Below are 57,004 nucleotides of genomic sequence, written 5' to 3' on the forward strand. Positions count from 1 at the left end.
GGGCCGGCCGCACCGCCACCGCCGCCCGCCGGCGGCGGGCCGGGCGCGGCGGACCCGACGGTGGGCGTCCCCGGCTCCACCCACCCCGCCGGTACGCCCGCGACGACCGGCCCGGTTCCGACGCCGGGCGCGGTCACCGTGGTGCCGACGCCCACCGCCGTCACCGCCGCCCCGCCGCCGGAGGGCCCCGCCGACGAACCGGTGGTGACCGAGGTCGCCGCGTCCCGCGACGGCGGCGGCGGTCTCCCGCTGGGCACGCTCGCCGGGGTGCTGCTGCTGGCCGCGCTCGCCGCCGGTGGCCTCGTCGCCGCCCGGCGACGGCGGGGCGTCGACGCGGATGGCTGACCGGGCGGCCGCGGTGGCGGTCGCGCGGCGGACCGGGGCGGCCGGGGCGCCCGACCCGCGGCGGTCGCGGCGAACGGCGGCGCGACTGCCCCGGGGGCTGCACCCGGGAGCCTGGTGGATCTGGGCCCTCGGCCTGGCCACGGCGGCCAGCCACACCTCGAATCCGCTGCCGCTGGCGTTGCTGGTCGCCGTCGCCGCGCTGGTGGTGGTCCGCCGGCGCGGCGACGCCCCCTGGGCGCTGGCCTTCCGCATGTACCTGCTGCTCGGTGTGGTGATCGTGGCGATGCGGGTGGTGTTCCGGATCGTCTTCGGCGGCGGGCAGGGCGAACACGTGCTGCTCCGGCTGCCGGAGATCCCGCTGCCGGCGTGGGCGGCGGGCATCCGGTTGTTCGGGCCGGTCGCCGCCGAGCAGCTCCTCGGCGGCTTCTACGACGGGCTGCGGCTGGCGACGATGCTGGTCTGCCTCGGCGCCGCGAACGCCCTGGCCAACCCGAAACGGCTGCTCAAGGCCGTACCGGGGGCGTTGTACGCGGTCGGCACGGCGGTGGTGGTGGCGCTGTCGGTGGCCCCGCAGCTGGTGGAGAGCGTCCTGCGGGTCCGGCGGGCCCGGCGGCTGCGCGGCGCGCCCCGGCGAGGGCTGCGCGGGCTGCGGGCCGTCGCGCTGCCGGTGCTGGCAGACGCGCTGGACCGTTCCCTGGCGCTCGCGGCGGCCATGGACTCGCGTGGCTACGGACGTACGGCGGCGTTGCCGGCCGGCCGGCGTGCCGTCACCGGCGTCCTGGTCCTCGGTGGCCTGGTCGGCGTCTGCGTCGGCACGTACGGGCTGCTCGACGCCGCGTCCCCCGGCTACCTGGGCCTGCCCATGCTCGTCGGCGGGCTGGGCACCGCGGTGGCCGGGATGCTGCTGGCCGGCCGTCAGGTGCGGCGCAGCCGCTACCGGCCCGACCGCTGGCGCCCGGCCGAGCTGCTCGTGGCCGGTTGCGGGGCCGGCGCCGCCGCGCTGACGGCGTTGGCCGGCGCGGCCGACCCGGAGCTGCTCTATCCCCCGGTCAGCCCGCTCACCTGGCCGCAGCTGACCCCGCTGGTGCTGCTCGCCGTGGCGGTGGCGGCCGCGCCGGCCTGGCTGGCGCCGCCGCCGGTGACCCGTACGCCGGTCACCGGTCCGCCGCCCGCGCCGGCGGGCGGCCCCGGCACGGTGTCGACCGGCGTGACGGGAGGTCGCAGGTGATCGAGTTCGACCGGGTGACGGTCCGCTACCCCGAGGGGGGCGTGCCGCCGCTGCGGGACGTGTCGTTCCGCGTGGAGGAGGGGGAACTCTGCCTGGTGGCCGGCCGCACCGGAGCCGGCAAGTCCACCCTGCTGCGGGCGGTCAACGGGCTGGTGCCGCACTTCACCGGCGGCACCCTGCACGGCACGGTCACGGTGGACGGCCGCGACACCCGCCGGCATCCGCCGCGCGACCTCGCCGACGTCGTCGGGGTGGTCGGGCAGGACCCGCTGGCCGGCTTCGTCACCGACACCGTGGAGGAGGAGCTGGCCTACGGGATGGAGCAGCTGGCCCTGCCCGCGGCGGTCATGCGCAAGCGCGTCGAGGAGACCCTGGACCTGCTCGGCATCGCGGAGCTGCGCGACCGGCCGCTGCGGACGCTCTCCGGGGGGCAGCAGCAGCGGGTCGCGATCGGGGCGGTGCTCACCAGCCATCCCCGGGTGCTGGTGCTCGACGAGCCCACCTCCGCGCTGGACCCCACCGCCGCCGAGGACGTGCTCGCCGCCGTCACCCGGCTGGTGCACGACCTCGGGGTGACCGTGCTGCTCGCCGAGCACCGCCTGGAACGCGTCGTGCAGTACGCCGACCGCATGCTGTACCTGCCCGGCGACGGCCGGTTGGTCGACGGGGCGCCGGCGGCGGTGCTGGCCGCTGCCGACATCGCCCCGCCCCTCGTCGAGCTGGGCCGCCTCGCCGGCTGGACGCCGCTCCCGCTGTCGGTACGCGACGCCCGCCGCCGGGCGGCCGAGCTGCGGGCCCGGCTCGCCGGCGCGACCCCGCCGGCGGCCGCCTCGGTCGCGGACGACGCGCCGGTGCTCACCGCCCGCGGAATCGTGGTGCGCTACCCCGGGACGGTCGCGGTGGCCGGGATGGACGTCGACCTGCACCGCGGCCGGGTCGTGGCGCTGATGGGACGCAACGGCTCCGGCAAGTCCAGCCTGCTCTGGGCGGTGCAGGGCAGCGGCGCAAGGCACGGCGGCACCGTCGCCGTGGCCGGTGCGGCGGGCGCCGTGGACCCGAAGGCCCTGCCGGCGGGCACGGCCCGCCGGCACGTCGGCCTGGTGCCGCAGACCCCCGGGGACCTGCTCTACCTGGAGACGGTGGACGCCGAGTGCGCCCAGGCCGACGCAGAGACCGGCGCGCCGGGTGGCACCTGCCGGACCCTGCTGGACCGGCTCACGCCCGGCCTGCCCGGCGAGCGGCACCCGCGCGACCTCTCCGAGGGGCAGCGACTGGCGCTCGCGCTCGCCGTCCAGCTCACCGCCGCCCCGCCCGTGGTCCTGCTCGACGAGCCCACCCGCGGCCTGGACTACCAGGCCAAGCGGCAGTTCGCCGCCGTCGTGCGCGCCCTGGCCGCCGCCGGCCGGGCCGTGGTGCTCGCCACGCACGACGTGGAGCTGGTCGCGACGCTGGCCGACCGGGTGGTCGTCATGGCCGAGGGGGAGATCGTGGCCGACGGCACCACGGCGGAGGTCATGCTCGCCTCGCCGGCCTTCGCCCCGCAGGTCGCCAAGGTGCTTGCCCCGGCGCCGTGGCTGACCGTGGAGCAGGTCGCGGCGGCGCTGGAGCGGGTCGGGGGGCCGGCGTGAGCGTGCTGCGCGTCGCTCCCCGCACCGCCGCCGTGCTGGTCCTCGCCTCGGCCGCCGCGCTGGCCACCTTCACCTGGCCCTTCTTCGTGCCCGCCCACCCGGATACGACGGCCCGCACCGGCGAGGCGCCGCTGGTCCTCGTCGTCATGCTGCCGGTGCTGGTGGCGCTCGTCCTGGCCGAACTCAGCTCGGGCGGCATCGACAGCAAGGCGCTGGCGATGCTCGGCGTGCTCGCCGCGGTCAACGCCGCGCTGCGCCCCCTCGGGGCCGGTACCGCCGGCATCGAGACCGTGTTCTTCCTGCTCGTGCTGGCCGGCCGGGTCTTCGGACCCGGCTTCGGCTTCCTGCTCGGCTCGACGTCGCTGTTCGCCTCCGCCCTGCTCACCGCCGGCGTCGGGCCGTGGCTGCCGTTCCAGATGCTGGCCGCCTCCTGGATCGGCCTCGGCGCCGGTCTGCTGCCGGCGAGGCTGCGCGGCCGGGCCGAGATCGCCGTCCTGGCCGGGTACGGCGTTCTCGCCGCCTACGGCTACGGCCTGCTGATGAACCTGTGGTTCTGGCCCTTCAGCACCGGCGCGGAGACCCAGCTCTCCTACGTCGCCGGCGCGCCGGTGCTGGAGAACCTGCACCGCTTCGCCGTCTTCACCGCCGTCACCTCGACGTTCGGCTGGGACACCGGACGCGCGGTCACCACCGCCGTGGCGATCGTCCTCGCCGGCCCGGCGGTGCTTGTCGCGCTGCGGCGGGCCGCCCGCCGGGCCGCGTTCGGCGCACCGGTCGCCTTCGCCGCCCCCGACGCCGGGGCCCCGGCGGGGCCGGCGGACGGTCGGGCGTCAGCGGAGGTGGGCGGCGCGGCGGCGCCGGCCGAGCGCGGCCAGGGCCGCCCCGGCGGCGACCAGTAGCGTCGCCACGGCCAGCAGCACGCCCACGGTGGGGCCGGGCCCGGTGACCGGCAACGGTTGCTTCGACGGCGTGGGGTCCGGGGAGGGCTGCCCGGTCGGCTCGGCCGACGGCTGGGGCGTCGGGCTGCCGGACGGGGACGCCGGCAGCACCTCGAAGGTGACCCTGGTCGAGCCGTCTGGCGCGGCCGGCGAGACCGCCGCGAACGGCACGGGAGAGCCGGCCGCGGGTGCCGGACCCGCCGTCAGCGGGACGACCGCGACCAGGGCGGCGGACCACCAGCCGAGCATCGCCCGGGCGTTGCGCCTTCCGAGCACCATCACGACCTCCATCCGGGCGTACGCGGCCGGCCACGTGGATCGGCCCGTCGGCGCGGCCACGGGTGTCGCGCGCCGCGGCGACCCACAGCGGGTCGCTCGACATTGTGAGGTTAATCCGTTATGACGGAATGCGTAGGGTTCTCGGCACTGTCGGCCGGAACGCGTACCGCCGCGCCGACGCGATACCGTCGCTGCGATGCAGACGCCGCCCGGACGAGCCAGCCTGACGAGCACCGAACGCGCGATCGACACGCGCTTCCGCGCCGCCCTGGCACGGCTGCCCCGGCACGGACCGGGGCGCTGGCTGACCGAGTTCACGGTCTTCGGGCTGAAGCAGGCCTGGGCGTGCGTCTTCGGCGGGGCGATGCTGGCGGTCATCCTCGCGGCGCGTCTCTGGTACCCGGAGGGCGCGGCCCTGGCCCGCAACGACCTCCTGACCGTCGCCGCCGTCGCCATCCAGGTCGCCATGGTGGCCGGGCGCCTGGAGACCCTGCGCGAACTGCGGGTCGTGGTGCTGTTCCACCTCGTCGGCACGGCCATGGAGCTGTTCAAGACCCACGTCGGGTCGTGGTCCTACCCGGCCGACGGCGTCCTGCGGCTCGGGGCGGTGCCCCTCTTCAGCGGCTTCATGTACGCGGCGGTCGGCTCCTACATGGTCCGGGTCAACCGGTTGTTCGACCTGCGCTTCGCGCGCTACCCGAGACGCTGGGTGACGGCCCTCGTGGCGGCGGCCATCTACGCCAACTTCTTCGCCAACCACTACCTCCCCGACGCCCGGTGGCTGCTCGTCACCGTCGTCGCACTCGTGTTCGGCCGCTGCGTGATGCACTTCCGGGTGTTCCGGTCGCGGCTGCGCATGCCGCTGCTGCTGGCCTTCCTCCTCGTCGCCTTCTTCATCTGGCTCGCGGAGAACATCGCCACCTGGTCGCAGGCCTGGCTCTACCCGAGTCAGCTGGGCGGCTGGCACCCGGTCTCACCGGCGAAGCTCGGGTCCTGGTTCCTTCTCATGATCATTTCGGTGGTGCTGGTCACCTGGGTCTCGCCGCCGCTGCCGCCGGACGGCCCGCGGCCGGCCGCGGCCACGCGACGGGCCCGCAGCACCTCGGGCGGGAGGGGCGGCGGCTGACGCCGGCGGCGGCCAGGCCGTCGACCGGCACCGAGGAACACCCCCGTCACGTCCACGTCGACTCCGCCGGACGACTGCTTTTCGCGTCTGTCGAACGCCCCGCCGTGCGCCTGCGGCGGCTGACCGCAATCAGCGAGATGCACCGGGCGAACCGGTGGCGAAACGATAAGGTCACAGCCGCACCACACGGAAGGACACGACGATGCTGGATATCGACGCGGTACTCGCCGACGAGACCGCCGCCGCAATCCGGGCGGTGCCCGGGCGCATCGTGCAGGCCTGGGCCGACAACGACGCGGCCGCGTTCGCCGCCATGTTCACCTCGGACGGCACGCTCATCCTGCCCGGAATCTTCCTCCAGGGGCGGGAGGAGATCCAGGGTTTCATGACCCAGGCGTACGCCGGGCCGTACAAGGGCACCAACGTGACGGGCAACCCGATCGCGGTGAAGCACCTCAGCGAGGGGGTGGCACTGATCATCACCCAGGGTGGCGTGCTCGCGCCGGGCGAGACCGAGCCGGCTCCCGAGCGGGCCATCCGGGCCACCTGGACGCTGGCCAAGCAGGGCCGGGACTGGCTCATCACCGCCTACCAGAACACGCCGCTCCAGGCGTCCTGACGTCCGTGCCGGTGCGCGCGGCGACCTCCGCCGTACCGGCCTCACGGAGGGCGGCGTCCGCGCCCCGCCGGCGTACGGCCGACCCCGGCGGCGACCGCGACCGCTCGTGGCCCGCGGCCCGTGCCTCGCCATCGCGACGCCGGGCCGCGCGTCGCTGTCCGCCCTCAGCGGTCCGAGCACCCGGAGCCGGCGCGGTGCTCCGTTCCCGCCACCCCGGCCCGGGGACCGCGGCGTCCGCATCGCCACGTCGTGGCACTCGGCGAAGGAGACCGACATCATGAAGGCCCTGGTGCTCTCGGGCGGTACGGGCACCCGCCTGCGACCGCTCAGCTACTCGATGCCCAAGCAGCTCATCCCCGTCGCCGGCAAGCCCGTCCTGGAGCACGTGCTCGGCAACATCCGGCAGCTGGGCGTCGAAGAGGTCGGGATCGTGGTCGGCGAGAGCGGGCCGGCGATCGCCGACGTGATCGGCGACGGCGGCCGGCTCGGCCTGCGGGTGATCTACCTGGAGCAGGACCAGCCGTTGGGGCTGGCCCACTGCGTACGGCTGGCCCGCGACTTCCTCGGCGACGAGGACTTCGTCATGTACCTCGGCGACAACGTGCTCCCCGACGGCATCCGGGACGTCGCGGCCGACTTCCGCCGGCGCGGCCCGGCCGCGCACGTCGTCCTGCAGAAGGTGGCCGACCCCCGGGCGTTCGGGGTCGCCGAGCTGGACACCACCGGCCGGGTACGACGCGTCGTGGAGAAGCCGCAGCAGCCGCCGAGCGACCTGGCGCTGATCGGGGTCTACTTCTTCACCGCCGCGATCCACCGTGCTGCCGCGGCCGTACGCCCCTCCGCCCGCGGCGAGCTGGAGATCACCGACGCGATCCAGTGGCTCATCAGCCACGACTTCGAGGTCCGGGCGAGCGAGTACGCCGGCTACTGGAAGGACACCGGTCGGATCGAGGACGTCCTGGACTGCAACCGCCGGCTCCTCGGCGACCTGCGGCGCGAGGTCGCCGGCGAGGTCGACGCCGCCAGCCGGCTGACCGGCCAGGTGGTGATCTGCCCGGGCGCGCGGGTGGTCCGGTCGAGGATCGACGGACCGGCGATCATCGGCGCCGGCACCCTGGTGGAGGAGAGCCACGTCGGTCCGGGCACGGCCGTCGGCCGCGACTGTGTGCTGCGCGACACCCGGCTGGAGGACTCCGTCGTGCTGGACGGCGCCACCATCGCGGGGCTCCCGGGCCTGCACGGCTCGTTCGTGGGGCGCTCGGCGGTCGTGACCCCGCGTCGCGGGGAGAACTCGTGCCACCGACTGATCGTCGGGGACCACACCCGCCTGGAGATCGCCGGCTGAGGACGCCGAGGCGGGCGCCGTGGCGGATCGACGTCGCACGGCCCGGGACAGGAGACGGCGCAGCGCCGGGTGAGCCCGGCGCGCGCGCCACCGCCCCCCGGACGACGGCCCGGCCGAACGGGGAAACGGGCGCGCCACCGGCCGGGAAGGCGGTGCTCCCGCGTACCTCACGGAGCCGCCTGGAAAGTGGGACGCGCCGCTATCCGCATTGGCGGTGGGAATGATCCGCTCAATCAAAACCACTGCTCAAGGCCACCCCCACTTCACGATTGCGCTCCGTGATCCAACGGTGATCGTCAGTATTGTCAGCTGCTCAGGGGTCCGCTAGCCTCGACCGGAAGCATGGCGACCGACATGTACCGGCAGAACTCGTAAAGCACGCGGTGCGCTCGCCACGAAATCGCGCCCGCCGCCAGCGAGACCGCCGGACGAACCGACAGCAATTCCTCGCGCAATTATCCGAACATGTCGGACCAAAGGTTCGCCATAACCGTTTCAAGGGGGGAGGCATCATGGAGGAATCGACCAGGCGGGCCGTGCACCGCGCGATCACCGCCATGCGCGAGAATCTCGGCGAGCAACTCACGGTCGACGACATGGCCAGGGTTGCCATGTTCAGCAAGTTCCACTTCACGAGGATCTTCCAGCGGGCCACCGGGATCCCCCCGGGCCGCTTCCTCTCCGCGCTGCGCCTGCAACGCGCCAAGCACCTGCTGGTCTCGACGACGCTCAACGTCGCCGACATCAGCTTCCGGGTGGGCTACAACAGCGTCGGGACGTTCAGCTCGCGGTTCACCCGCAGCATCGGCATGTCACCGACGACCTACCGCCGACGGGCCGGGTTCGCCCCGCACATACCCACCGCCGCCGGCCCGGGCCACGCGGCGCCGTCGACCGCCCGGGTGCACGGCCGGTTCTCCACGCGCGCCGGCGCACCCGTCGGCCCGGTCTTCGTCGGGCTCTTTCCCGACCGCATCCCCGAGGGACGACCGGTGCGCTGCGCCGTCCTGTCGCACGGCGGCGGGTACGAGTTCGAAGCCGTGCCACCCGGCACCTGGCACCTGCTGGCCCAGGCGGTCAGCGGCGGCGCCGACGGAGCGGGCTCGCCCACCGACGCGACGAACCGGGGCGTCGTGGTGGCGTCACACGGCCCGCTGACCGTGCGCCGGGACTCCGACATCCGGCTGGACCTGTACTTCCAGCCCATCCGCGACATCGACCCTCCGGTCCTGCTCGCGCTCCTCGACAGCCGCAAGCTGGCGATGTCGCGGGTGGCCGCCGAGGCGCAGCCAACCGGCGCGCTCGCCACGGTCCCGGCCCGGAACGCGCTCAACCAGCTGTGCGAGTCGGGACGTTCGGCGGCCTGACCCGCCGGGGCTGTCGTCCACCTCGGCCGACCGCCGTCCGCAGCCGACCCGGGACCCTCGCGCCACGAGCGGGCGGTCGCCACCGGGCCGGGAGGGCCCCGTCACGGGCCTTCGGGACGGTGCCGTGTACCAGTTGGGGACCGTACTGGATGCGCATCTCAGACCTCAGTAGACGCACGGGGGTGCCCGTCGCGACGATCAAGTTCTACCTCCGGGAGGGACTACTCCCGCCGGGCAGGCCGACCGGCCGCAACCAGGCGCAGTACGACGAGACGCACGTCCGCCGGCTGCTGCTCATCCGGGCCCTGACCGGGATCGGGCAGCTCGACCTGTCGACCGTCCTGGAACTGCTCTCGGTCATCGAGGACGACCGGGTCCCGCTGCCCGCGCTGTACGAGGCGACCAACCGGGCGATCCACCCCGATCCCGGCGGCGCGAAGGTGGTCGACGACGTGTCGACGGCGCGTTCGGAGGTCGACCGGTTCGTCGACGGCCTGGGCTGGCACGTGGAGTCCGACGCACCGGGTCGGAACCGGCTGGCCCAGGTGCTGGTGGCGCTGGGGGAGCTGGGCTGCGGCTGCGGCGTCGACTTCTTCCAGCCGTACGCGTTGCTGGCGGAGCAGTTCGCGGACCGGGAGTTGAGCATGCTGCCGCGGCACGGCGGCGGCGTGGAGCGGGCCGCGGCGGTCGCCCGGACCGTGCTGCTGGACGTGGCGCTCTCCGCGCTGCGCGGCATGGCGCAGGAGCACCTGGTGACCCGGCGGTTCGGCGACCTCGCGCGGGAGGGGGGCGCCGGCGGCCCGCGCCGCCCCGGCCAGTGCCCGGCCGACGGCGGCCCGACGGCCGACGGCGACTGACCGGGCGACCGGGCCGCGACGCGCCGCCGCCCGGCACGACGCCGGGGACGGTGATCGCCGGGGACCTCCCCCGAACCGCTCAGCGCAGCACCTCGGCGCGGTCGCGCAGCGGCTCCCACCAGTCCCGGCGCGCACGGTACCACTCGACCGTGGCGGCCAGGCCGTGCTCGAACCCGATGTGGGGCTTGAAGCCGAGCTCGGTCTCGATCTTCCGCGTGTCGACGGAGTACCGGCGGTCGTGGCCCCTGCGGTCCTCGACGTGGCGGATCCGGTCCGGGCCGGCGCCACAGGCGGTCAGCAACCGCTCGGCGAGCTGCCGGTTGGTCAGTTCCGTGCCGCCGCCGACGTTGTAGACCTCGCCCGGCCGCCCGCCGGCGAGGACGGCGGCGACCGCACGGCAGTGGTCGTCGACGTGCAGCCAGTCCCGAACGTGCCGGCCGTCGCCGTAGAGCGGCAGGGTGCCGCCCTCCATCAGCCGGATGATGAACAGCGGGACGACCTTCTCCGGAAACTGGTACGGCCCGTAGTTGTTGGAGCACCGGGTGACCAGCGTCGGCAGCTCGTGCGTGCGGTGGTAGGCGCGCACCAACAGCTCCGCCGCGGCCTTGGTCGCGGCGTACGGCGAGTTGGGCTCCAGCGCGCAGCCCTCGTCCCACGACCCGTGGGCTATCGACCCGTAGACCTCGTCCGTCGAGACGTGCAGGAACCGGCCCAGCCGGTGCCGCACCGCCGCGTCCAGCAGCACCTGGGTGCCGTGCACGTTGGTCCGCACGAACGCGGCGGCCTCGTTGATGGAACGGTCCACGTGCGTCTCGCCGGCGAAGTGCACCACGGCGTCGTGGGCGCCCATCAGCTCGTCGACCAGGCCCTCGTCGCAGATGTCGCCGAGGACGAAGCGCAGCCGCGGGTCGTCCGCGACGGGGTCGAGGTTGGCCGTCACGCCGGAGTAGGTGAGCTTGTCGAGCACCGTGACGCGGCCGGCGGGCAGCGTGGGATAGGCACCGCCGAGGAGCCGGCGCACGAAGTTCGAGCCGATGAAGCCGGCGCCGCCGGTGACCAGGAGTCTCATCGCGCCGACCCTGTCCGCCCGGCACGGCGGGCCCCGCGCCGACGTAGGCCGCACGCCCGGACGCTTCCCGGCAGCGCCGTCCGGCCGCCCGGGTGGGACGCGGCGGTACGGCGGCCTCCCGCGCGGTCGTCCGTGCCGCGGGGGCCGGTTCCCACCGGGCCGCGAAGCTCCACGAGAACCTCCGACAAGAGGGAGCCGATCCGATGATTTCGAGCGTGGTTCGCGCTCTCGGACGCCCGTGCTCCGCAATTGCCGGCGCCGACGACAGCGACGCCGACAATACCCGGCGGCGTTTTCGGTGACCCGTCGACGCGCGGTCGACTCCGCCGTACGGCAGGCCGAATCACCTGACCGGGACCGCCGCCGACGACACCGACCGGACGGCGCGACGGCCGGCCCGCCGCCCGGGCGACACCCCCGGCATCGATTTCCGCCACGCTATATGTATTGATGCATATCGCTCAAATACCGGCCGCGCGGCGTGCGCCGCCAAGACGGCAAGCGTGGAGATGTCCGTCCGCCCGGGTGGCTGCCACGCTCATGTCCATGAGCGAACCCGAGGGCAGGAAGGCAGTTGTCGACGGCGACGGCAGCGGCATCGGGCTGATGGTCGAGACATTCCGCGACCGGGTCCCGCCGGTCCGGTCCGACGGACCGACCGGCGGCTCGGAGCCGGTGCCGTTCCTGCCGTCCCCCAGGCCCGCGCACGTGACCGGGCAGGAGCTCGTGGTCGACGGCGGTCCGCTCGGTTCCGTTCCGCTCGCCCCCATGCCCAACTGAGCACCGCGAGGAAGGTCGACCAACGATGAGTGAGAGAGCACGCCGGGCGCTGGTCCTCGGTGGCAGCTACGGCGGACTTTTCGCCGCGCGGGTGCTGTCCGAGCAGTACGACGAGGTCCTGATCGTGGACCGGGACCGCCTGGTCGGCGAGACCGGGCCGCGGCGCGGCCGACCGCAGGGCCGGCAGATCAACGCCATGCACGTACGCGGACTCCAGGTGACCGAGGAACTCTTCCCCGGGTTCATCAAGGAGCTGGTCGCCGACGGCTGCCCCACCGGCGACTACGCCGGCTCGGTGCGCTGGTTCTTCAACGGCCAGCCGCTGCGGCGCGAGGACATCGGCTACACCGCCGTGCCGGCGACCGCGCCGCTGATGGAGCGGCACCTGCGGGAGCGGGTCGAGCAGCTGCCGGAGGTGCGGTTCGTCGAACGCTGCGACATCGTGGACCTGGTCACCACCGACGACCGCACGCGGGTCACCGGGGCGCGGGTGCGCCACCTGGAGGGCGACGGCGGCGAGGAGGTCATCGAGGCCGACCTGGTGGTCGACGCCACCGGGCGGGGCTCGCGGACCCCCGCGATGCTGGAGAAGTTCGGCTACCCCCGGGTGCCCGAGGACCGCATCAAGATCAACCTTGGCTACGTCACCCAGCACTACGAGATGGACGACGACCCGTGGGAGGGCGACCTCGCCTTCATCCCGGTGGCCTTCCCGGACTCCCCGCGCGGCGCGATCTTCACCCAGACCGACCACGGCAAGGTGGAGCTGACCGTCTACGGCCTGCTCGGCGACCACCCGCCGACCGACCAGGAGGGCTTCTACGGCTTCGTCAAGTCGCTCTCCGTGCCGGACATCCACGAGGCGCTGCGCGGCGCCCGGCCCATCGACGAGCCCGTGGCCTTCCACTACCCGGTCACCCTGCGTCGGCGGTACGAGCGGATGTCCCGCCTGCCGGCCGGCCTGGTCGTCACCGGTGACGCGGTGACCAGCTTCAACCCGGTGTACGCACAGGGCATGACGGTGGCCGCGCTGTCGGCCCTGACGCTGCGCCGGCACCTGCGCCGGGACGCGGAGCCGGATCCCGCGGCGTACTTCCGGGACCTGGCCCGCAACGTCATCGACGCGCCGTGGGACATGACGACCACCGTCGACCTCGGCTTCCCCGGCGTGCCGGGGCACCGCCCCCTGAAGGTCCGGTTCCTACAGCGCTACCTCGCCCTGGTGCAGGCGGCGGCGACCCAGGACGCGAAGGTGACCACCGCGTACATGCGCGCCGCCGGGATGGTCGACCAGCCGCAGGCCCTGATGCGGCCCGCGACCCTGCTGCGGGTGCTCGTGGGCGCGCTGCGGCACCGCACCGGCGGCCAGGCCCGACAGCCGGCACTCGTGCGCCAGCGCTGAACGCCCGACGCCCGCGCGCCGGCGGAGGCCTGATCGCGCGGCGGCCCGGGGCGGCCCTGCCGTCCGCCGCCGCGCGATCCCCGGCCGGGGCCAAGACCCCCGAGACAGGCCAACCGGCAGGCCGTGCCGCCCCCGGCGCCCGACGGCGGCACACGGACGGACCGGGTCACCCGGACGGGCGTACGAATCGAGCCGCCCGCCCGGCCATTCGTAGCCGTCTACCCCGATTGGACGCGGCGGGGCTCCGGCAGAGATGGCCGTTTTCTCTCGGGCGGAGCCCGCTCGGCCGAAATCCGCGCCCGTCCGGCCGACCCGGCACCGCACCGGGACCGCCACCTCGACGGCCCTCAATAGGTGGTCCAGCCGGCCATCGAATGGACGCGCCAACCGCCGCGGAATCGACGACAAATCCGGCCGGCGACGGCGAATAACGCCTGGTACCGCCGATGCCACGCGCGGCGCAACCAAATCTGACGCTTTCCCAGCGCCACCGCGCGGCAGGCAGCGATTGCTCCTCTGGTGTCCGGTTGATGCGGGTTGAGGCCACCACTCTCCGCATTATCGGAGAACGCGCCGGCGGTCCGTCATGGTATCGCCGCCGTCACCACGCGCATTGACCACCGGCCCTCCCCCTGACTACTCTCTCATTGCTGCGGCACCTGGATGCCCACTCCGCCGACCTCGGCGTCCCGGCGCTCGTCCTTTAACGGGGGAGAATCGCATGCACCTGAGCGTGCAGGAATCTGTGGAAAGAGTCATCGACGCGATGGTTGCTAATCCCTCCGAGGAATTGAGCGTCGAGGACATGGCCCGCATCGCGCTGCTCAGCAAGTTTCACTTCACCCGCGTCTTCCAGCGATTCACCGGCATTTCGCCGGCGCGTTTCCTGTCGGCCGTGCGGCTCCAGGCGGCGAAGCGGCTGCTGACCAGCACCGACCTGACGGTCGCCGACATCAGCGTCCGTGTCGGCTACAACAGCGTCGGCACCTTCAGCACCCGGTTCACCAGGAGCGTCGGGCTCTCCCCGACCGCCTTCCGCCGGCTCGGCGGTCTCGCCCCGGTGATGTTCACCCGCCCCCGCCCGACGCTGGCCAACACCATCACCGGCACGGTCCGCGGCACCGCCCCCCGCGGGCCGATCTTCATGGGCGTCTTCCCGCACCGCATCCCCGAGGGCACGCCGGTCAACTGCACCGTCCTCGACGAGCCGGGGCCCTACCGCTTCACCGGCATCCCCAACGGCACCTGGCACGTCCTCTGTCACGCGGTGTCGGGGCACCCGCTGGAGCTGAGGCACGAGGACGTGGCGGTCGCCACCGCCGGGCCGATCACGGTGTACGGCAACCGCACCTACCGGCTCGACCCGCAGCTGTTGCCGGTCTCCAAGCTCGACCCGCCGGTCCTGATCGCGCTGCTCGACAGCCGGGAGGGCTCGCTGCGGCGCGCCCGGGAGCGGGCCCTGGCCCGCTGAACTGCCGGTCCGGCGCCGAGGGGCGCGGTCGGAGGTGTCCGCACGGCGGAGGGGCGGGTGCGGCGGTGAGCCTCCCCCACAGGTGAGAGGCGCCGTCACGGCCCACGTCCGCCGCCCACGCGAACGCCCCCCGAACGGGGAGGACAGGGCCCTTGGCAAGCCCTGTCCTCCCCGTTCGGGGGGCACCGCGCGGGTCGGCGCGCGAGCCGCGCGGTGCCCGCTGCGAGCAGCTTCGGCGGCGCTCGGTGGACGACGGCCGGGGAGCAGGTCAGATGTACTGGGTGTTCGGGGGCAGGCCGCAGGCCAGCCGCCCGTAGAGCTCGAAGTTGGTGTCCGGGTGCATGATGGCGTGCAGGTTCAGTGCCTTGATGTCGCGCTCGATGCGCTGGATCGGCACGTCGTTGTACAGGGAGGTGCCGCCGCTGGCGCCGGCCAGCACGTCGGCCGCCTCCTTGGCCCGCAGGCAGACGGCGCCGAGGTCCAGTCGGGCCCGGGCGCGCTCCTCCAGGGTCCAGGCGTCGCCGCTGGCCGCCTTCGAGTCGATGCTGTCGGCGGTACGCATGACGTGGAACCGCGCCTCGTCCACCCGCACGGTCGCGTCCGCCACCTGAAGGTGGGTCAGCGGCGCGGCGCTCTGCTCCGCGTAGTCGGTGTAGGTGATCTTGCGGCCGGGCAGCCGCTCCAGGAACGCGTCCCTGGCGCCCTCCGCCAGGCCGTACGCGACCGCGCCGACCGTGGTGCAGGCGATCGGCATGAACGGCGAACGCCACATCGGCGAGCCCGGGTCCTGCTGGAGCGGGTGCGCACCGACGATCACCGGGCCCATCGGCAGCACCCGCTGCGCCGGCACGAAGACGTTCTCGGCGACGGTCGTGACGCTGCCGGAGCCGCGCATCCCGACGGTGTGCCAGTCGTCGACGACCTGCAGGTCGCTCATCGGGATCAGCACCATGACCGGCTCGTACTGCCCGTCGGGGGTGGGCCGGACGGCGGCGTTGACGTTCCAGGCGCTCTGCTGGGCGCCGGTGTTGAACGCCCACTTGCCGTTGAGGTGGTAACCGCCGTCGGTGGGCACCGCCACGGCGCTCGGGCTGAGGATGCCGCTGATCCGCACGTCCGGATCCTCGAAGACCTCGTCGCGCACCGAGTCCGGGAAGAGTCCCGTCATCCAGCTGCTGATCAGCCACACCGCCGCGGTCCAGCCGGCCGAGCCGTCGCCGCGCGCGAGCTCGGCCACCACCTCGGTGACCGTACGCATGTCCGACTCGTAGCCGCCGTGGCGCAGCGGCACCCGCATGCGCAGCAGGCCGGAGCCGGAGAGCGCGGCGAGGGTCTCGTCGGTGAGCTGCCGGCGCTCCTCCGACGCCTGCGCGTTGGCGCGCAGCAGGTTGCCGAGCTCGGTGGCGCGGCCCACCAGCTCGGTGCGCGACGGCGTGGTGACTGTCTCCATCGATCCTCCTCAGGGCAGCACGGCAGAGGACCCGCAACCCGCCGGGCCATCGCTTCTCGTGCGTGGGATTGCCGGCGGTTCCACACCGGCCTGCGTGTCGACTCTGGCAGCTGGGCCGGAGACGACGCATCTTCCGCAATGCTCAGCCCCGGGCCGGGCGCGCCGGCGCCTGACCGAGCTCGGCCAGGCGGCGGGTGTCCACCTTGCCGGTCTCGTTACGGGGCAGCGCCCCCGGTATGACCCGGAAGGTCATCGGCAGCAGCACGTGGCCGAACCGCCGCCGCACGTGCGCCCGCCACTGCGAGGCGGACGGCTCCTCGCGGGGCACGACGTACGCGACCAGCCCGGTGACGATGCCGTCGGCGCCGGCGACCGCCTGCACCGCGCACTCGGCGACCGAGTGGTGCCCGAGCAGCGCCGCCTCCACCTCGGCCAGTTCGAGCCGGTGCCCCTGGATCTTCACCTGCTGGTCGCGGCGGCCGCGGAACTCCAGCAGCCCGTCGGGCCGGCGCAGGCCGAGGTCGCCGGTGCGGTACCAGGGTCCCGGGCCATGACCCGGCACGGCCCGGAACGCCGGGTGGTCGCGGCCGGTGCCGAGGTAGCCGGGGGTCACGTACGGGCTGCGGACGACCAGCTCACCCACCTCGCCGGGCGGGCACTCCCGATCGAGTTCGTCGAGCAGCAACACCTCCCTGCCGGGGATGGGCCGCCCGATGGGGACCGGCCCCGAGCCGGTCCGCGCGATCCGGTGCCAGGTCGCGGCCACCGTCTCGGTCGGTCCGTAGAGGTTCACCAGCTCCAGCTCCGGGGCCGCCGCGTGCAGGCCCCGGACCAGGTCCTCGGGGACGGCCTCGCCCATCAGCAGCAGCCGCCGCAGCGTCAGCGGCGGCCGGGACGCGCCGGCGCTCTCCCGCAGCAGCTCACGGGCGAAGCTGGGCACGGTCTGCAGGACGTCGATCCGCTCCGCCGCCAGCCAGTCGAGCAGCCGGCCGGGGTGCACACGGACCGCCTCCGGCACCGGGCAGAGCTGCGCACCGGCCACCAGCGTCGCGAACGTCTCACACAGCGCCGGGTCGTGCTCCGGGGCCACCCACTGCGCCACCCGTACGCCCGGGGCGAGCCCGAACTCGGCGGCGAACCAGGTGCTGAACTGGGTCAGCGCGGCGTGCGTGTGCGGCACCCCCTTCGGCCGGCCGGTGGAGCCGGAGGTGTGCGCGACGTACGCCCACCCGTCCGCCGGGACGGCCGCCTCGGCCGGGTCGGCGTCCGGCAGGGCGGTCACATCCAGCAGCGGCGCGCCGGTGCGCTCGGCGTACCAGGCGACGAGTTCGTCGTCGGTGCCCCCGGTCAGCACCGCCGCCGGGCGTACGTCGTCGAGGATCGCCCGGCCGCGCTCGCCGGCCGCGGCGGTGCCGGACCAGACCAGATGGGCGCCGGCGCGCAGCACGCCGAGCAGGGCCGCGTAGCGGTCGGGGCCCGCGGGCACCCGTACGGCGACGGGCCGGCCGGCGAGCCCGTGCAGGGCGGCGGCGATCCGGGCGGCCCGCCGGTCGAGGTCGCGGGCGGTGACCGGGCCGGTGCTCCAGCACACGGCGGTGGCCTCCGGGGCCAGCTCGGCGCGGTGCCGGACGAGGACGTGCACCGGGGCGCCGGGCGGGGGCGGGCTGGCGGCGGTCATGGCGGAAACCTCCACTGGGGACGGACTCTGAAGAAGTCTGGTCCGCGTGCACCGGGCCGGTCCTCTTCACGCGTGCGGCCCCTGCCGCAACGGGCACGCCGCGAGTTGCCGGGCGCGGGCACCAGGCGGTCGCCGGGGCCGACCGGGCCCAGCGCCCGGCCGCGCCGGTGCTCGTCGGCCACGTCGACCAGCCCCACCGTCGTCGGCCGCTCGGCGCCGGCGGAGCAGGCGGAGCAGGCGGAGCAGGCGGCCGCGTGGGCCGCCGTCGCCGGTGCTCCTGGCCGCCGTGCCGAGGCGGATCTGGAGGCGTCGCGGTCAGCCCTGGTGCAGCGTGGCGGTCCGGGAGCGCTCCGGTGACCACAGGTCCCCCACCGTCCAGCCGTCCAGGTCGTACTCGCTGAGGCACTGCTCGGCGAAGGCCTTGTAGGCGGCGATCTGCCCGGACGCGGTCTGGGCGTGCAGCAGCTCGACCCGGGTGTTCTCGTGATTGCCGGCGTAGTTGCGCTCGTAGAGCTCGTGCCGACCGCCGAACTCGGTGCCGGTGGCGTCCCAGAGCAGCTTCATCACCTTGACCCGCTGCTCGGCCGTGGAACCGTCCGAGCCACGCAGGAACCGGTCGAGGTAGGGCCGGATCTCGGGGTTGCGGAAGTCCTCCACGCCGGAGTTCACGTAGATCAGCCCGCTGGCCACGTCCTGTTGGATTATCTCCTTGACCCGCGGGTAGCCGATCTGCATGAACCACCGGTAGGCCATGCCGTACTGCGGGTTGGGCAGCAGCGCGCCGTTCTTCCAGGCCACCGGATTGCGGGCGGCGGCGTCCGAGAGGCCCCAGAAGAGGTTCCGCCAGGCGAGCACCTCACCGACCCGGCTCTGCACCCCGCGGAAGTCCTTGGTGCCGGTCAGTTCGAGGGCCCTGACCAGCAGCCCGGCGATGAATTCGAGCTTGACGGCCAGCCGGGTGCAGCCGTGGAACGTGAACCGCTCGGCGAAACCGGACTGGCCGGCGAACATCTGCACCTTGCCGAGGTCGCCGTAGACGAAGACGTTCTCCCACGGCACCAGGACCTTGTCCAGGATGAGGATGGTGTCGTTCTCGTCGAGGCGCGACGAGAGCGGGTAGTCGAACGGGCTGCCCATCGCCGCGGCGGTCGCGCCGTAGGACGGCCGGCAGATCAGCTTCACCCCGGCCGCGCCCATCGGCACGGTGGCGATCAGTGCGAACTCCTTCTTGCGGATGGGCAGGCCGAAGTGCGCGATGAAGTTGTAGTGGCTCAGCGCCGATCCGGTGGCCACCACCTTCGCCCCGCTGACGATCAGCCCGGCGTCGGTCTCGCGTTCCACCCGGATGTAGACGTCCGCGACCTGGTCCGGGGCGCGGTTGCGGTCGACCGGCGGGTGCACGATGGCGTGGTTCCAGAAGAGCACCTTCTCCTGCGACTCGCGGTACCAGCGCTCCGCGTTGTCGCTGTAGGGGGCGTAGAAGTCGGCGTTGGCACCGAGGGTGCCCAGGAACGACGCCTTGTAGTCGGGGCTGCGCCCCATCCAGCCGTAGCTCATCCGGGCCCAGGCCGCGATCGCCCGCTGGTCGGCGACCATGTCCTCGACCGTGTGCGGGGTGCGGTAGAACGGATGCGTGAATCCGCCCGAGCCGGTGTCGGTGGGCGCCGTCAGCACCTCGCGGTTCGCCGGGTCGTGCAGCGCGTCGTAGAGCCGGGCGGTCATCCGGACGGGGTTGCGGAAGGCCGGGTGCGTGGTGACGTCCTTGACCCGCTCGCCGTAGAGGAGGACCTCCCGGTCGTCGCGCAGGCTCTCGACGTACTCGTCGCCGGTCAGCGGGCCGGTCACCGCGCTCCCCCTCCGAGACGCGCCTGGGTGAACAGCCGCGGGATCGCCGTGGTCATCGCCACGGCGAAGGCGTTGTGGGTGTGCATGGTGGACAGGTCCCGCCAGACCCGTTCGAGCCGTGTACCGGCGCGGATGGCGGCGCTGCCGGCGGTCGGCTGGAGGATCTCCTCGACCGCGCGCCAGCAGAGCTGGGCCGCCTCCCGGCAGATCAGCGCGAGCCGCAGGTCCTCCTCCAGGGTGAACTCCTCGGCGGGCCGGGCGCACAGCTCGTGCCAGCGGCGGGCCGCGGCGAAGACGGTGGTCTCGGCGGTGTCGATCAGGCCGCTGGCCCGGCCGTACCAGAGCTGGTAGTCGGGGTCCTGCACGCGCGCCGGGAACGGCGGGAACATCGTCTTCTGGGAGAACATCAGCTCGGTGTACGCGTCGAGCGCACCCTGCGCCATGCCGAGCGCGATGACCGCACCCTCCAGGCCCATCGAGCTGCCCGGCGCGCCGCCGTACTGGGCGTTCTCGTGCAGGTCACGCCCGGGCGTGCCACCGGTCACCGAGACCTCGCCGAGGTGCACCCCGAGGCGGCCGAAGTACTCCGGGATGCGCGCCCCGCTCATCCGGATGCTTTGCGAGCCGCTGCCCTTGAGGCCGAGCTGGCCGCCCCAGTCGTCGAGCATCTCCCACCGGTCGCGCGGCGCGACGAAGAGCAGCGGCTGCGGCGGGCCGCCGTCACCGTCGTCGACCAGCGCGTGGCCGATCAGGTGGGTGGCGTACGGCGCCCCGGAGCAGTACCGCCAGGTGCCGTCGAGGATCCAGCCGCCGTCCGGGTCGCGACGTGCCGTGCCGCCCGGGGCGATCGGGGCTGGCGCGATGAAGTCGCCGCCGGCGAACATGTCGGCCTGCGCCTGTTCGTCGAAGAGCGTGCCGGCGACCAGCGAGTGCGCCGCGCCGAGGCAGTACATCCAGCCGGTCGACGGACAGGCACGGGTGAGGATCTGGGCGATCCGCAGGAACACCTCGAAGTCGAACTCGTAGCCGCCGAAGCGCTTCGGCACCGTGACGCGGTAGAAGCCGGCGTCCCGGAACGCCCGGTGGGTGTCCTCGGCGTAGTAGGTTCGGTCCTCGGTCTCCTGCTGCCGGGCGATCAGCTCCGGCGCCATGGCGGTGGCCCGCTCGATCAGCGTGGCCGGGGTGATCCCCAGGTCAACGGCGTTCGCGGTGAGGGTCATGGGAAGAGCGTCCCATCGGCCCGAGCGGCCACACATCTCCTGCGATGCTCAACGGCGGCCCTCGTCCGGCCCCCGTCCCACCCCCGCACCGGGCGCGCCACGGCCACCGTGCCCACGGGGCCGTCGGTGGGTCGGCGCGGCCCGGCACCGGGGTCGGCGGCAGGGCCGTGACCGAATTCGGCGGTGCCGCGGGGCGACGCCCCCGGTACCGACCTCGTACTCCCGGTGGCGCGGGAGACCGGCCGGCTGCGCACCGCTCAGGACGGCGAGGGGTCGGGGCCCGTAGCCCGGCGCCGGTGCGTCGAGCGCCAGGCTGCCCGGGACGGCCCACCGCCGGGCCGCGTGCGCGGCCCGGCGGTGGGAGGCCCGAGGGTCTCGACGAACACGACGGGGGCTCATCCCACCGGTTGCCGGCCTCCGTCCGGAGCCGGCGCCACGGTGACCGGTACCCCGTTGAAGACGGCGTTGCCCGACGGCACGTCCAGCATCCCGCCGGTCAACTCGTTGGCGTTCACGCCGGCGTGCGCGGCGGCCACCCGCTGCGGCGTCCCGCCGTGCCCCCAGCCGTGCGGCAGGCTCACCACACCGGGCATGATCGTGTCGGTCGGCTCCAGCTCGACGACCAGTTCGCCGGAGGCCGAGCTGACCCGGGCCCGGTCGCCCAGGCCGAGCCGGGCCACGTCCTCCGGATGGATCTGCAGGGTGCAGCGGTTGCTGCCGCCGACCAGCCTCGGCACGTTGTGCATCCAGCTGTTGTTGGAACGCAGGTGCCGGCGGCCGATCAGCACCATCGGCGCCGGCGGACGTTCCATCGCCGCGCGCAGCCGGGCGGTGTCGTCGCCCAGCGGCTCGGGTGCCAGTTCGACCCGACCGGACGGGGTGCGCACGATCTCGGTCAGCCGGGGCTCGAGCGGCCCCAGGTCGATGCCGTTGGGCTGCTTCAGCAGCGCGGCCCGGTCGAGCCCGTACGGGCCCATCCGCAGCATCGCGTCGAGCAGCAGGTCCGGGCCGTCCTCGCCGTTGAGGCCGGCGCGCAGGGCGGCCGGATCGGCACCGGTCAGGGGCGTGCCGGGGATGGTGACCGCCGCACCGAGCATCGCCGAGAGCATCTGCTCGGGCAGGGCGGACGGGTCGGCCTCCGCGCCCAGGCCCATGGCGATCAGCGTCAGTCGCTCCAGGATCTCCGCCTCGGAGCGCTGCCCCGGCTCCAGCGGCAGCACCGCCGGGGAGTAGCGGGCGTAGTTGCGCACCTGGATGGTCGAGATGAGGAAGTCGTAGTGCGGCATCTGCAGGATCCGCGGCGGCGGCAGGATCACGTTCGCGTGCCGGGTGGTCTCGTTGACGTACGGGTCCACGGCGACCATGAAGTCGAGGCCGGCCAGCGCCTTGTCGAGGCGCCCGCCGTCGGGGGTGGAGAGCACCGGGTTGCCCGCGACGGTGACCAGGGCCCTGATCCGACCCGCCCCCGGCTGCTCGATCTCGTCGACCATGGTGGCCGCCGGGAACTCGCCGAGCGTCTCCGGCAGCCCGCGTACCCGGCTGTGCCAGCGGCCGGAGACGAACGGCTCGGGGCTCTTGTGCACCTCGGCCGTGGCGGGCCGGGCGAACATCACCCCGCCCGGCCGGTCGAAGTTCCCGGTCAGCACGTTCAGCACGTCGACCAGCCACTGCGCGAGCGTGCCGAACTCGGCGGTGCAGGTGCCGATCCGGGCGTACACGGCCGCCGTCGGGGCGGCGGCCAGCTGCCGCGCCAACCGGCGGACGACCGCCGCCTCGACACCGCAGAACGCCGCCACCGCCTCGGGGGTGAACGGGGCCGCCAGCTCCCGCAGCCGGGCCAGGCCGGCGACCGGCACGCCGATCGAGGTGAGCCCCTCCGCCAGCAGCGTGTGCACCATCGCGAACAGCAGCGCCGGGTCGCTGCCGGGGCGGACGAAGACGTGCTCGTCGGCGAGTTCGGCCGTACGGGTGCGGCGCGGATCGATCACGACGACCCGGCCGCCGCGGCGGCGCAGCTCCGCGAGCCGGCCCGCGAAGTCGGGCGCGACGCAGAGCGACCCGTTGGAGACGGCCGGGTTGGCGCCGATGATCAGCAGGTGCTCGGTCCGGTCGAGGTCGGGCACCGCCACCGCCCACGGATCGCCCATCATGAGGCCGCACGCGACGTGCTTGGGCATCTGGTCCACGGTGCTCGCGGAGAAGATGTTGCGGGTGCCCAGCGCCTGGCCCAGCGGCCCGCGGTAGAGGATCCCGGCCATCGTGTGGAAGGTGGGGTTGCCGAAGTAGAGCGCCAGCGCCTCGCGGCCGTGCTCGGCGACGACCCTTTCGATGCCCCGGGCCACCTCGGCGAAGGCCTCGTCCCAGTCGACGGCACGCCAGGAGTCCCCGTCGCGGACCACCGGGCCGGGGAGCCGGTCCGGATCCTCGTCCAGGCGGCCGATGCTGGCCCCCTTCGGGCAGAGGTAGCCCCGCGAGAACGGGTCGTCGGCGTCGCCGGTGACGGAGGTGACGCGGTCGTCGGCGTCGAGGGTGAGGCGCAGCCCGCAGGAGGTCTCGCAGAGCGGGCAGGTGCGGTACGCCGTCCGGGTGCCCATCACGGCCTGCCGACCGGCGCGTCGGGGGCGGCGCCGGGCGCCTCGTCCGGGTCGGGCGCCCGCAGCGCGGGCCGCCCCGGGGCGAGCACCGGCCGGGTGCCCGCGCCCCGCGCGCGGTACGCCTCGGCGCGCGGGGCCTCGCGCCGCCCGACGACGTCCGCCGGCGCCTGCTGGACTTCCGGGATGACGGTCATGTCGGATCCCTCCTCAGTTGAGTTCGACGCCGGCGTCGAGCAGAGCGTTCAGCAGCGTGCCGCGTTCGAGCTCGGCGGCGACCAGTTCGAGGTCGTCGGCCATGTAGCGGTCGTCGTCGAGGGTGGGCACCAGCGACCGGACGGTGTCGTAGACGACCCGGGCGCCCGGGCTGAGGCCGTCGAGGCGCCCGGAGATGTCCACCGCCTGCGCGGCGGCCAGGAACTCCAGCGCGAGGATGATGTTGTTGTTGCGCAGCACCCGGCGGGCGTTGCGGGCGGCGATCAGGCCCATGCTGACGACGTCCTGGTTGTCGCCGTTGGAGGGCACGCTCTGGGTGCTGGCCGGGGCGATCGTGCGGTGCTCGGCGATCAGCGCGGTGGCCGGGTACTGGGCGCCGGCGAAGCCGCTGTGCAGGCCGGGCTCGCCCTTGACCAGGAACTCCGGCAGGCCGTAGCTGAGGTGCCGGTTCAGCAGCCGGTTGCTGCGCCGCTCGGAGAGCACGCCGAGCTGGGTGAGCGCGATGGTCAGGAAGTCCATCACGAAGGCGACCGGCTGGCCGTGGAAGTTGGCGCCGTGGAAGATCTCGCGGTCGGTGAAGAACAACGGGTTGTCGTTGGCGGAGTTGAGCTCGATCTCGAGCTTGAGCTGGGCGTGGCTGAGGGTGTCGCGGACCGCGCCGATCACCTGCGGGATGGCCCGCAGCGAGTACGCCTTCTGCAGGTAGACGTCGGTGCGGTGCACCCCGGAGCCGTTGCCGTTGGCGTTCTCCTTGCTGGCCGCCACCTGCCTGCGCAGGTCCGCGTGCTCCACGGTGAGCCGGCTGCCGTTCATCAGCGCGCGCATGTTCGCGGCGCTGGCGATCTGCCCGGCGTGCGGACGGGCGATGTCGTGGCCCTCCGGCTGGAACGGGCTCATCGAGCCCTGCAGCGTCTCGACGACCAGCGCCGCGGCGATCTCGGCGTGCCGGGCCTGGCCCAGGGCGTGCGAGGCCACCAGGGCACCGACGCCGGTCATCGCCGAGGTGCCGTTGATCAGGGCGAGTCCCTCCTTGAAGCGCAGCCGCAGCGGCTCGATGCCCATCGAGCGCAGCACGGGGCCGGTCGGCACCTTCTTGCCGTCACGCAGCAGGTAGCCCTCGCCGATCAGCGTGCTGGCGATGTGCGCCAGGGGGGCGAGGTCACCGCTGGCGCCCAGCGACCCGATCTCGGGCACGGCCGGGGTGAGGCCCTCGTTGAGGTAGAGGGCGAGCCGCTCCAGCACCAGCGGGCGAACGGCCGAGTGCCCCTTGGCCAGGGCGTTCAGCCGGGCGACGACCACCGCCCGGGCCTCGGGCTCACTGAACAGGGGGCCGACGCCGGCGCTGTGGCTGCGTACCAGGTTGGTCTGCAGCTCGGTCTCCTTGGCGGTGTCGACCAGCATGTAGATCATCTCGCCGTAGCCGGTGGTCACCCCGTAGACGGGAATGTTCTGCCGGACGGTCTCCTCGAACTGCGCCCGGCTCGCGGCGGCGCGTTCCAGCACCTGCGGGCCGAGCGAGACCCGCGCGCTGTCCTCGGCGACCCGACGCACATCCGGCACGCCGAGCGTCTCGCCATCGACATCGACACGGACATCGCTTCCGACCATGGTCATTTCCGCTCCCGGGGGGTGGTGTTTCCAACAGGGCCGCGGCGTGCGGCGTGGGTACGCGTCGATTCTCATCACCGCCGGGTCACCCCCCGCACCTTCGTGATTGCCCACCGTCCGGCGCGGCCGACGGTCGCGCACGACAGGAGAGGTCCCACCCGGACGGGCGCTCGGCTTCGCGGCCCGGTCCACGTCCCGGCGGTGGAGGGCGGGCACGCGGCCGGGGTCCGTTACGCCCCCCGGACGGGCCACCACGTCGTCGCGCTGCTCGTACCGTCCGATGCGCGCGCAGCTCAGGCCGCGCCGGGGAGCTGGGCACGACCGCCGCGTCGGGAAGCTGGGCACGACCGCCGCGGCGTGCGCCGCGCGGGCCGGTACCGGGGGGGTGCCGTGGGGCGCGGGGCCGGAGCACGCGCGTCACCGCAGGGGGACCGCGCCGCGGGCGCCTGGAGACGTGCTACGGCGGGCCGGCCGGGCGGCCGGAGACGATCGCGGGCCTGTTCGGGTCCAGCACGCCGCCGCTCAGCGACGCCCGTACCCCCGACCGTCTCGTCCGGGCCGCGTCCGGCGGCCACCGGGGCGGCGGGTGGCCCGCGCCACGGCGCGCAGAACTCGGACGGTACGCGGGCCGCCCCGCCGCGGGCGGGGGCCGGCGGCGCGACCCACCGCCGCCGGCCCTCGACGCTCAGGACCGCCGGCGCCTAGGTCAGCCGGACCGGAAGCGCCTCGCGGCCGTTCATGATGAACGTGCCCTGCGACGTGAGCTGCTCTGGCGCCACGCCGAGACGCAGGCCGGGGAAGCGCAGGAAGAGCGACTCCAGGGCGATGCGGGCCTCCAGGCGCGCCAGCGTCGGGCCGACGCAGCGGTGCGCGCCGTGTCCGAACGCCACGTGCCGCTTGTCCGCCCGGCGGGCGTCGTACTCGCCGGCGTCGGCGCCGTGCAGCTCCGGATCGCGGCCCGTCGCCGCGAAGCTGACCACGACCGGGTCGCCCCGCCGCACCCGGACGTCGTCGACGGTCACGTCCTCCACCGCGAAGCGGAACGGCAGGTGCGCCACCGGGGCGTCCGCCCGCAGCGTCTCCTCGACCACGTCGTCCCAGGAGATCGTCCCGTCCCGCAGCAGGTCGCGCTGGTCGGGCCGGGTCAGCAGCGCCGCGGCGGCGTTGGTGATGAGGTTCTTGGCCGGCTCCGTGCCCGTGTTCAGCAGCAGCAGCACCATGCTCACCAGTTCCGCGTCCGCCTCGGCGCCCTCGTCCGCCTGCGCCGAGATCAGGTCACTGATCATGTCGTCGCCGGGCTCGCGGCGCTTCGCCGCCACCACGGCCGCGACGTTGCCGCGTACGCGGGCGAACGCCGCCGCCATCTCCTGCGGGCTCGCCTGCACGTAGCCCGCGCCGGCGAGGATGCCGTCCTGGTCGGCCGGGGGCAGGCCGAGCAGCTCCGCCATCACCTGGGACGCCACCGGATGGCCGTACCAGGCCTTCAGGTCGACGAGCCCGTCCGGCTCCCCCGCCGCCCGCGCCGCGAGGTCGTCGAGGGCCCGCGTGACGAGGCGTACGATGCGCGGCTGCATGGCCGCCACGCGGTGGGCGGTGAAGGCGCCCGCGACGAGACGGCGCTGGCGCGCGTGCGGCTCCCCGTGGGCGGTCGACATGTTCTCCATCCGGGCCCAGACGATCAGCGGGGAGTCGGCGTCGACGGTGCCCTCGACGTACGCGGGCCAGTGTTGGCGGGCGTCCTTGGAGAACCGCTCGTCCGCCAGTACGCGCCGGGCGGTCTGGTAGCCCGTCACCGACCAGGCCGCCACTCCGCCGGGCAGTTCGACCCGGGCGATGGGCCCGCGCTCACGGATGCGGGCCGCCTCGCCGTGAATGTCCCGGCCGGTGCCGTCGATGACAATGGGCGGGTCTCTGTCCATGACGTCTCCAAACGTGTCGCGGTGTGGTGGAGCGGTGCCTCGACGAGGTCCGCCCGGGCCCCGCCGGACACCACCACGGCCTGCTGCTCCGGCGCCGCCCGCTCCCCCACACCTCGTCCACACGAGCTGACTCCATGGTGGAGACCGCCGGCCGTCGCGGGCCACTTCGACGGTGCGCTCTGCGGCGGCGACCCGACGGGCAGGCGTCAGGCGGCGGCGAGCGTGCGGAGCCGCTCGCCGCCGGGGGGCGGCCGGGCGGGCACGGCGCCGGCCGGGTCGGCGGCACCGTCAGTGGATGCGGCGTCCCCGCGCGTCCGGCACCCCCGACTTGCGGAAGAAGTAGCTGTTGAGCTGATCCCGCCACTGCGTGGCGCTGCGCAGCTGCTCGTCGAGGAGTTCACCGACCCGGTCGTGCAGGGCCGGGTCGACCAGGCCGGCGAGCGACCGCCACCGCCGGCGCATCAGGGCCACCTCCCGCACCCCCGCGAAGTGGGTGTCGTAGATGTGCTGGATGACGGTGGACCCGCTGTGCAGCACGTGCCCGTAGGGAACGTGGTGGAAGAAGAGCAGCAGCTCGTCCGGGCACCGCTCGCGCGACTCGTACACCTCCGCCCAGGGCCGCGGGTACTGGCCGGTGAAGCCGGTGCCCGACGCGCGGGTACGGTCCACGCCGACGCCGTCCCGGTCGGCGAAGTGGTAGGTGCCCCAGGGCGTGTACTCGTACCCGTCGACGTCCGGGCCGTAGTGGTGCCCGGGGCGGACCATGAAGCCCACGCCCAGTGGGGCGGTGTACCGCTCGTAGGTGCGCCAGGAGTCGTCGAGGATGGCGTGCAGCGTCTCGCGTACCCGCTCGGGGGCCTCGGTCGTCGGGGGCGGGAAGGTCAGCCCGATCCACTCGTCGAGGACCGCGCGGGGGTCCAGGCGGGGGTCCCAGGCCAGCCGGCCGAAGGCGTAGAGGTTCGCCTGGGCCAGGGGGTGCCCGGTCCAGAAGAAGTCGTCGCCCACGTTGGAGACGCCGACCAGGCCGCCGCCCTCCCCCGCCTCGCCGGCGACCACGTCGGCGACCGTCCTGCCGGCGGGGCCCCACGGCGCGAACCGCAGCACCTCGCTCCACCAGGGGGCCAGGTGGCAGACGTGCCGCTGCTGGCCGGTGTACTCCTGTGTCACCTGCAACTCCACCGCCAGCCGGGTCGCCGGCATCGCGGCGAGCACCGGGGAGACCGGCTCGCGCACCTGGAAGTCCATCGGGCCGAACTTCACCTGGAGGACGACGTTGTCCCGGAACCGCCCGTCGAGCGGGGCGAAGTGGTCGTACGCGGCCCGGGCCCGGTCCGTGGAGCGGTCCCGCCAGTCCTGACGGTGGTCGTAGACGAAGGCCCGCCAGTGCACCTCTCCCCCGTGCGGGGCGAGGACCCCGGCGAGCAGGTTCGCCCCGTCGGCGTGGCCGCGCCCGTACGTGAACGGGCCGGGTTGTCCCTCGGAGTCGGCCTTCACCACGTAGCCGCCGAAGTCCGGGATGCGCTCGTACACCCGCCGGGTGACGGCGGTCCACCAGAGCCGCACCGTCTCGTCCAGCGGGTCGGCCGTCGGCAGGCCGGCGAGCACCACGGGGGCCGCGAACGTGACCGACAGGTGCACCCGGATGCCGTACGGCCGCAGGGCGTCGGCGATCTCGGCCACGTCGCCGAGCCGGTCGGTGAGCAGCCGGGCCTCGACGGCGTGCACGTTGACATTGTTCACCGAGATCGCGTTCACGCCGCAGGCCGCCAGCAGCCGCCCGTACTCGCGCACCCGGGCGAGGTCGCGGCGCGCGACGCCGGCGCGCCAGAAGATCGAGCCGCCCGCGTAGCCCCGCTCGACCTGCCCCATCACCGGGTGGACGGCCACGTTGTCCCAGTGGTCGAGCATGCGCCGGCGCAGTGCCGGCCGGTGCCGGCGCGCGCGGCGGGGGCCGGCGAAGGCCGCCGCGCCGAGACGGACCACGTGGAACAGGCCGTGCAGCAGGCCGGCCGGGGCGTCTGCCAGCACCACGGTCACCCCGCCCGTGCGGGCCAGCAGGAACCCCTCGTCGCCGAGCGCCTCGTCGCCCGCCGGCGCTGTCGCCGTCGCCGTCCGCGTCGCCTCCGCCGCCGGGTTGGGCAGCGGGCCGGCGCCGCGCAGCGCGAGCACCAGGTCGACGTCGACGTCCCAGGACGGGGTGTGCCACATCCGCCCGCCGTAGCGGGTGCAGGCCCGGCGGACCTCGTCGAGGACCGTGTCGACGAGCAGGCCCTCGCCGTGCACCAGGACACGGCGCGCGCCGACGTCCCGGAACGCCTCCGGCGGCAGCCAGGCGGCGTGCGCGGGCGGCTGGCCCGGGCGCGCGGGCGTCGCGGTCGCCGGCACCGCCCCGGCATCGGGAGGCCGGCTCACGCGGTGAACTCCTTGCGGATCCGCTCGGTCATCGGGTCGCTGATCCGCAGGAACGCCAGGACGAAGAGCGCCCCCGACATCGCCAGCACCGCCTCGGAGAAGACCGCGGTGACCCCGGCCGCCGCGGCGAGCAGGGCGAGGTTGCCGAGGGTGACGCCCCGGGCGCGGACCAGGAAGTACAGGGCCAGCCGGGCCACGTCGCGGGTCCGGAAGGTGAACAGGGAGGTGACCACCAGGGCGTTGGCCGCGCAGAGCGCCACCGCCACCGCGACGAGCAGCAGCAGCGCCGCCCACCAGGGCGGGACGGCCGCGGCGGCCAGGTGGGCGAGGTTCACCGCGACGACGGTCAACCAGAGCAGCGCCGGCACCCAGACCCGCAGCGCGCCCGGCAGGTTGTCGCGGTAGCCCCGCCGGAACAGGGCGGCCGGGCGCAGGTCCGTCGGGTCCGGGCGCTGGTGGCGCAGGGCGTAGAGCGCGGCGGAGACCGCCGGCCCGACGGGGACCAGGCAGGCCGCGGCCAGCGGCAGGTTGCTGGCGTCGCGGTCGAGCAGGAGGAGCGGGAGCAGGCCGGGCAGGGTGGTGAGCAGGAGCAGCAGCTCGACGACCAGCAGGGTGTGCACGAGCGCGGTGAACCGGCCGAGGGGCCCGTCGCCGAACTGCCGCCCGCTCCGCGTCGCGTCGCTCACGGCCGCTGCTCCGGGTCGGCACCGGCCGGCCGGCCGAGCAGCCGGCCGCCGTCCCACCAGGGCGGGGTCTCGTCGCGTACGGGCGTGATCTCGACGAGGGTGACCTCGTGCCGGGCGAGGGTGAGATCGACGTCGACCCGTCCGGCGGTGACCGGCAGGGCGCGGTGGGTGCGGGCCGGTTCGGCGGCCTCGCGGAGCGCGTCGAGCTGCCGGGGCAGGGGCGAGCGCGGGCGGCCCATCTCGCCCCAGGCCGCCCAGGCGTTGCCGGCCTCCTCGCCGACCGACGAGCGGAGCAGGAACGCCGACGTGACGCCGGGCGGGCCGAGCGGGACCGACAGGGCGAGCGGGTGCCGGTCGGGTGCGGGGGCCCGACCGGTCACGTCCACCGGGGACCAGGCCAGCACTGCGAGCCGGCCGTCGGGGTGCCGGGTGACCAGGTGGTCGGGCCCGCGCGCCAGCACCTCGTCGCCGAGGCGGGCCATGAACGCGTACAGGTGGTAGGTGGGTTTCTTGATCTGCCGGTGGGTGAGCAGCCCGAACCCGCCGTGGAACAGCGCGGTCGGCACGCCCTCCTCCTCGAAGACGTCGCTGAAGGTCCAGTAGGAGAAGGAGTCGACCAGCTCGCCGCCGCCGGCGAGCACGGGGGCGAGGTACGCCGCGTGGAACGCCGTGTCGTGGACCGGGTTGTCCGGCCGGTAGGAGGAGTTGAACTCGGTGACGTGCACGGGCAGCTCCGCCAGCGCGGTGCCCCGCAGGTGCCGGCGGGCCGCGCCGAACTGCGTCAGGAGTTCCGCGGCCGGGGCCAGGGTCTGGTGGGTGCCGAACGGCACGTGCTGGGCGGGCCCGGAGGTGTAGGCGTGCCGGCTGACGAAGTCGACCGGCACGTCGCGGTCGGCCACGAACTCGGCGAAGGGCACCAGCCACTCGTCGGCGCCGGGCGAGATGGCCGGGCCGCCGACCTGTAGCGCGGCGTCTACCTCCTTGACCGCGCGCGCCGACACCTCGTACAGGCGGTGGTACGCCTGCCGGTCGGCGCCCGGCCAGAAGTTCGGCAGGTTTGGTTCGTTCCACACCTCGATCGGCCAGCCCCGCACCTCGGCGAGGCCGTACCGGTCGACCAGGTGGGCCACCGTGGCGCGGACCAGGTCGGCCCACTCCGACCAGGAGGCCGGCGGGGTGACGTTGCCCCGCCACCAGAACACCGTCTGGTCGCCGGAGGCGAGACCCGAGGGCATGAAGCCCAGCTCCACGAAGGGCCGGATGCCGAGGGCGAGGTACGCGTCGATCACCTGGTCCACGTACGTGAAGGCGTGGTGCACCCGGCGGGCGCCCCGGTGCTGGTAGGGGCGGTGCACGCCGACGCCGTCGCTGAACAGCCCGTGGGCGCGCAGGTGCCGGAAGCCGATGTCGCGCTGCACGAGGGCCAGGGAGTCCTGGTAGTCGCGGCGCAGGGCGAGCTCGAACCGGCCGGCGCCGACGCAGGCGCGCCAGGCGTCGGTCAGCCGGCCGGTGGGCTGGTCGTCGACGGTGATGCGCATCGTTCTCCTCCGCTGTCCGGCGCGCCGGTGGCCGCCGGTCCGGCCGGGCCCCGTGTCCCCGGCCGGCCCGGGTGCTCAGCCGTTCTCCTTCTGGAAGCGCTCGTGCGCCTTGTTGACCAGCTCCAGGTAGGCGTCCATGTTCTTGCCCCTCAGCTCGGTGACGTAGGTGTCCCACTCGGTGAGGGGCCGCTGCCCGAGGATGAACTTCAGCGTGTTCTGGGTGACGAAGTCCTTCAGCGGGGTCTCCCAGAGCGACGCCTGTTCCCGTTCGGAGTCGGTGAGCGGGTACGGCGGCGCCACCCCGACCGGCTTGCGCGCGTTCATCGCCCGCTGGAACTCCAGCTCCTCGGGGGAGAAGAAGGACTGCACCAGTTCGAGCTTGCCGCCGTAGGTGAAGACCCCGTTGTAGAAGCCGAAGTCCTTCTGCAGGTGTCTGCCCGCCCTGGGGTTGAGCCCGAGGACGTTGACGTCGGGGACGAGGGCCCGCCTGCCGGAGCCGTCCCTGGTGTAGGTCGTCCCCTCCACGCCCCACCTGGCGAACTCCTGGCCGGCGTCGGAATACCACAGCCAGTCGATGAACTGCATCATGGCGACGAAGTTCCGGCTGTCGCGGGCCTTCTTGGAGATCATGATGCCGCTCTCCAGGCGGCTCGCGGGGTTGATCTCCCCCGCCGGGCCGACCGGCAGCGGGATCTTGACCAGCTTGGCGTTCGGCAGGGTCTTCGCGAGGTCCGGTCGGTTCTCGTTGACCAGGGTCTGCGCGTTGGCGCCGATGACGAACGACTTGCCGTTGGCGAGCTTCTGGCGCGCGGCGTCGTCGGTCTGGGTGAAGCTCTCCGGGTCGAGCAGCCCCTCGGCGACGAGCTTGTGGAGGTACTGGAGCATCTGCCGGTACTGCTCGGTGGCACCGGTGTAGGTGAACCTGCCGGCGGCCGCGTCCCAGGAGGCGTGCTGGTAGCTCCAGCCGGCCTGGGTGCCGAAGGACGCGCCGACGATGTTCAGCAGGTTGCCGCCCGGGGTGGGCTTGGCCCACCGCTCGGAGAGGGGGTACGTGTCCGGGTACCTCGCCTTCATGGCCTTGAGCACCGTGTGCAGCTCGTCCCAGGTCTTCGGGACCGGGAGGCCGAGCTGGTCGAGGACGTCCTGCCGGATCGCCAGCGAGTACTCGTGGGTGGGCTTCTCGTGCACCCCCGGCAGGAGGTAGAACTTGCCGTCGGACTGGCGCAGCGTGTCGATCTCGGGCTGGAGCCGCCACTTGTCGATCTTGTCCTTGAGGTGCGGCATCAGGTCCAGGTAGTCGCTCACCGGAAGGATCGCGCCCGAGGAGACGAACGCGTTCTCGGCCGGGTGGTAGGTCTTCGGGATGATCGGCGGGGCGTCGCCGGCGCCGATCAGCAGGCTGCGCTTCTGTTCGTAGTCGCTCAGCGGCACGGCCACCGGCTCGAGCCGCACGTTGGTCCGCCTGGTCAGCTCCGACCAGAACGGCCACTCGTCCTTGAGCGGATAGAAGGAGTGGTTGTTGTAGAGGATGGGGAAGGAGATCGTCTCGGTGGCCTTGAACTGGTCCCCGACGCCGTACTCGGCCATCGCGCCGGCCCGGTTGCCGGAGAGGTCCTTGCTCTGCGGGGCGTCCTCCGAGCAGGCCGCGAGGCCGAGCATCAGCAGGCCGACGGCGGTGGCCGCCGCGCGGCGGCGCGTTCTGTGGGGCATGGCCGTCCTTTCGGTGGTGGGGTGTGCGGGTACGGGACGGAACCGGGTGCGCGCGGCCGGGCTACCCCTTGACCGCGCCGAGCATCACGCCGGAGACGAAGTACCGCTGGATGAAGGGGTAGACCGCCAGGATCGGCAGGGTGGTGAGCACGATGGTCACCGCCTGGAGGGTGGCCGCGGCCTGGACCGCGTCGGCGTCGGCCACCCCGCCGGCGGACTGGGCGCCGGTGGCGCCCGCGATCAGGTTGCGCAGGTAGACGGTGACCGGGAACATCTCCTGCTGATCCAGGTAGAGGAAGGCGGTGAACCAGGAGTTCCAGAGGGACACCGCGTAGAACAGCACCATCGTGGCGACGACGGCCTTCGAGAGCGGCAGCACGATCCGCAGCAGGATGCCGTACGTGTTCAGGCCGTCGACCGCGGCGGCCTCCTCCAGCTCGACCGGCAGGCCCTCGAAGAACGCCTTCATCACCAGCAGGTTGAACACGTTGATGGCGTTGGGCACGACGACGGCCCAGAGGGAGTTCTTCATCCCCAGGCTGGTGATCAGCACGTAGTTGGGGATCAGCCCGCCGGAGAAGAACATGGTGAACACCGCGACGCCGACGAGCGCGCCGCGCCCGCGCAGCCGCGGCTTCGACAGGACGTACGCGTAGCAGGTGGTCAGGACGATCGAGATGCACGTGCCGACGACGGTGTAGACGACGGTGTTGCGGTAGTTGGTCCAGAACATCGAGTCCGACACGACCAGCTCGTACGCGGTGAGGTCGAACCCGCGCGGGACGAGGTTGACCCGGCCGGCGATGAGGTAGGCCTCGTCGCTGAGCGAGCGGGCCACGATGTTGACGAAGGGGTACAGCGTCACGATCACCACGCCGGTCAGGACGAGCGCGTTGGCCGCCTGGAAGACCCGGCGTCCCCGGGTCGGCCGGATTCCCACCCGCCTGCCGCCGCTCGGCGCGCCGCCACCGGTCCGGGCCGTCACCACAGGCTCGTCCCCACCGTGCGGCGGGAGATGGTGTTCGCCGTCAGGACCAGGACCAGTCCGATCACCGCCTCGAAGAGGCCGATGGCGGCGGCGTAGCTGAAGTTGCTGGACTCGAAGCCCATCCGGTAGAGGTAGGTGGAGAGCACGTCGGCGGTCGGGTACGTCAACGGGTTGTAGAGCAGCAGGATCTTCTCGAACCCGACCGCCATGAACGCGCCGATGTTGAGGATCAGCAGCGTGACCATGGTCGGCCGGATGCCGGGCAGCGTCACGTGCCAGGTCTGGCGCCACCGGCCGGCACCGTCGATCCGGGCCGCCTCGTAAAGGTCGTCGTCGATGCCGGTGAGGGCGGCGAGGTAGAGGATCGTGCCCCAGCCGACGGTCTGCCAGACCTCGGAGGAGACGTAGACCGCCCGGAACCACTCCGGTCGCTGGAGGAACGGCACCGCCTCGCCGCCGAGGCCGCGCACGATCTGGTTCACGGTGCCGTCCACGCTGAGCAGCTGCATGACCATGGCCGCCACGATCACGATCGACAGGAAGTGCGGCAGGTAGGAAACGGACTGCACGAAGCGCTTGAGCCGGCGGACCCGGACCTCGTTGAGCAGCAACGCCAGCACGATCGGCAGCGGGAAGCAGAACAGCAGGGTCAGCGCCCCCAGCACCAGGGTGTTGGTGAAGACCTCCCAGAACGTCGGGTCGGCGAGGAACATCCGGAAGTACCGCAGACCCACCCAGTACTCGCCGAAGACGCTGCCGCCCGGCTCGAACCGACGGAACGCGATGACGTTGCCGGCCATGGGCAGGTAGCGGAAGACCAGGAAGAAGAGCAGCGGCAGGACGGCCAGCGAGTAGAGCTGCCAGTCCCGGCGGACGGCCTGGCGCCAGCTGCGGCGACGACGCGGCGCCGGCCCGGGGGCGGCCGGGGGCGGCGGCGCGCGGCGGGACGCCGGGCGGCTGTCGACGGGCGACCGACCACTCATGCCACACCCCTCTGATCCGGCGGTGCCTCGCGCCCCACGGCGGATCGGGGGCGCGACGCGAGCGCCTTCCGCACCGAAACTTTCGGAAATCCGTGTGGCCCTTTTTCGGCAACCTAGGTGCACCGAAAGGATGTGTCAAGACTGCCAGAACGGCCGCCCGACGCCGTACCGTACGGGGGATCGGGCGTACGCGCCGACCGGCGCGGTGCTCGACTGCACGGCCGGGGACACTGGATGTCCTCGAAACTTTCGGATACGTTTACGACGGCCTCGGCGACGAGATCCCTCCCGCCCGGTCGCCGCCCGGACGACCCCTGCGAGGATCCGTGCCCCTGTTCGACCTCCCCCTGGACCAACTGGAGCGGTACGCGCCCGCCGTCGCCGAGCCCGCCGACTTCGACGAGTTCTGGCGGGTCACCCTCGCCGAGGCAGCCGCCCGGCCGGTGCTCGTCGACGTCCGGCCGGAGCGGACGGGCCTGCGCCTGGTCGACTCGTGGGACGTCACGTTCGCCGGTTTCGGCGGCGACCCGGTGCGGGCCTGGTACACCCGCCCCGCGGGCGTCGACGCGCCGCTGCCCACGGTGGTCGAGTACGTCGGCTACGGGCGCGGGCGGGGCCTGCCGCACGAGCGGCTGACGTGGCCGGTCGCCGGGTACGCCCACCTGCTGATGGACAACCGGGGGCAGGCCGGGCAGTACGGCGGCGGCGACACCCCGGACCCGCACGGCGCGCCCGGCGGGCCGTGCGTCGTGACCCGGGGAATCCTGGCGCCGGGCGACTACTACTACCGCCGGCTGATCACCGACGCGGTCCGCGCGGTCGACGCGGCCCGCGCCCTGCCGGGGGCCGACGCCTCCCGGGTCGCCGTGGCGGGCAACAGCCAGGGCGGCGGACTCGCCCTGGCGGTGGCCGGCCTCGTCGGCGACCTCGCGGCGGTGCTGGTCACCGCCCCGTTCCTCTGCCACATCGAGCGGGCCGTCGAGCTCACCGACGCCTCGCCGTACGGCGAGATCGTCCGGTACCTCGCGGTGCAGCGGGAGGCGGCGCAGGCGGTGCGGCGCACGCTGTCCTACGTCGACGGGGTCAGCTTCGCCCGCCGGGCGGACGCGCCCGCGCACTTCGGCGTCGGGCTGCGCGACACCGTGTGCCCGCCGAGCACCGCCTTCGCCGCCTACAACCAGTACGGCGCCGGGTCGGGCCGGCGGAGCGCGGCGCGCCGGGAGCTGCACGCGTACCCGTTCAACGGCCACGAGGGCGGGGAGGCCACCCACGCCCGGCGTCAGCTGCGCTGGCTCGGCTCGCTGCTGGGCGTCGCCGGCACGGCGGCGGCCGACTGAGCGGGCCGGCCGGCCACCGCCGGGCGGACGCGGCCCTACGGCAGGACGGCGACGGCCTCGACCTCGATGAGCAGGTCCGGCTCGCCGAGGGCCGCCACCCCCAGCAGGGTGACCGGCTTGACGGGGTCGACACCGAGCCGCGCGGCGGCCCGCCCGACGCCCTCCCCGAGCGCCGCCATCTTCTCCGCGCTCCAGTCGACGACGTAGACGGTCAGCTTCGCCACGTCGTCGAAGCTGCCGCCCACCGCCGCCAGCGCCGTCGCCACGTTGAGGTAGGCCTGCTCGGTCTGCGCCGCCAGGTCGCCGGCGCCGACCGGCTCGCCCGTCTCGGTGCGGGCCACCTGGCCGGCGAGGAACACCATCCGCGAGCCGGAGGCCACGGCCACCTGCCGATACATCTCGGGCTTCGGCAGCCCGTCGGGGTTCAACAGCTCGATGGGCACGGAACCTCCTGTCGGGATCGCCCCGGGTGCGGGGCGGCGATGGTCCTGCCCATGCATACCATCGCGGCCCGACATTCCGGCCCGACCGCCCGGGGCGACGGGCCGCGACCGGCTGGCGGTCGCGGCCCGTCGCACACCGGTTCGGGTCAGCCCACCCTCGCGGCGCTGGCCGCGACGCCGGTGACGCCGCTGCCCGTCCTGGTGACGTGGTACGTGACGGTCGCGCCGCTCCAGAAGTGGAAGGTGAGGGTCACCCGGGCGCCCTCGTCGACCGCCGCGAAGAAGGCCTCCCGCAACGTGATCCGGTTGCCGGCGTAGTCGGGGGCGAAGGCGACGTCGAACTCCTTGAACGACGTCCAGTCGTGCGGGCCGGCGTTGCGGCCGTCGGCGTACCTCGCCTCCATCGTGGCGAGCTGGTCGCCGCGGAACTGGGTCGGGACGGCGAACGAGGTGGTGGTGCCGGTGGCGCTCGACAGCACCGGCGGGTCGTACGTGAGCACGTCGATCCGCCACGGCACCCCGGCGGAGAACCGCGCGTGCAGGGTGGCGTTCACCCCGTACGCCCGGTTGCCGACCAGCCGGGTCAGCGCGCTCGCGGTGAGCGTGAGCTGGTCGCCCGACACGGTGTAGTCGGTGCCCCGCACCAGGGCGGTGCCGCCCTGGTACAGCCCCTGGAAGCTGGTCCCGTTCGGGTTCAGCGTCAGCGACTTCGCGGTGACCGATCCGGTACGCGGCACGTACACCTGGTCGGACGAGGCCGTGCCGGAGCGGGTGGTCCAGCTCGACCTGATCTGCGCGAACAGCTCCGCGTCCTTCCACCGGAAGGTGGTCCGGTCGAGGTGCTGCCCGTTGTCCCAGAGCTGGGTGGTGATCTTCCTGGTCCGCGCGTACCAGCCGAGGAACTCGAAGAACTTGAGCTTCTCGCCCTGCTGGATGGTGCCGGTGTGCCGGTCGAAGCCGAGTAGGCCGTACTCGCCGATGACCACCGGGATGCCCTTGGCGACGAAGGCGTTGTGCACCCGGTCGAAGGCGTCGGTGAGGTCCTTCTGGGTGGTCGCGTCGAACCGGGTGCCCCCGGCGACGTTCACGCTGAACGGCCAGTAGCCGTAGAAGTGCACCGTGGCGATCAGGTTGCGGTCGTTGAGCTGGGTGAAGGTGCTCGCCAGCTCGTCGACGCGGGGCTGCTCCGACGAGGTGTGCAGGGTCGGCAGGACGAGCATCCGGGTGGCGTTGTTGCCGCCGGAGGCCCGCACGATCCGGTGGAAGGACGTGTTGAGCTCGTGCAGCAGCTGCGCGTTCTGGGCGTCGCCGGAGCTGTTGGCGAACTGCGGTTCGTTGACGCTCTCGAAGTGCAGCTTCGGCGAGGCGTCCCGGAACGCGGCCGCGATCTGGGTCCAGAGCGCGTTGTAGCGGTTGAGGACGGTGGCGCGGTTGGTCGGCATCTCGTGGATCCACTGCCACGAGTCGTGGTGCAGGTTGATCATGACGTAGAAGCCGTCGGCCAGGGCCCAGCCGACCACCTCCTTGATCCGGTTCAGCCACGCCGGGTCGATCGTGTACGCCGGCGCGGGCCCGTGGTGGTTGCTCCAGGTGACCGGGATCCGGATGCTGTTGAAGCCCTGCGCGCGGACGGCGTCCAGCTGCGCCTCGGTGACCCGCGGGTTGCCCCAGGCCGTCTCGTCGCTGCCGACCGCGTCGAAGCTGTTGCCGAGGTTCCAGCCGGGCTGCATGGCCGCCACGTAGGCCAGCGGGTCGCCGGTCGGCGGCGGGGTGGTCGGCGGGGCGGTGGTCGGCGGCGCGGTGGTCGGCGGCGCGGTGGTCGGCGGCGCGGTGGTGGGGCCGACACCGCCGGTGCAGGCGACCCCGTTGAGGGCGAACGACGTGGGGGCGGTGTTGGCGCCCGACCACGAGCCGTTGAAGCCGAACGACACCGTGCCGTTGGTGCCGATGGCGGCGTTGTAGCCGACGTCGGTGGCGGTCGCGTCGGCGCCGAGCGACGTGACGTTGGCGTTCCACGCCGAGGTCACCCGCTGGCCGGTGGGGAACGTCCAGGTCAGGCGCCAGCCGTTGACCGGGTCGCCGAGGTTCGTCACGGCCACGTTGGCGGTGAAGCCGCCCGGCCACTGGTTGGCCGAGTACGCCACCCGGCAGCCGGCCGCCGCGTGCGCGCTCACGGCCACCGTCATGCCGAGGCTCACCAGGAGCATCGTGAGGGCGCTGGTGAACAGCCCCAGCCGCCATCGGGTACTTCTCGTCGTGCCTTGTCTTGCGGCCATGACGCTCCTCGCCTGGTAATCCGCTGGGACGGGGTCGCGGCGGGCGCCACCGCGAACGCGCCGGCACCGGTCGCGTCCGCAGATTAAGTTTAGAATCCAAACTTTGTCAATCGGTGTCTCTCGATGCTGAGCCGTCCCGGGCCCGCCTCGCCACGCCGGCCCCGTCGCCGTCCGGGTCCGCCCCCGGGCACGGGGCGGCGGCGTCGCGCCGCCCCGCGTGGCGGGTCACGGGTTGCGGCGGTAGACCTCGACGTACGCCGCGGCGCGGTACTGCTGCTTCACGTCCTCGGCCAGGACGCCCTTCCACAGCGGGCCGGTGCCGGTCTTCGAGCTGACCTTCGTCTGCGCCTGGTTCAGCGCGCCGGTGGGCAGGGTCACCGGCTCCTCCACCACCGCCGAGTGGTACGCGTCCGTGGCCCCCAGCCACCAGACCAGGACGTCCCGGGACCGGACGCCCCGGGCGACGTCGACGCGCCCGAGGGCCTGGTACTCGTCGGCCAGCACCCGGGGCAGGAAGCCGCCCCACACGGTGTACATGTGCGCGCCGAAGGTGCCCAGGGCGTAGCCGTGGCAGAAGAAGCGCTGGTCGCCGGTGACGCCGGGGCCGGGGCGCCACGCCTCCACGCGGTTGCCGAGGTCGGTGCGCACGGAGAGGTTCATCCCGCTGACGTTGTTCGCCAACGCGTTCTGGTTGAGGATCTGGTCGCCACTGGTCAGGTCGAACGGCTGCATGGGGCTCCCTCGGGCGTGCGCGGATGTGAGTGCGCCTCGACCCTCGGCCATCCGACTACGTTCGGCAAGCGTGCGGTCACGAAGCCGACGTACCCGCCGGGTCGCCGCCGACGCGGCGCGCCGAGCGCGCCGCCGGTCCCCCGGGCCGGCCGACGCGGGCCACGTGCAGCAGCCGCCCCGGCGCCACGCCCAGCAGCGAGCCGAGGGCGTCGCGGGTGGCGGGCGCGTCGATGAGCTGGCTCAGCGGGTGCGCCGCCAGCCCGGCCGTGTGCAGGGTCAGCCAGACGCGGGCCAGCACCCGGCCGAACTCGACCTGCGTGGCGTCGTCCGCCCCGGGCGGAGCGACCAGGACGATCACCGCGCCCCCGCGCGCGAGCGGATCGCCGCCGGCCGCCGCGAGCAGCCGGGGCAGGCCCAGCCGGCGCAGCGCCGGGTACGCCGCCAGCGCCGCCCGCAACGCGAGCGCCTCGCCCCCGGAGAGGCCCAGACAGCGGTCGGTGAGCCCGTCGGCGCGGTAGGCCGGGTGCGCCGGCGTGAGCCGCAGCCACGACCGCAGCTCGCCGACCACCGCGGGATCCGCGTACGTCCAGCGGTCGGCGACCCGCAGCAGGCGGGCCAGCAGGCGGGCGTCCGGTACGGTCCGGACCGCCCCGCCGGCGGCCCGCGCGACGGCGTCGACGGCCGCCAGCACCTCGGCGTCCGGGCCGGCCGAGTAGCGGCCCCGGTGGGTGCGGCGAGTCAGCACCTGCGCCGCGTCGAAGGGGGTGTCGTAGCGGTGCGGGGACGCCCGCAGCCAGCCCACCCGACGCTCCTCGGCGCAGTGGTCCGCGACGAACCGCATCGACAGCCCCGCGTCGGCCGCGACGACCAGGCAGGTCTCGACGAAGGCGCCCAGCGACAGCCGCAGGTCCCGCCCGGAGGGATCGGCCGCCGGCAGCGCGTAGGCCTGCTCCCACCCCACCCGGACCGCCCCGGCCCCGTGGTCCAGCCGCCACGGCTGGGTGTTGTGCGCGCTCGGCGCCCGCCAGCAGAGCGGCTCCAGCGCCCGGAAGGCCGCGAGTGCCATCTACAGCGCCTTCTCGTAGAAGGTGTACCCGTGCAGCGGCCGGCCGCCCATCGCCCGGTACTGCGCGGCGGAGGCCGGGTTGTCCCGGCCGACGTAGGTGCTGCGCAGCGTGGCGTACCCGCCGGCGTGCAGGTTGCGGCGCAGCGCGGCGGAGAGCACCCGCTGGTATCCGCGCCCCTGGTGGCCGGGCAGCACCCCCTTGACGATCAGCACCGCCTCCCGCCGGTACCGACGGCGCAGCGCCAGCAGCCGGAGCTGGTTGACCGGGTTGAGGTCGCCCCGGACCCGGACCACGAACTCGCTGATGTCCGGCACGCACAGCACGAACGCCACCGGCCGCCCGGCCCGGGTCAGGTACAGCAGCAGCGACTCGTCCAGCAGGTACGCCAGCCCGTCGGTCTGCCGGCGCAGCTGCGCGGCGGAGATCCGCGTGTAGTAGTCGAGCTGCGCGAAGGACGCGTTCAGCAGCTCGCGCAGCAGGTCGAGTTGTTCGGCGAGGCGCCGGACGTCGCCCCGGTGCACCGCCAGCTCGGCGCCGTCCGGGTCGGTGCGGGGCGGGGCGTCCCCGCCCGGGGTGACCGGGCAGATCCAGGTGTCCGACTCGAAGCGCCGGCGGAACCCGCACGACTCGTACGCGGCCACGTAGCGCGGCGGGTTCCAGGCGCTGTCGATGAAGCCCCGGTCGGCGTACCCGGAGGTGACGACCCCGCCCGACTGGTTGGGCAGCAACGCCACCGGGCCGAAGAGCGCGTCCCGGTCGCCGGCCGCCCGCGCGGCGGCGGCCATCGCCGCGAGGAGCGGTCGCGCCGCCGCCGGGGTGAACTCGGTGAGCCCGAAGAGCTGGCAGCGGCGGCCGAGCTTGGCGTCGAAGCCGGCGTCGGTGTGCAGGGTGGTCCGGCCGACGACCGCGCCGGTGGCGTCGTCGCGGAGCACGTACATCGGCACGCCTTCGCGCCACCACCGCCGCACCTGCTGCCGCGACGGCGGGACGAAGCGCGGCTCGCCCGCGTACAGCCGGTCGGTGAGCCCGAGGAACGCCCGCAGGCCGCGCCGGTCGACGACCCGTTCGAGACCGCCGGCAGCGGTCATCGCCGCACCGCCGGTCCCACCGTCTCCGAGCCCAGCGGCGTGAAGGTCGCGATGTGCCCCATCTCGGCGGACTCGGCCCGCCACACCCCGTTGGAGTAGCCGTCGGGTTCGGCCGTGAAGAGCCGGATGAAGCCGGCGGTCGCGTTGCGGTTACCGTCGGTGAGCCAGACCATCAGCTCGCGGTGGTGCCGGGACCGGGCGAAGCGCAGCATGGCCTCGCGGTCGGCGAAGAACGCGACGGTGCCGAGGGTGAAGGGGAACTCCCAGTACACCCGGTGCCAGCGGTAGCCGGACATGCGGCGCATGTCGCGGACCATCCGCAGCCAGGCCGGAAGGAGCCGCAGGATCGCCAGCGGCCCGCTGTAGCGGGTCGCGCCGAAGAACATGGCGCCGGCCTGGGCCCGCGCCGGGGCCTTGGAGAAGTCACGGGTACGCATAGGTCAGCCCACCAGGTAGACGTTTTTGATCTTCTGTTCGCCGGCGAACGGGCCGGCGCCCGGTTCGTGCAGCTCGACGCGGAGGTCACCGGCGGTCGGGTCCTCGGTCAGCGACTGGGCGAAGTCGCGGGAGACCGCCGCGAGGTGACGTCGCACCCCGTCGCGGCAGGCCGCGGCGAGCGCCTCGCGCTCCGACCCGGGCAGCGGACGGCGCAGTTCGAGATGGACCACCGGCCGGGTCTCCAGGGCGGCGTCCTCCGCCAACGCCAGGCAGAACCGGCTGATCTCGGCGGCGTACGGGTTGCCGGCGTAGAGGCCGTACTCGACGTCCTGGGGATAGAGGTTGGCGCCCAGGTACGACACAGTCGAGTCGCGCCGGCCGAAGAGCAGCAGCACCGGCAGGGTCATCCGCTCGCTGGCCAGCGCCGCGCGACACTCGGCCCGGCGCCGCGGGTCGCCGCCGACCAGGTCGAGGATCCGCCGGTGGGAGAAGAGCAACGCCTCGTCGCCGACGTTGTAGCGCAGCCGTGGCTGGAGCACGTCGGGGCCGGTGATCGTGCAGAGCAGTTCCCGGCGCTCGTTGGTCTCCAGGTAGGTGGCCAACGGGTTGTACTGGAACACCATGGGCGACCGCTGCTCGTCGGCGCCGAGCAACGCCGCCCGCAGCTCGGGGTCGCTGCGCAGGCGGCGCCGCAGCCACACCGTGAACCGGGTCTCCGCGCCGATCCCGATCGTCAGGTCCGAGGCGCCGTACGCCGACCGGACCCGGAGGAACCGCTCCTCCAGGTAGCCGCGCAGCGCCTCCGTCATCCCCTCTCCCCCGCAGCTGGCGAAGACGCGGTGGCGCGACCAGTCGAAGCCCTCGGCGTCGAGCCGGTCGCGCAGGTGCTTCAGGAACGGCGGGTACGCGGTCACCAGGTAGTCGAAGTCGGGCCCGAACTCGCGGAGCGTGTCGACGATCTTGCCGAGGTCCGGGCCGGTGTTCTTGACCACCGCGATGCGGGCCATCGCGGCACCGGTCGTCGTCCCGGTCGCCCAGGCGCCCATCGAGTAGGCGTTGATGACGAACGGGCGCCGCATCGGGAAGACCAGGCTGGTGTAGCCGGCGATGTCGCGGTGCACCGCGCGCAGTTCGCGCTCCCCGCGCGGCCAGTTGAAGGGCCGGCCGGACGAACCGGCCGACTCGTCGACCACCACGCCCCGGGCCGGCAGCCGCCCGCCCCGGCAACGCCGGGAGGCGTCGAAGGGGACGACGTAGCTCAGCTTGTCCGTCTCCGGGAAGTCGCGCAGCCGGCGGCGGGCCCCGGCCGGGCGGGCCCGCAGGAAGGCGCGGTACGCCGGGACGTCCAGGGCGGCGAGTGCGCACCCCGCCCGCGCGTTCGCCGCCGCGAGCACCTCCAGCGCCGGGTGGTGCCGCCTGGCCATCCACCGCCACGACGCGGGATGGCGGCCGGCGAGCCGCACCGCCGCACCGACGGCGCGGCCGAAGATGGTCAGTCGGGTCCGGCGCCAGCGCTCGCCGACCGTGGGAGCTGTCGGCGCGAAGGAGGACGGATCAGAGTATCGATGCAGCGTCTCGGCCATGTGGACATCCTCGGCCGGGGCCGGCCCGGGATGCCTGAGCCCTCGCACCGGTCCGTCGCTGAGTACCCGTACCCAGCCCGGCCGTCGGGGGTGGGCGACGGCGGCGCCGGCCGACCCGGAGTGGGGACGCCGACGGGGCGGTGACCGGGCAGGGGTGCCCGGGCGGCGTCGCGGCCACCCGCCCGGGCACCGGGGTCAGGTGCCGCAGAAGGTGCGGTAGGCGCCGAAGTCGGGCGGCGCCGCGGCGGCGTAGCGCTCCAGCCCGGGGCGTTCGTCGTAGGGGGCGGTCACCGCCTCCAGCAGCCGGTCGAGCGGCTTCAGGTCCCCGTCGGACGCCGCGGCGAGCGCCTCTTCGACCAGGTGGTTGCGGGGGATGTAGACCGGGTTGACCCGGTCCATCGCGTCGGCGTCGGGGCCCAGGGCCCGCCAGCGCGCCAACCAGTCGTCGATCGGCACGGGGTCGGGGAAGAGGCGCCGGGTGGGCTCGGCGTCGCCCCGGGCGGCGACGGCCAGCGCGCGGAAGAACGACGTGTGGTCGACCCGGCCGCCCTGGAGCAGGGTCGACAGCTCGTCGGTCGACGCGGCGAGCGCCGTGGGGTCGGAATCGGCGGGCAGGCCGAGCTTCGCCCGCATGCCGGCCGACCAGGCGGCGTCGTACGCGCGGGGGAACCCGGCCAGCGACGCCTCCGCGAGCTCGACCGCCCGCTCCTGATCCTCGTGCAGGAGGGGCAGGAGGGACTCGGCGAGCCGGGCGAGGTTCCACTGCGCCACCAGCGGCTGGTTGCCGTAGGCGTAGCGCCCGCCCCGGTCGATCGAGCTGTAGACCGTGGCCGGGTCGAACGCCTCCATGAACGCGCACGGCCCGTAGTCGATGGTCTCGCCGGAGATCGTCATGTTGTCGGTGTTCATCACCCCGTGGACGAACCCCACGAGCATCCAGCGGGCCACCAGCGACGCCTGGGCGGCGACGACCGCCTCGAACAGCGCGACGTACGGCTGGTCGGCCCCGGCGGCGTCGGGGTGGTGCCGGGCGATCGCGTGGTCGGCGAGGCGGCGCAGGAGGTCCGGTTCGCCCGTGGCCCGGGCGTACTGGAAGCTTCCGACCCGCAGGTGGCTGCTGGCGACCCGGGCGAGCACCGCACCCGGCAGCGGGGTCTCGCGGCGCACCGTCCGCCCGGTGGCCACCACGGCCAGGGAGCGGGTGGTGGGGATGCCGAGGGCGTGCATGGCCCGGCTGACGACGTACTCCCGCAGCATCGGGCCGACCGCGGCAAGGCCGTCGCCGCCGCGCGCGAAAGGAGTCCGCCCGGAGCCCTTGAGGTGCAGGTCGCGGACGTGGCCCTCGGCGTCGACGAGCTCGCCGAGCAGCAGCGCGCGCCCGTCGCCGAGGCGCGGGACGAAGCTGCCGAACTGGTGTCCGGCGTAGGCCTGCGCCACGGGGTTGGCGCCGTCGGGCACGCCGACACCCACCAGCAGTCGGACGCCCTCGGGGCCGCGCAGCCAGGCGGGGTCCAGGTCGAGCTCGGCGGCCAGCTGCTCGTCGAGTACCAGCAGCCGCGGGTCGGCGGGCTCGTCGGCCCGCCAGGGAACGGCCAGTTCCGGGAGGTGGCGCGCGAAGCGGTCATCGAGGGTGACGGGCGATGACGACGGGATGCTCACCCGTCGACAGTACGTGCGCGCGGCGCGCGGCGCAGATCCCGCGCAGCGGTTGGTCGGCACCCGGCCGGGACGCGGAGCCGGCGGACGCGTGCCGCCACCCGCGGGTCTTGTGAAAGATTTACATCTCTGTATATCGTCCCGATGATTGCTTCCGGAGCCGGACGAAGGGCGTCGCATGGCAGCAGCCGCAGGGGCGCCGGTGACACACCGGGCCGTCGACGACGGTCGGTTCGTACTGGAGGGTGCCCTCGACCTCGGCGCGCCGTTCACGTCCGTGGCGGACGTGACGATCGGCGGCCGGCTGCACGAGTTCACGGCCGGCCCGGTCGGGCTCGCGGACGACGTGGCCCGCACGCTCGGCGTCGAGCGGTTCGACGAGGAGCTCACCTACCGTGGCGGCACGCTCCTGACCGCGCGCACCCGGCCCTACGACCCGCAGATCCAGCTCACCGAGGACCGGCTCGTGGCGGTCTGGCGGGGGCGACGGCACTGCTTCCTGACCGAGCTGTACGGAGCGACGACCACGGACCTGCTCGGCGTGCTGCGGACGCTGAGCGTGCGGGAGCACGACGACGGCCTGACCCTGAGCCCGAACGCGAAGTCCGGCGCCGAGTTCGCCGCCCCGGCCACCGTGCTCAAGGAGATTCCCGGGCTCGGCCTGCTGGAGCTGGCCCCGCTCACCCGGCAGCGTGTCGGGCGGCTGCCCACCTGGCGGGGCCTGCGGACGGGGGCGGGCGAGCTCTTCCGGGACACGCTTCCCGACGGGACGCCCTACTTCGTGCTGGCCGCGGCGGACGTCTGGCTCAGCCTGGTGCCGTTCGCGGACACCGCCGTGGAGCAGGTGCCCGCGCTGGTCGACCAGCTCCGCGTCCGGACCGCCCGGTAGGCCGCGATGTCGGGACTGTTGGGCGGCGTGGCCACATACACCGTCCTGTTCACCCTGCTCGTCGCCGCCGCCGAGCACCTGTCCCGGCCGGCCGCGCTCGTCGGGGCGCTGGCCGCGCACCGGATGCTTCCGGCGCCGGCGGCGGTGGCCGCCCTCGTCATCGCCGTCGAGGCCCTGCTCGCCGTCGGCGGGATCGTGGCGCTGCTCCAGGACGGCGGCGCGCGACTGCTCACCGCGGTCCTGCTCGGCAGCGCCGCGCTGCTCGGCCTGTACGCCGGCTACGGCCTGCGCCTGATCTCGGCCGGGCGCCCGGGGTCGTGCGGGTGCTCCCGGATGGAGCTGCCGATGACGGGGTGGGTGGTGGGCCGGGCGGCGGTCCTCGCCGGGCTGGCACTGGCCGCGCTCGTCCTGCCCGACCCCGCCGGCACGCCGGGTCGGGCCGAGCTCGCCGTCGTGCTGCTCGCCGCCGCCACGTTCACCGCGCTGCTGTGGCACCTGCCCGCCGCGATGTACCAGCCGGTCCCGGCGACGGCCGGCCCACCGCCGCACCATCGGACCGTCGGCAGCACCGAGGGAGGGATGTCCGGATGAGCTTCCAGACCAGCGCGCTGATCCTGAGCTGGATCGCGATCCTCCTGCTGGCTCTCACCGTCTCGGGCCTGGTGCGCCAGGTCCACGCGCTGTCCAGCGGGGCCGTGCAGCGTCCGCCCCGCGCGGTCGGCCTACGGCCGGGAGCGCCCGCCCCCGGCCTGGCCCGGTTGGCGCCGTCGGCAGCCGGCGTCCCGCTGGTGCTGCTCTTCCTGGAGCCCGACTGCGGGACCTGCACCGAGGTGCTGGCCGAGGCGAACGGCCAGATCGGCCGCGCCGGCTCGGAGTTCCGGGTCCTGTACCGGGACACCCCTCCGGCACGGGCGCAAGGGCTGCCGCTCACCGTGCTCGGCGGGCAGGCCGAGCTCTTCGAGCGGTACGACGCCATCGCCACCCCCTTCGCCACCGTCGTCGACCCGGCCGGGACGGTGCTCCGCGCCGAGCCGCTCGGCTCCCGCGCGGCGCTGCGCGACCTGCTCGACGGGCTCGACGCGCCCACGACCGCGGCCACCACGACCCCGGGAGGCGGGGCATGACCGATCTCGACGCCGTGCCGTGGTTGCGCGGCACCGACCCGGGGACCGGCCCGGCCGTCCGCCGGGTGCCGAGACACGCCGGCGGCCGCGGACGTGCCGGCTGGGAGCTGTCGCGCCGCGCCCTGCTCCGGGCCGGCACGGCGGTGGGCATGGCCGCCCTCAGCGTGTTCCCGGCGGCCCGCCGCGCGTACGCCGACGGCTACACGATCTACGACGGGTGCCCGACGTACGCCAGCGGGCACAACTGCTCGCCCGGGTGCGGCCCGAGCACGATCTTCGCCGACGCGTGCAACACCAGCGGAACGTACGCCGGGTTCCACAAGAACGACGGCACCACCTGGATCCTGCGCCCCAACGAGTGCTACGGCGGCACGTACGACGGTTGGCTCTGGCTCTACCAGGGCGCCTGCGGCGCCTGCGCCTGCTCGGTGGAACGCCGATGCCACGACGGGTACCGCAGGACCAGTTCGGGCTGGGTGAAGTCGATCTGCCGGTGGAACACCTCGTGCCGGTGTCAGGGCACCGTCGGCTGGCCCACCACCCAGCGGACCAACACCGGCGTCAACGTCTACACCGTGCAGCACCTGCTCACCGCCCGGAACCACCCGACCGCGATCGACGGGATCTTCGGCGCCGACACCGAGGCGAAGGTGAGGAGCTTCCAGGCCGCGGCGGGCATCGGGACCACCGGGATCGTCGACCCCGTCACCTGGGCGGCGCTCGTGGTCACGGTGCGCTCCGGGGACACCGGACACGCCGTCCGCGCCGCGCAGCGCCAGCTGGACAGGCGCGGCTACGCGCTGACGGCCGACGGGATCTTCGGCCCGGCGACCGACAGCGCGACGCGGGACTTCCAGCGGCAGAACGGGCTGACGGCCGACGGCGTGGTGGGGGTCAACTCCTGGCGGACGCTGACCGGCGCGGCGGTATGACGGGGACGCTGCCGGCGCCGCTGCGGGCGGTGCGCCGCCGGGGCACCGACCCGTTCGTACCCTTCCTGCTGCTCGCCGCCGCCGCGCTCGCCGCCGCCGCGTACGGGCACGTGCTCACCTGGGCGATGATCGGAGGGCTCGCCGGTTACACCCTCTCGGGTTCGGTTTGAACGCACAACAGCGCGCACGCGCTGTCCTCGCCCGGGTGGCGAGGTCGAGATCGGCAGAGCGTGGTCCTCGCCCTGTTCACCACCGGGCTGCTCCTCGGTGGCCTGCTGAGCGGGTTGGTGCTGGGGGCGTTGTCGGGGCTCTCCACCCCCCTGCCCGCCCCGTGGCGGTACGCGGCCATCGTCGCGGTGGCGGCGGTGGGGCTGCTGCGCGAGCTGGGCCTGGCACCGATCCCGCTGCCGCAGAACGCCCGGCAGATCCCGCGCGACGTGCTCCAGCGCGGCCTGTCCGGGTCGATGCAGTTCGGCTTCGAACTGGGCACCGGGGTCCGCACGTACGTCTCGGCCAGTGCGCCGTACGTGCTGGCGGTCGCCCTGCTCCTCGGCGGTCAGCGCCCGCACGTCGCGATGCTCGCCGGGATCGGCTTCGGCGCCGGGCGGGCGCTGACCCCGCTGACCCGCCGCGCCGCCGGCACCGGCGACGGTTGGGACGCCGAACTGCGGGCGCGGCTGCGGGCGCTCACCGTCACGGCCGGCGCCGTGCTCCTGGCCGCCCTCAGCCTGCTGGCCCTGCGCCAGATCTGAGTCCTCGCGCAAGGTTCAGCCCGCCGCCGCGCACATTTCCCCTCCTCGTTACTGAATGACAACGGTCGATGACAAGAGGTCACGGCGGGCCGGCACATTCCCGGTACATTCCGAGTTCATGGTCGATGCGCATATTGACTGCCTTCGCGGGCTCATCGATAGTCGGGCCACCGATCCGGTGATCCATTCACGAGTCGCCGGTCGCACCCCGACAGGAGATCAAATGAAGGCACGTTCCCTGCGCCTGCTCGCGGTCGCCCTCCTCGCCACGGTCGGCGGGCTCGTCGCCCCGACCACGCCGGCCCTCGCCGCGCCCACGTTCAAGGTGCCGTTCCCGTGCGGGCAGGCATGGTCCGGGCAGACCCGCACCAACCACAGCCCCGCGAACTCCATCGACTTCAACCGCACCAACGACCTCGGCGACCCGGTGGTCGCGAGCGCGCCCGGCACGGTCGACGTGGTGACCAACCTCGGCAACACCAGCTACGGCCGTTACGTCCGGATCAACCACGGCGGCGGCTACACCACCTACTACGCCCACCTCAACGGGTTCAACGTCTCGGTCGGGCAGCGCGTCGGATACGGGCAGGTCATCGGCTACGTCGGCGACACCGGCAACTCGTTCGGCGCCCACCTGCACTACGAGCAGCGCCTCAACGGCGGCGACATCCGGGTGCGCTTCAACGGCGCGCTCGCCCTCTACTGGGGCACCCGCACCTACACCAGCGACAACGGCTGCTCCTCGGGCACGGGCTCGGGCACGATCAACACGGCCGGTTCGCCGCTGACCGTCCGCTCCGGGCCGGGCACCGGCCACAGCGCGGTCGGCACCGTGGCCGACGGCGCCCGGGTCACCATCTCCTGCCAGACCACCGGCACCACCGTCACCGGCACGTACGGCACCAGCAACATCTGGGACCGCATCGGCTCCGGCCGGTTCGTCTCCGACGCGTACGTGTACACCGGCTCCGACGGGTTCATCCCCGGCGTCCCGCGCTGCTGACCGGCCACGCCACCCCAGACACCGACGGAGAAATCATGATCACGAGAAGAAGTCTGCTCGTCGCCGCCGGCGCCGTCGCGGCCGCCGCCGGGCCGTTGGCCGGGCCCGCCTCCGCCGCGCTGCCCCAGGTCGACATGGAGGCGCTCATCAAGGCCGCCCAGATCGACCCGCGCCGGGCGGACACCGCCATCACGGCGGGCGCCAAGGACAGCGTCCTGCTGGTCGAGCGTGCCCTACAGGCCCGGGGGCACCTGTCGGCCACCTACGTCGACGGGCACTTCGGCACCAGCACGATCGCCGCGTACGCGGCGTACCAGCGGTCCCTCGGCTACACCGGCCTGGACGCGACCGGCCTGCCCGGCCCGTCGTCGCTGCGGCTGCTCGGCGAGGGGCGCTACACCGTGGTCAGGGCGATCTCGCCCGGCACCGTCGTGAGCCTGCGCGGCGTACGCGTCAACACGCGGACCAGGGACATGCTCCTCGAGGCCGAGCGCCTGCTCGGGCGCCAGCTCACCATCACGCAGGGGTCCTACAACACCGGCGTGGGCGCGTCGGCGGGCACGCACGACGGCGGCGGCGCCCTCGACCTCTCCGTGAACGGCCTCTCCTCCACCGTACGCACGGACGTGCTGCGCCGGCTGCGCACGGTCGGGTTCGCCGCGTGGCTGCGCACGCCGTCGCAGGGCAACTGGCCGTACCACATCCACGCCATCGCGCTCGCCGACACCGACCAGTCGACCGGCGCACAGAACCAGGCCGGCGACTACTACCTCGGCCGCAACGGCCTGGCGAACCGAGGCGCCGACGACGGCCCGGCGGTCACCAAGCGGACCTGGGAGGAATACCAGCGCACGCTCTGACGGTGGCGGACGCCGAGCGTCGCCCGGCGCCGGCATCCCGGACGCGCGAGAGGCCGCCGGGGTGGCGTGCGCCGGCATCACCGCCACCGCGGGCACCAGTGCCACCAAATTCGTGACGATCGTTGGCAAGACCAGGAGGAAAGTTGTCCATCCGTAGCAGCCGCCCCGTACGCGGGGCCGTCGCCGTGCTCACCACGGTCCTGACGACCGCGGCGGTCGGCCTCACCGGCGCCACCGCCGCCCAGGCCGCCGTGAACACCTCGCCGAGCCATCTGGTGGTCTACAACAACAACATCGAGAACTGGCTGCCGGCCTCCTGCGCCGAAGGCTTCATCTGGGACCGGCTGATCACCTACCTCAAGGGCCGCCCGCTGAGCCCGGACATCTTCACCGTGCAGCAGGTCTCGAACCAGACCCAGCTCAACGCCCTGACCCGGCGCCTCTCCGACGAGCTGCCGGGGACCTACGCCGGACAGATCGCGATCGCGAGCCCGGGCTCGATGGGCTACACCAGCACCTGCGGCAAGATGAAGAACCAGCAGACCAACGCGGTCGTCTACCGCTCCGACCGGTTCACCTACGAGGCCGCCACCCGCTGGCGCTCCGACGCCCCCGAGAACTACGACGCGGGCACCGGCGGATGCCAGAACCTCGAACCCACCAGGAGCAGCCAGGACCGGGTCCACAACATCGCCGTCCGGCTGCACGACAACGTCGCCAACCAGGACGTCTCGGTGGCCTCGATCCACTGGCCCACCAACACCTGGCACGCCCCCAAGTGCGCGGACGAGAACATGAGGGAGGCCGACGAGGCGTTGGACCGCCTCGGCGGCGACCTGAAGATCTTCGGGGGTGACGCCAACGCGGAGCCGGACGACGCGGGCTGGTGGAACGACGCCAAGTCCTACGGGTTCCGCGACCCGATCGCCGAGAAGTGCGGCAGCCGCAACTGCTCCTCGGCGTACGACACCCTGAACAGCCGGCGCATCGACTTCCTGCTGGTCAAGAGCGGCAACGGCTTCAGCAACGTCGCCACCGTCACTCCGTCGATGGCCGGTGGCGAGTACTCCGACCACCTCGCCGTGACCGCGTACGTGAACTACTGACCGCGTGGGGCGTCGAGGCCGACAGCACAGGCGCGGTGTGATCCCGCGCCCACGGCCTCGACGCCCCGCCGGGCTGGACGGCGGGACGTACGGTCCGGCCGAGCTCTCCCGGCCGGCCGCCGCCTGGCCCGGTCTCGTCGTCGCCCTGCTGACCGCGGCCGCGATGCTGTTCATGAGTTGCGTCGCCTGGCCGGACATGGCCGTCTCGGTCGACGTCCGGCACGGCGACGGCGGTCGGGAGGCCAGCGCCATCCCCAGGGGGGAGGCCGCGATCGTGCCGCCGCTGGCACTGCTCGCCGTCGCCCCGCTCGTCGCGACCGCGCCCGCCCTCGACCGGCGGCTGCGCAGGCTGTTCCAGCTGCCGGCGAGCCTGGACCCGGCAGGCGACGTGCGGGCCCTGAACCGCCTGCTGGCTGGGCTCGCGATCCTGCTCCTCGCCTTCCACGCCGGGCTGCTCGGCAGGTACACCGGCATGGGCTACCCGTTCGAACAGGTCCTCCCCGCGGCGGCCGGCCTGCTTCTCGTCCTGCTCGGCCTGCTCGGCCTCGCACCGCCGCGTGCCGGCACGGACGGCCCGCCCGCCTCGCGGGCGCCCGGAGGCGTACGTCGGTCCCCCGCTCCCGACGACCGGGCGGCGGGAGCCGTCCTCGCGCTCCTCGGCCTGCTCACCCTCGCGGCCGCGCTGCTGCGGCCAGGCACCGCGCTCCTCCTCGGCGGTGTCGGCGTCGCGGTCGCCGTGGGCGCGGCCCGCCACCGTCGCCGACGCGCCTGACCGACCGTGACGGCGCCGGCCGGAGGGGGGCCCGGAGGCGGCCCACGCCGTCGGCCCGCGGCGCGAGGACGGCGGCCCGCCCGGCACCCGGGGGTCCCGCGGGTGTGCGTCGACGCGGCTGCCGCGCCGAGCTGGGCGCCTCTACGATCGGGGAGATCGAATCCAGGATCGTGGAGGTTCGCGGGATGGCGCTCGGGTTCGGTCTGCTGGGGCCCGTCACCCTGTGCGTCGACGGCACCCACGTCGCGCTGCCGGGCGGCCGGCCCCGGCTCCTGCTGGCCGCGCTGCTGATGGGCAGGGGGCAGCGGGTCTCGGGCGAGCGGATCCTCGGCTGCCTGTGGGACGAGCCGCCGCCGTCGGCGCAGGTCAACCTGAGGACCTACGTGACCCGGTTACGGGCCGCGCTGGGGCCTTACCGGGACCGGCTGACCTGGGTGAACTCCGGCTACGCGCTGGCGGTCGAACCCGGCGAGCTGGACCTCGACGGGTTCGAGGCCGAAGTCCGCGACGCCCTGCGCGCCGGCCGCGAGGGGCGCCCCGAGCAGTCGGCGGACCTGCTCGCCGCCGGCCTGCGCCGGTGGTACGGCGAGGCCGCCGAGGGACTGCCCCGCCACGGCACCCTCGGGCACGGCCTCGACGCGCTGGACGAGAGCCGACGGGTGGCCGTCGAGCGGTACGCCGCCGCCTGCGTCGAGGCCGGTCGGCATCCCGCCGCGACCGCCGCGCTGCGGCAGTTGCTCGCGGACCAGCCGGGGCGCGAGTCGGCCTGGGAGGGGCTGGTCCGGGCCCTGGTCCGGTCGGGCGACCGGACCGAGGCCATGGCGGCCCTGGCGGCGGCGGACGCCGCGCTGCTCACCGACTCGGGCCGGGCCGGCGGGCGGGTCCTGCGGGAACTCGAACGCGAGCTGCTCGACGGGGCGGCGCGCCTGGCCCGCCGCCCACACGCCGCGCCCGGTGACGAGCCGCCGCCGGGGACGCCGTCCACCCTCCCGCCACCGGTGCCCCTGGTCGGCCGGGAGCATCTGCTGGCCCGCATCGAGGCCGAGCTCGACACGACCAACGTCGTCGTGCTGCACGGAGCGGCCGGGGTGGGCAAGTCGGCGCTGGCCGGCAACGTCGCGATCCGGCTGGCGTCCTCCTGCCCGGGCGGGCAGTTCCACCTCGACCTGTGCGGCAGCAGCCCCGGCCTCACCCCGATGACGGTCGAGGAGGCGATCGGCAGCCTGCTGCGCGCGCTCGGCGGTGACCGGTCCGGCGGCACCTCCGGCGCCGAGGCGGCCGAGCTGCGGGTGCGGGTCAGCGAACGCCGGGTGTTGGTGGTGCTGGACAACGTGGTCGACGCCGGCCAGGTGCGCCGGCTGCTGCCGGTCCTGAGCGACGCCACGGTGATCGTCACGAGCCGGACGGCGTTGCCGACGTTGGACGTCGCGCACCTCCGCATCGGCGAGCTCGATCGCGAGGAGTCGGTGACGCTGCTCGCCCGGCACGCGGGACCGGAGAGGTTCGCGCGGTCACCGCAGGACGCCGCGGCGTTGGCCGCCCTGTGCGGCTACCTCCCGCTGGCGCTGCGGATCGTCGGTGCCCGGCTCGCCGCCCACCCCGAGTGGACGCTGTCCGCCATGGTCGGCCGGCTCTCCGACGAGCAGTACCGGCTGGACGAGTTGAGCTGCGACGACCTGGCCGTACGGGCGAGCCTCGCGGTCACCTGCGACGTTCTCGCCGGGCGGCCGGGCGGTGCGGAGTCGCTGGACCTCTTCGACCGCTGGGGCATGATCTGCGCCCCGGCGCTCGGCCTCGAACTGGCCCGGGTGCTGACCGGGGCCACCGACCGCGAGGCGCGCACGGCACTCGACCGGCTCGCGGAGGCCGGGCTGATCGAGGCGTCCGGAGCGGACCGCTACCGCCTGCACGACCTGGTGCGGATCTACGCCATGGAGCGCGGCCGGCGTGATCCGGTGGGCCGGGTGGCCGCGTTGCGCGCGGCGCGCTGCTACCTCCTGGACACCGCGCGACGCGCCCGGGACCAGATCCGACCCATCGCCCACCGGCCGCCCGACGGCTTCGTCGAGGCCCGCCCCACCGTGACCTTCGGCAACCAGCGCGAGGCACTGCGGTGGCTGGAGACGGAGCGGGACAACCTCGTCGCGGCGGCGCGGGTGGCGGCGCGGGACGGCACGCCCGAGGGGGACCTCTTCGCGGTCCGGGTGTGCGCGGAGCTCTACCCGTTTTTGCCGATGCGCGGCTACTACCGGGAGATGCGCGAGGTCGCCGGGCATGCGCTGCGCTGCGCCCGGCGGCTGGGCAGCCGTCCCGACGAGGCGACCTCGCTGACGTACTTCGCGGTGGCCCAGTCCCGGCTGGGCGAGACCGACGAGGCGGTTGAGAACCTTCGGGTGGTACTCGCGCTGCGCGACGCCGACGGGGACGCGCACGAGGTCGCCGTGACCTTCGACCACCTCGGTGTCCTGCTGGCCGCCGCCGGCCGGCTCGACGAGGCCCGCACGGCCTTCCTGCGGGCGCTCGACATGCACCGCCGGTGCGACGACCGTCGGCGGGTGGGCATCACCCTGAACAATCTCGCCGACGTGCTCCTGCAACTCGGCCGGACCGACGCCGCGCTCGTCCAGCTGCGGGAGAGCCTGCGGCTGCGGCGGGAACTCGGCGACGAGCTCGGCCTCGGCATCACCATGCTGACCATCGGCCAGGTCTACGCCCGCGACGGGCAGTGCCAGCAGGCGTACGAGTGGCTCGGCAGGGCCCTCACCGCCGCGCGCGCGACCGGCAACCGCGAGGCGGAGTGGCGCGTGCTCACCGTGCGGGCCGAGGTCCACCGGGCCACCGGGCGGCGGCTGGAGGCCCGCGACGACCTGCACCTGGCGCTCGCCCTCTCCGAGCGCATCGGCGACGGCAACGGCACCCGGGAGGTACGCCGGGCCCTGGCCGGGCTCCGCGTCCCCGCCGAGGCGAAGCGGGCCGCCGGCGGGCGGTGAGGGGCCGGAACGGCGGTCAGCCGGGCGGGGGCAGCGGCAGCTCGACGGCGGCGACCGGGTCGACGCGCACACCGGAGTGCGCGGGCGGCAGCCTGTCGGCTCGCGGCGAGCGGCTGTGCAGTGGGCCCCGGCCGGTCGGGTCCGTACGCCTGCCGACCTCGAAGGGCACCATCCGGATCGGCGCCGGCGGCGCGGCGAACCGGCCGACGCCCCAGCGCACCCAGAGCGGAATCCGCCCCGCCTCGGCCTCGGCGAGCAGCTTCTCCCAGGTGCGGCGGCGCGTGCCGTGGTCGACCTCGACGACGACGGGCGGCCCGTCCGGGCGGGCGCAGGCCACGTCGAGTACCGACTGCTGCGCGGACATCGGGGGCGGCAGCGGCAGCACACTCGACGCCCGCCGGTAGACCCGCCAGCCCCGCTCGCCGGCCCAGTCGGCCACCGCGTCGACCAGCCGGGCGGTGACCTGGTCCGCGGTCAGGTCGGTGAAGGTGACCTCGTCCAGCCGCTCGGCCAGCGACGCCGCCAACCGCTCCCCCTCCGCGCCGTCCGCCACCGCCGCAGGGTAACCACGCGCGCGGCCGTCCTCCCCGGCGGGGCGGCGGCCGACCGGCCGACGGTCCGGACGGCCACCGTGCGGCATGCCGGCCCTGCCGAGGTG

Annotated in this window: 48 protein-coding genes and 1 pseudogene; 24 read left to right on the forward strand and 25 right to left on the reverse strand. The window is 74.0% G+C overall.

All coding sequences use genetic code 11. The features are described from left to right. The 4 genes and pseudogenes from V6V16_RS10000 to V6V16_RS10015 form a co-directional block, all read left to right on the forward strand. Positions 1 to 345, forward strand: a pseudogene (locus V6V16_RS10000) (hypothetical protein); the annotation flags it as partial. Then, the gene (locus V6V16_RS10005; protein WP_334561593.1) at positions 338 to 1,573 is read left to right on the forward strand and encodes a CbiQ family ECF transporter T component; all 1,236 of its coding nucleotides are present in this window, start codon (positions 338 to 340) and stop codon (positions 1,571 to 1,573) included. The pseudogene V6V16_RS10000 and the gene V6V16_RS10005, both read left to right, overlap by 8 nt. Beyond that, a complete protein-coding gene (locus V6V16_RS10010) occupies positions 1,570 to 3,201 on the forward strand; it encodes an ABC transporter ATP-binding protein (protein WP_334561594.1) in 1,632 nt (543 codons plus the stop codon). Before V6V16_RS10005 ends, V6V16_RS10010 begins: the two co-directional genes overlap by 4 nt. Beyond that, positions 3,198 to 4,100, forward strand: coding sequence for an ECF transporter S component (locus V6V16_RS10015; RefSeq protein WP_334561596.1), 903 nt, complete (start codon positions 3,198 to 3,200; stop codon positions 4,098 to 4,100). Before V6V16_RS10010 ends, V6V16_RS10015 begins: the two co-directional genes overlap by 4 nt. Here V6V16_RS10015 and V6V16_RS10020 read toward each other — a convergent pair. Further along, positions 4,032 to 4,418 carry a hypothetical protein gene (locus tag V6V16_RS10020; protein ID WP_334561597.1) on the reverse strand — a complete coding sequence of 129 codons (387 nt, stop codon included), beginning with the start codon at positions 4,416 to 4,418 and terminating at the stop codon, positions 4,032 to 4,034. The genes V6V16_RS10015 and V6V16_RS10020 overlap by 69 nt on opposite strands. A gap of 196 nt (positions 4,419 to 4,614) precedes the next feature. Here V6V16_RS10020 and V6V16_RS10025 point away from each other — a divergent pair, with 196 nt between their 5' ends. The 5 genes from V6V16_RS10025 (at position 4,615) to V6V16_RS10045 (ending at position 9,732) form a co-directional block, all read left to right on the forward strand. Next, entirely contained in the window at positions 4,615 to 5,544 is a 930-nt protein-coding gene (locus tag V6V16_RS10025; RefSeq protein WP_334561599.1) for a DUF817 domain-containing protein, read from the forward strand. Positions 5,545 to 5,746: 202 nt separating this feature from the next. Beyond that, positions 5,747 to 6,163, forward strand: coding sequence for an SgcJ/EcaC family oxidoreductase (locus V6V16_RS10030; RefSeq protein WP_334561600.1), 417 nt, complete (start codon positions 5,747 to 5,749; stop codon positions 6,161 to 6,163). 277 nt (positions 6,164 to 6,440) lie between these two features. Then, positions 6,441 to 7,508: a glucose-1-phosphate thymidylyltransferase gene (locus V6V16_RS10035; RefSeq protein ID WP_334561601.1), complete on the forward strand. Its 1,068-nt coding sequence runs from the start codon at positions 6,441 to 6,443 to the stop codon at positions 7,506 to 7,508. Positions 7,509 to 8,020: 512 nt separating this feature from the next. Continuing rightward, the gene (locus V6V16_RS10040) at positions 8,021 to 8,875 is read left to right on the forward strand and encodes an AraC family transcriptional regulator (RefSeq protein WP_334561602.1); all 855 of its coding nucleotides are present in this window, start codon (positions 8,021 to 8,023) and stop codon (positions 8,873 to 8,875) included. 149 nt (positions 8,876 to 9,024) lie between these two features. Continuing rightward, entirely contained in the window at positions 9,025 to 9,732 is a 708-nt protein-coding gene (locus tag V6V16_RS10045; RefSeq protein WP_334561603.1) for a MerR family transcriptional regulator, read from the forward strand. Positions 9,733 to 9,811: 79 nt separating this feature from the next. Here the strand turns inward: V6V16_RS10045 and rfbB are convergent, their stop codons facing one another. Beyond that, a complete protein-coding gene (gene rfbB / locus V6V16_RS10050) occupies positions 9,812 to 10,801 on the reverse strand; it encodes a dTDP-glucose 4,6-dehydratase (RefSeq protein ID WP_334561604.1) in 990 nt (329 codons plus the stop codon). 546 nt (positions 10,802 to 11,347) lie between these two features. Between rfbB and V6V16_RS10055 the strand changes: the two genes are divergently transcribed. The 3 genes from V6V16_RS10055 to V6V16_RS10065 all read left to right on the forward strand — a co-directional run bounded on the left by V6V16_RS10055 (position 11,348) and on the right by V6V16_RS10065 (position 14,454). Beyond that, positions 11,348 to 11,581, forward strand: a complete 234-nt coding sequence (locus V6V16_RS10055) for a hypothetical protein (RefSeq protein WP_334561605.1) — start codon at positions 11,348 to 11,350, stop codon at positions 11,579 to 11,581. Positions 11,582 to 11,606: 25 nt separating this feature from the next. Continuing rightward, complete coding sequence (locus tag V6V16_RS10060) at positions 11,607 to 12,983, forward strand: FAD-dependent oxidoreductase (RefSeq protein WP_334561606.1); 1,377 nt, start codon at positions 11,607 to 11,609, stop codon at positions 12,981 to 12,983. 766 nt (positions 12,984 to 13,749) lie between these two features. Next, positions 13,750 to 14,454, forward strand: coding sequence for a helix-turn-helix transcriptional regulator (locus V6V16_RS10065; protein WP_334561608.1), 705 nt, complete (start codon positions 13,750 to 13,752; stop codon positions 14,452 to 14,454). A 268-nt stretch (positions 14,455 to 14,722) separates the two neighbouring features. Here the strand turns inward: V6V16_RS10065 and V6V16_RS10070 are convergent, their stop codons facing one another. The 14 genes from V6V16_RS10070 to V6V16_RS10135 form a co-directional block, all read right to left on the reverse strand. Continuing rightward, a complete protein-coding gene (locus V6V16_RS10070; protein WP_334561610.1) occupies positions 14,723 to 15,904 on the reverse strand; it encodes an acyl-CoA dehydrogenase in 1,182 nt (393 codons plus the stop codon). A 142-nt stretch (positions 15,905 to 16,046) separates the two neighbouring features. Continuing rightward, positions 16,047 to 17,582: an amino acid adenylation domain-containing protein gene (locus tag V6V16_RS10075; protein WP_334561611.1), complete on the reverse strand. Its 1,536-nt coding sequence runs from the start codon at positions 17,580 to 17,582 to the stop codon at positions 16,047 to 16,049. Positions 17,583 to 17,897: 315 nt separating this feature from the next. Further along, positions 17,898 to 19,427 carry a 4-hydroxyphenylacetate 3-hydroxylase family protein gene (locus V6V16_RS10080; protein WP_334561612.1) on the reverse strand — a complete coding sequence of 510 codons (1,530 nt, stop codon included), beginning with the start codon at positions 19,425 to 19,427 and terminating at the stop codon, positions 17,898 to 17,900. Further along, on the reverse strand, positions 19,424 to 20,647 hold the full coding sequence (locus V6V16_RS10085; RefSeq protein WP_334561613.1) for an acyl-CoA dehydrogenase family protein: 1,224 nt from the start codon (positions 20,645 to 20,647) through the stop codon (positions 19,424 to 19,426). Before V6V16_RS10085 ends, V6V16_RS10080 begins: the two co-directional genes overlap by 4 nt. Before the next feature lie 395 nt (positions 20,648 to 21,042). After that, a complete protein-coding gene (locus V6V16_RS10090; RefSeq protein ID WP_334561614.1) occupies positions 21,043 to 23,241 on the reverse strand; it encodes a molybdopterin-dependent oxidoreductase in 2,199 nt (732 codons plus the stop codon). Continuing rightward, on the reverse strand, positions 23,241 to 23,435 hold the full coding sequence (locus V6V16_RS10095) for a hypothetical protein (protein WP_334561615.1): 195 nt from the start codon (positions 23,433 to 23,435) through the stop codon (positions 23,241 to 23,243). The genes V6V16_RS10090 and V6V16_RS10095 overlap by 1 nt, the downstream gene beginning before the upstream one ends. Positions 23,436 to 23,448: 13 nt before the next feature. After that, complete coding sequence (cmdF, locus tag V6V16_RS10100) at positions 23,449 to 25,068, reverse strand: tyrosine 2,3-aminomutase (RefSeq protein WP_334561616.1); 1,620 nt, start codon at positions 25,066 to 25,068, stop codon at positions 23,449 to 23,451. Positions 25,069 to 25,763: 695 nt separating this feature from the next. After that, positions 25,764 to 26,981 carry a cytochrome P450 family protein gene (locus V6V16_RS10105; protein WP_334561617.1) on the reverse strand — a complete coding sequence of 406 codons (1,218 nt, stop codon included), beginning with the start codon at positions 26,979 to 26,981 and terminating at the stop codon, positions 25,764 to 25,766. A gap of 288 nt (positions 26,982 to 27,269) precedes the next feature. Further along, the gene (locus V6V16_RS10110; RefSeq protein ID WP_334561618.1) at positions 27,270 to 29,393 is read right to left on the reverse strand and encodes an alpha-glucuronidase; all 2,124 of its coding nucleotides are present in this window, start codon (positions 29,391 to 29,393) and stop codon (positions 27,270 to 27,272) included. Beyond that, positions 29,390 to 30,079, reverse strand: coding sequence for a hypothetical protein (locus tag V6V16_RS10115; RefSeq protein ID WP_334561620.1), 690 nt, complete (start codon positions 30,077 to 30,079; stop codon positions 29,390 to 29,392). Before V6V16_RS10115 ends, V6V16_RS10110 begins: the two co-directional genes overlap by 4 nt. Then, positions 30,076 to 31,617 carry a GH39 family glycosyl hydrolase gene (locus V6V16_RS10120; RefSeq protein WP_334561622.1) on the reverse strand — a complete coding sequence of 514 codons (1,542 nt, stop codon included), beginning with the start codon at positions 31,615 to 31,617 and terminating at the stop codon, positions 30,076 to 30,078. Before V6V16_RS10120 ends, V6V16_RS10115 begins: the two co-directional genes overlap by 4 nt. 75 nt (positions 31,618 to 31,692) lie before the next feature. Beyond that, positions 31,693 to 33,327 (reverse strand): ABC transporter substrate-binding protein, encoded by a 1,635-nt coding sequence (locus V6V16_RS10125; RefSeq protein WP_334561623.1) that lies wholly within the window; start codon positions 33,325 to 33,327, stop codon positions 31,693 to 31,695. 61 nt (positions 33,328 to 33,388) lie between these two features. Further along, positions 33,389 to 34,312 (reverse strand): carbohydrate ABC transporter permease, encoded by a 924-nt coding sequence (locus V6V16_RS10130; protein ID WP_334561624.1) that lies wholly within the window; start codon positions 34,310 to 34,312, stop codon positions 33,389 to 33,391. Further along, entirely contained in the window at positions 34,309 to 35,298 is a 990-nt protein-coding gene (locus tag V6V16_RS10135) for an ABC transporter permease (RefSeq protein ID WP_334561625.1), read from the reverse strand. The genes V6V16_RS10130 and V6V16_RS10135 overlap by 4 nt, the downstream gene beginning before the upstream one ends. A 326-nt stretch (positions 35,299 to 35,624) precedes the next feature. On the opposite strand from V6V16_RS10135, the gene V6V16_RS10140 reads away from it, so the two are divergent. Continuing rightward, entirely contained in the window at positions 35,625 to 36,635 is a 1,011-nt protein-coding gene (locus V6V16_RS10140) for an acetylxylan esterase (RefSeq protein WP_334561626.1), read from the forward strand. A gap of 35 nt (positions 36,636 to 36,670) precedes the next feature. Here V6V16_RS10140 and V6V16_RS10145 read toward each other — a convergent pair whose 3' ends face one another. The 8 genes from V6V16_RS10145 to V6V16_RS10180 form a co-directional block, all read right to left on the reverse strand. Then, on the reverse strand, positions 36,671 to 37,078 hold the full coding sequence (locus tag V6V16_RS10145; RefSeq protein WP_334561627.1) for a RidA family protein: 408 nt from the start codon (positions 37,076 to 37,078) through the stop codon (positions 36,671 to 36,673). Between the two features lie 146 nt (positions 37,079 to 37,224). Then, positions 37,225 to 39,354 (reverse strand): cellulase family glycosylhydrolase, encoded by a 2,130-nt coding sequence (locus tag V6V16_RS10150; RefSeq protein WP_334561628.1) that lies wholly within the window; start codon positions 39,352 to 39,354, stop codon positions 37,225 to 37,227. A gap of 225 nt (positions 39,355 to 39,579) precedes the next feature. After that, positions 39,580 to 40,086, reverse strand: a complete 507-nt coding sequence (locus V6V16_RS10155) for a hypothetical protein (protein ID WP_334561629.1) — start codon at positions 40,084 to 40,086, stop codon at positions 39,580 to 39,582. Between the two features lie 76 nt (positions 40,087 to 40,162). Then, the gene (locus V6V16_RS10160) at positions 40,163 to 41,152 is read right to left on the reverse strand and encodes a nitroreductase (protein WP_334561630.1); all 990 of its coding nucleotides are present in this window, start codon (positions 41,150 to 41,152) and stop codon (positions 40,163 to 40,165) included. Next, positions 41,153 to 42,241, reverse strand: a complete 1,089-nt coding sequence (locus V6V16_RS10165) for a GNAT family N-acetyltransferase (RefSeq protein WP_334561631.1) — start codon at positions 42,239 to 42,241, stop codon at positions 41,153 to 41,155. It abuts the gene before it with no gap. Further along, a complete protein-coding gene (locus V6V16_RS10170) occupies positions 42,238 to 42,678 on the reverse strand; it encodes a DUF4188 domain-containing protein (protein ID WP_334561632.1) in 441 nt (146 codons plus the stop codon). The genes V6V16_RS10165 and V6V16_RS10170 overlap by 4 nt, the downstream gene beginning before the upstream one ends. 3 nt (positions 42,679 to 42,681) lie before the next feature. Beyond that, positions 42,682 to 44,262 carry a phenylacetate--CoA ligase family protein gene (locus V6V16_RS10175; protein ID WP_334561633.1) on the reverse strand — a complete coding sequence of 527 codons (1,581 nt, stop codon included), beginning with the start codon at positions 44,260 to 44,262 and terminating at the stop codon, positions 42,682 to 42,684. Between the two features lie 195 nt (positions 44,263 to 44,457). After that, positions 44,458 to 45,921: a protein adenylyltransferase SelO gene (locus V6V16_RS10180; protein WP_334561634.1), complete on the reverse strand. Its 1,464-nt coding sequence runs from the start codon at positions 45,919 to 45,921 to the stop codon at positions 44,458 to 44,460. 175 nt (positions 45,922 to 46,096) lie between these two features. Between V6V16_RS10180 and V6V16_RS10185 the strand changes: the two genes are divergently transcribed. The 11 genes from V6V16_RS10185 to V6V16_RS10235 all read left to right on the forward strand — a co-directional run bounded on the left by V6V16_RS10185 (position 46,097) and on the right by V6V16_RS10235 (position 56,346). Further along, positions 46,097 to 46,807 carry a hypothetical protein gene (locus V6V16_RS10185; protein ID WP_334561635.1) on the forward strand — a complete coding sequence of 237 codons (711 nt, stop codon included), beginning with the start codon at positions 46,097 to 46,099 and terminating at the stop codon, positions 46,805 to 46,807. A gap of 27 nt (positions 46,808 to 46,834) precedes the next feature. Continuing rightward, a complete protein-coding gene (locus tag V6V16_RS10190) occupies positions 46,835 to 47,398 on the forward strand; it encodes a MauE/DoxX family redox-associated membrane protein (protein WP_334561636.1) in 564 nt (187 codons plus the stop codon). Then, positions 47,395 to 47,931, forward strand: coding sequence for a hypothetical protein (locus tag V6V16_RS10195; protein ID WP_334561637.1), 537 nt, complete (start codon positions 47,395 to 47,397; stop codon positions 47,929 to 47,931). Before V6V16_RS10190 ends, V6V16_RS10195 begins: the two co-directional genes overlap by 4 nt. After that, complete coding sequence (locus V6V16_RS10200) at positions 47,928 to 48,863, forward strand: peptidoglycan-binding domain-containing protein (RefSeq protein ID WP_334561638.1); 936 nt, start codon at positions 47,928 to 47,930, stop codon at positions 48,861 to 48,863. Before V6V16_RS10195 ends, V6V16_RS10200 begins: the two co-directional genes overlap by 4 nt. Beyond that, positions 48,860 to 49,033 (forward strand): hypothetical protein, encoded by a 174-nt coding sequence (locus V6V16_RS10205; protein WP_334561639.1) that lies wholly within the window; start codon positions 48,860 to 48,862, stop codon positions 49,031 to 49,033. Before V6V16_RS10200 ends, V6V16_RS10205 begins: the two co-directional genes overlap by 4 nt. Positions 49,034 to 49,093: 60 nt before the next feature. Then, positions 49,094 to 49,615, forward strand: a complete 522-nt coding sequence (locus tag V6V16_RS10210) for a hypothetical protein (protein ID WP_334561640.1) — start codon at positions 49,094 to 49,096, stop codon at positions 49,613 to 49,615. A gap of 223 nt (positions 49,616 to 49,838) precedes the next feature. Continuing rightward, positions 49,839 to 50,618, forward strand: coding sequence for a peptidoglycan DD-metalloendopeptidase family protein (locus tag V6V16_RS10215; protein WP_334561641.1), 780 nt, complete (start codon positions 49,839 to 49,841; stop codon positions 50,616 to 50,618). 35 nt (positions 50,619 to 50,653) lie between these two features. Continuing rightward, positions 50,654 to 51,478, forward strand: coding sequence for a peptidoglycan-binding domain-containing protein (locus V6V16_RS10220; RefSeq protein WP_334561642.1), 825 nt, complete (start codon positions 50,654 to 50,656; stop codon positions 51,476 to 51,478). A 143-nt stretch (positions 51,479 to 51,621) separates the two neighbouring features. Next, complete coding sequence (locus V6V16_RS10225; protein WP_334561643.1) at positions 51,622 to 52,584, forward strand: hypothetical protein; 963 nt, start codon at positions 51,622 to 51,624, stop codon at positions 52,582 to 52,584. Positions 52,585 to 52,621: 37 nt separating this feature from the next. Next, positions 52,622 to 53,356 carry a hypothetical protein gene (locus V6V16_RS10230; RefSeq protein WP_334561644.1) on the forward strand — a complete coding sequence of 245 codons (735 nt, stop codon included), beginning with the start codon at positions 52,622 to 52,624 and terminating at the stop codon, positions 53,354 to 53,356. Positions 53,357 to 53,541: 185 nt separating this feature from the next. After that, entirely contained in the window at positions 53,542 to 56,346 is a 2,805-nt protein-coding gene (locus V6V16_RS10235) for an AfsR/SARP family transcriptional regulator (RefSeq protein ID WP_334561645.1), read from the forward strand. A gap of 16 nt (positions 56,347 to 56,362) precedes the next feature. Here V6V16_RS10235 and V6V16_RS10240 read toward each other — a convergent pair whose 3' ends face one another. After that, a complete protein-coding gene (locus V6V16_RS10240; RefSeq protein WP_334561646.1) occupies positions 56,363 to 56,899 on the reverse strand; it encodes a hypothetical protein in 537 nt (178 codons plus the stop codon). Positions 56,900 to 57,004: the final 105 nt, after the last annotated feature.

It is taken from the genome of Micromonospora sp. CPCC 205561 (genome assembly GCF_036906775.1).
Lineage (GTDB): Bacteria > Actinomycetota > Actinomycetes > Mycobacteriales > Micromonosporaceae > Micromonospora.

Bases quoted from the DNA above. Each gene is read 5' to 3' on its own strand.
- V6V16_RS10005 (WP_334561593.1), top strand. From the start codon at position 338: ATGGCTGACCGGGCGGCCGCGGTGGCGGTCGCGCGGCGGACCGGGGCG.
- V6V16_RS10020 (WP_334561597.1), bottom strand. From the start codon at position 4,418: ATGGTGCTCGGAAGGCGCAACGCCCGGGCGATGCTCGGCTGGTGGTCC.
- V6V16_RS10025 (WP_334561599.1), top strand. From the start codon at position 4,615: ATGCAGACGCCGCCCGGACGAGCCAGCCTGACGAGCACCGAACGCGCG.
- V6V16_RS10030 (WP_334561600.1), top strand. From the start codon at position 5,747: ATGCTGGATATCGACGCGGTACTCGCCGACGAGACCGCCGCCGCAATC.
- V6V16_RS10035 (WP_334561601.1), top strand. From the start codon at position 6,441: ATGAAGGCCCTGGTGCTCTCGGGCGGTACGGGCACCCGCCTGCGACCG.
- V6V16_RS10040 (WP_334561602.1), top strand. From the start codon at position 8,021: ATGGAGGAATCGACCAGGCGGGCCGTGCACCGCGCGATCACCGCCATG.
- V6V16_RS10045 (WP_334561603.1), top strand. From the start codon at position 9,025: ATGCGCATCTCAGACCTCAGTAGACGCACGGGGGTGCCCGTCGCGACG.
- rfbB (WP_334561604.1), bottom strand. From the start codon at position 10,801: ATGAGACTCCTGGTCACCGGCGGCGCCGGCTTCATCGGCTCGAACTTC.
- V6V16_RS10055 (WP_334561605.1), top strand. From the start codon at position 11,348: ATGAGCGAACCCGAGGGCAGGAAGGCAGTTGTCGACGGCGACGGCAGC.
- V6V16_RS10060 (WP_334561606.1), top strand. From the start codon at position 11,607: ATGAGTGAGAGAGCACGCCGGGCGCTGGTCCTCGGTGGCAGCTACGGC.
- V6V16_RS10065 (WP_334561608.1), top strand. From the start codon at position 13,750: ATGGTTGCTAATCCCTCCGAGGAATTGAGCGTCGAGGACATGGCCCGC.
- V6V16_RS10070 (WP_334561610.1), bottom strand. From the start codon at position 15,904: ATGGAGACAGTCACCACGCCGTCGCGCACCGAGCTGGTGGGCCGCGCC.
- V6V16_RS10075 (WP_334561611.1), bottom strand. From the start codon at position 17,582: ATGACCGCCGCCAGCCCGCCCCCGCCCGGCGCCCCGGTGCACGTCCTC.
- V6V16_RS10085 (WP_334561613.1), bottom strand. From the start codon at position 20,647: ATGACCCTCACCGCGAACGCCGTTGACCTGGGGATCACCCCGGCCACG.
- V6V16_RS10090 (WP_334561614.1), bottom strand. From the start codon at position 23,241: ATGGGCACCCGGACGGCGTACCGCACCTGCCCGCTCTGCGAGACCTCC.
- V6V16_RS10095 (WP_334561615.1), bottom strand. From the start codon at position 23,435: ATGACCGTCATCCCGGAAGTCCAGCAGGCGCCGGCGGACGTCGTCGGG.
- cmdF (WP_334561616.1), bottom strand. From the start codon at position 25,068: ATGACCATGGTCGGAAGCGATGTCCGTGTCGATGTCGATGGCGAGACG.
- V6V16_RS10105 (WP_334561617.1), bottom strand. From the start codon at position 26,981: ATGGACAGAGACCCGCCCATTGTCATCGACGGCACCGGCCGGGACATT.
- V6V16_RS10120 (WP_334561622.1), bottom strand. From the start codon at position 31,617: ATGCGCATCACCGTCGACGACCAGCCCACCGGCCGGCTGACCGACGCC.
- V6V16_RS10125 (WP_334561623.1), bottom strand. From the start codon at position 33,327: ATGCCCCACAGAACGCGCCGCCGCGCGGCGGCCACCGCCGTCGGCCTG.
- V6V16_RS10135 (WP_334561625.1), bottom strand. From the start codon at position 35,298: ATGAGTGGTCGGTCGCCCGTCGACAGCCGCCCGGCGTCCCGCCGCGCG.
- V6V16_RS10150 (WP_334561628.1), bottom strand. From the start codon at position 39,354: ATGGCCGCAAGACAAGGCACGACGAGAAGTACCCGATGGCGGCTGGGG.
- V6V16_RS10155 (WP_334561629.1), bottom strand. From the start codon at position 40,086: ATGCAGCCGTTCGACCTGACCAGTGGCGACCAGATCCTCAACCAGAAC.
- V6V16_RS10160 (WP_334561630.1), bottom strand. From the start codon at position 41,152: ATGGCACTCGCGGCCTTCCGGGCGCTGGAGCCGCTCTGCTGGCGGGCG.
- V6V16_RS10165 (WP_334561631.1), bottom strand. From the start codon at position 42,241: ATGACCGCTGCCGGCGGTCTCGAACGGGTCGTCGACCGGCGCGGCCTG.
- V6V16_RS10170 (WP_334561632.1), bottom strand. From the start codon at position 42,678: ATGCGTACCCGTGACTTCTCCAAGGCCCCGGCGCGGGCCCAGGCCGGC.
- V6V16_RS10175 (WP_334561633.1), bottom strand. From the start codon at position 44,262: ATGGCCGAGACGCTGCATCGATACTCTGATCCGTCCTCCTTCGCGCCG.
- V6V16_RS10185 (WP_334561635.1), top strand. From the start codon at position 46,097: ATGGCAGCAGCCGCAGGGGCGCCGGTGACACACCGGGCCGTCGACGAC.
- V6V16_RS10195 (WP_334561637.1), top strand. From the start codon at position 47,395: ATGAGCTTCCAGACCAGCGCGCTGATCCTGAGCTGGATCGCGATCCTC.
- V6V16_RS10200 (WP_334561638.1), top strand. From the start codon at position 47,928: ATGACCGATCTCGACGCCGTGCCGTGGTTGCGCGGCACCGACCCGGGG.
- V6V16_RS10205 (WP_334561639.1), top strand. From the start codon at position 48,860: ATGACGGGGACGCTGCCGGCGCCGCTGCGGGCGGTGCGCCGCCGGGGC.
- V6V16_RS10215 (WP_334561641.1), top strand. From the start codon at position 49,839: ATGAAGGCACGTTCCCTGCGCCTGCTCGCGGTCGCCCTCCTCGCCACG.
- V6V16_RS10220 (WP_334561642.1), top strand. From the start codon at position 50,654: ATGATCACGAGAAGAAGTCTGCTCGTCGCCGCCGGCGCCGTCGCGGCC.
- V6V16_RS10235 (WP_334561645.1), top strand. From the start codon at position 53,542: ATGGCGCTCGGGTTCGGTCTGCTGGGGCCCGTCACCCTGTGCGTCGAC.